Here is a 47,627-nt window from a genome sequence, read left to right as displayed (position 1 = left end):
AAGAGAAAGTGCGTGAAGCGTCCCAGGCGATCGCGCGCCTGGTGCGCTGAACCACTTCAGATCAGTTCCGATGGGTCTGGTGAAGCCCAGAACGGTTCACGCTCTCGCGCGCCTGTACTCAAACACACCGTCCGGCCCCTGAGCTTCAAGGAGGTCATAGAGCACGCCATCGTGATCGATGCTGGGCTTCGGTTGCCCATTGGGCTGGAGCGGGCAGAGGACGGATTCGCCATCATCGGCCGCCGCCTCATCGTCGTGCAGAACCGCGATATACGTTTCGATCGACATACCGCCACGCTACCTGCGGCACCGCGCATTTCCTGGTGCTCTGTGCGGTGATGAGACCACCCACCGCAGCTTCGCATGCCCAGCACATCGGGCGGACCTACCGTTTAATCGCCAGCGGGTCGGTGGATTCTTAGTGCTCGTGCGTGTCGTGCTCGCCGTGCTCGTGGTCGTCTTCAAGGAGCATCCCTACGGAGGTCGCGCAGGCGTCGCCGCGCCAGGCTTCGCTGCCCTCGCGGATCGCGAAGCCTGCAATGACGAGACCCGCGATCGCGTCGGCCCACCACCAGCCGAACAGGCTGTTGAGAACGAGCCCGATGAGCACCGCGGCGGACAGGTACGTGCAGATGAGGGTCTGTTTTGAGTCCGCGACTGCCGTCGCCGAACCGAGTTCGCGGCCGGCGCGACGTTCCGCGAACGAGAGGAAGGGCATGGTCGCCACGCTGAGCGCGGTCATGACGATGCCGAGCGTCGAATGCTCGACATCTGTCTGAGTGAGCAGGGCCAGAGCAGAGGAGACGATGACGTATGCGGCGAGGGCGAAGAAAGCTATTGCAATGACGCGCAGCGTCCCCTGCTCCCACCGCTCTGGATCGCGGCGTGTGAATTGCCACGCGACGGCTGCCGCCGAGAGGACTTCGATGGTGGAGTCGAGGCCGAATCCGATGAGCGCGGTCGAGGACGCGATTGAGCCAGCCGAGATGGCAACGATCGCTTCGACGATGTTGTAGACAATCGTTGCGGTGACGATCCACCGGACGCGCCGCTGGAGGACACCGCGGCGCTCCTTGGTGAGCCGAATATCGGTGGCGCTCATGCGCAGGTGCAGCTCTCTCCGCCACAGCAGCCGGGCTCGAGAAACAGAACAACGCCCATCAGCTCGTCGAGGGCAGGGGCGAGGTGGGCATCCGCTAGTCGGTACCAGGTGCGCCGACCGTCCGGGATTGCCTCGACCAGTCCGCAGCCGCGCAGGCATGCAAGCTGGTTCGACATGACCTGCCGCGAGACGCCGAGAGCATCCGCGAGGTCTGACGGGTATGCAGGAGCTTCCCGCAACGCCAACAGGACACCCGCACGGGTCGGATCAGACAGCGCGTGGCCGAGACGGGCGACCGCCGCGGTGTGGGTCGCGGACGCGAGAGCAGTAATGGGCACAATCAGGACAATACAGGAACTCATGAATTAACGACATCGTGAACTAATCCGCGTTTCTGCAAGGCTCGATCATCAGCCGTAAACGATCGTTTGCGGCGCGTTGCAGATGTAGCAGTCGCGGATGCCCGCAAACGCTCGCCACAAGTGCTGCTTGGATGGGGTTTCCTGGTGCAGTCTGCCGGAGGCTGGGCGACGATCCTCGTGGCGTGTCCCGATGAGGGCGGGATAGCTCAGCGGGATTCGGTGTCGGAGATGTTCTCTGCAGCGCGAGCGGCACGATGCACGCCCACTCGCATGTAGTTCCTCCACAGGGGACCGAGCACGCGGCGCACGAGGAGAATTCGCCGCGGTAGCGGCTTGAATTCGTATGTCCAGCGGATCAGGGTGCCGGTGGCGTCGGGACTGAACGTCCACTCGCCTCGCACGCCGACGACGAGATGTCGCAGTATGTTCGTGAAGCCCGTGAGCTCATAGGCGAACGAACTCGGTTCGGTGTACTCGGTGAGCTTCTCCATCGCTGTCGAACCGTCGGTCAAATCTGGGTTGCGAGACTGACCCGCGGCGTCCCAGTCTCCGGTTTGATTCGTCGCGCCACGGACGCCAGGAAACGGGCCCCAGCCAGAGAAGACCAGAGATAGGTCGATAGGAGCGATGATGCGAAACGCATCCTCCGGGGAGAGCCTGGTGCGAGCCTGCACAGTGACCGGAACGGTGTGGTCGGTGGCATAGATGAGGGTCATGGAATCCAGGATGGGGGAACTCGAGACCCTCGACCAGGGACGGTCGAGGGGTAGGAAGAGCTTTCCTACTGTCCCGTCGTTGCTGATGGCCGAAGATGAAGACATGGCCGTGAACGATCTGACGCTAGGTGCGACGCTTCGAGCCTGGCGCAACCGAACAAGCCCGGCTGCCGTGGGTCTTACGGCCGGTCGGTCTCGACGTGCACCAGGTCTGCGTCGCGAGGAACTCGCCGACCTCGTCGGTATGTCGGTCGACTACGTTGTTCGGCTCGAGCAGGGACGCGTCACCACCCCATCGGCCGCAATCGTGGCGGGCCTGGCGCGAGCGTTGCAGCTAGACCGGAAGGAACGCGATCACCTCTACAGGATTGCTGGACTGCAGCCGCCTGGTGACCGGATGGTCACCGATCACATTCCTCCCGGGATGCAGCGCGTGCTCGTCCGGCTCGGGGAGACGCCCGCGGCTGTCTTCGCTGCGGATTGGCAGCTCGTTTGGTGGAACCGGTCTTGGACAGCACTTTTCGGGGATCCGCGGATGCTTGCGCCGGAGGGCCGTAACCTCGTGAGGTCCCGCTTTCTGACGTCCCGCGACGAGGGCAAGATCGCCGCATGGCCCGTCGTACTAGCCGATGCGGAAGCGTCTGACCGAGCCATTGTTTCCGATCTGCGACGCGCATCCGGCCGATACCCGGCTGACCGCAGGATCACCTCTTTGATCGCGCAGATGACCGAAAAAAGCCATGATTTCGCACGGCTATGGCAAGAAGGGGCCGTCGGAGGGCACATCGAGGACCGCAAGACGATCCAGCGTCATGGGATAGGCCCCATCACATTGGACTGTGACGTTCTCACGGATACCGACACTGATCTCAAGGTCGTCATCTATACCGCCGCGCCCGGAACCTCTGACGAGACCAAGCTTCGCCTGTCCCTGCTCGCCGGGAACGCAACACCCGCGCCGGCAGACTCCTAGCGCACCAGAAACGATCGTTTCCGGCGTTCACGCCAAAGGATGACGATCAAGCGCGCGACACGCCGAAGCGTGACCCGCCGAAACTCCCCGCCGAAACCAAATCGCACCGAAACGCATGTGGTAGGTATTCGGCGGGGTGCCGGACAGGTGCGACTCGCCTGGTCGAGTCATCTGAATGCACTCGGTCTTGATGTTCGTGGGATCGACCTGGTTCCTTCCTTCATCGCGCGAGTGCTTCGCCCCGGCGGACAACTCGCGCTCGGGTTCTTCAGCGGACAACGCCCCGTAGGAACAATGATCTGCGAGAGTCGGAACACCAAGCCCTGCCCCATCATCGACGACGGTGCCGTTAGTCTGGATGCTGGAGAGTCGGGAAGCCTGGTCGACATGATCTGCTGTCGACCCGAAAGGCGCTCATGTCGCGCTCCCGCATTCCCGGCCTCAACCGCCTGTTCCCGTCCGCGTCCTCGGCGGAGTCGCTCCGCATCGGCGAGATCCTGCGCAAGGAGACCGTCGGAGGCTTCCTGCTGGTCGCTCTCGCGGTCGTCGCGCTGGTGTGGGCGAACTCGCCCTGGGCCGAGACGTACTTCGCGATCCGAGACTTCGAGCTCGGCTATGAGCCGTGGCACCTGCGGCTCAGCGTCGGCGCGTGGGCGGCCGACGGGCTGCTGGCGATCTTCTTCTTCCTCGTAGGCCTCGAGCTCAAGCGCGAGTTCGTCAGCGGAGACCTGCGGCAGTTCAGCACCGCGATCGTGCCGATCGTCGCGGCTGTCGGCGGGGTCGCCGTGCCGGCGATCATCTACCTCGCCGTCGTCGCGAGATCGGCGGAGGCATCCCGCGGGTGGGCGATCCCCACGGCGACCGACATCGCCTTCGCGGTCGCCGTCCTGGCCGTGATCGGCTCGCATCTGCCGAGTGCGCTGCGGATCTTCCTGCTCACCCTCGCCGTGGTCGACGACCTGATCGCCATCGGCATCATCGCGCTGTTCTACACCGAGACGGTCGAGGTCGTCCCGCTGCTGCTCGCGCTCGTCGTGATCGCGGTCTACGGCGCGATCGCTCAGCTGTACCGGCGCTTCTTCCACCTGCAGCCGACCGCCGCGTGGCTCATCCTGCTGCCGATCGGGGTCGTCGCGTGGGCGCTGCTGCACGCGTCAGGCATCCACGCCACGATCGCCGGGGTCCTCCTCGGCTTCACCATCCCGGTGCTGCACAAGCGAGCGGAACGCGGGCCGGAAGCCGGCCCGGGCCTCGCCGAGGTGTTCGAGCACCGGTTCCGCCCGCTGTCGGCCGGGTTCGCGGTGCCGGTGTTCGCGTTCTTCTCCGCCGGCGTCGCGATCGGCGGCGCGGAGGGCTTCGTCTCAGCGTTTTCCGACCCGATCGTGCTCGGGATCGTGCTGGCGCTCGTGCTCGGCAAGCCGCTCGGCATCACGGTCGCCACGTGGGCGATCACCCGTATCCGGCGGATCGACCTCGATCCCGCGCTGCGCTGGCTGGACATCATCGGCGTCGGCATCCTTGCCGGGATCGGGTTCACGGTGTCGCTGCTGGTCGCCGAGCTCAGCTTCGCTCCGGGGTCCGAGGCGCACGGCCATGCCAAGGTCGCGATCCTGACGGCATCCGTGCTGGCCGCGGCCGCGGCATCCGTCATCCTGGGCGTCCGCAACCGTCGGTATCGCGCCGCCGATTCCCGCCGAGTTTGACTCTCCGCTCCCTGAGCCTGTCGAAGAGGCGGACGCTTCGACAGGCTCAGCGACCGATAGGCGGACGCGCGTCACGCGGGCGGGAAGCCGCCGCTCAGCCGCCCGTGGAACAGCCCGCTCGCGTCGTTCAGCCCGACCAGTTCGACGGACTTCCCGTGCTGCGCGTACTTGGTCTCGATGGCGTCGAGTGCTGCGACGGTCGATGCATCCCAGACGTGCGAGCGCGACATGTCGATGACCACGCGCTCGGGGTCGTCGGCGTACTCGAACTGCGTGGTGAGGTCGTTGCTGGAGGCGAAGAACAGCTCTCCGTCGACGGTGTAGTGCGCAGCATCCCCCGACACGCTCCGCGTCACCGTCGCGAAGTGGGAAACACGGCGGACGAACAGCACGGATGCGACGATCACACCGGCCACGACGCCGATCGCCAGGTTCTCGGTGAGCACGACGAGCACCACGGTGGCGACCATGACGATCGTCTCGCTCTTGGGCATCCGGCGCAGGGTCGAGAGGCGGATGCTGTGCCAGTCGAACGTCGCGACGCAGACCATGATCATCACGGCGACCAGCGCCGCCATCGGGATGATCGCGACGACGTCACCCAGGGTGACGACGAGGACGAGCAGGAACACGCCGGCGCAGAACGTCGAGATGCGGGTGCGGGCTCCGGAGACCTTCACGTTGATCATGGTCTGGCCGATCATCGCGCAGCCACCCATGCCGCCCAGGAACCCGGAGAGCATGTTCGCGACGCCCTGGCCCCAGGCCTCGCGGGTCTTCCGCGAATGGGTGTCGGTGATCTCGTCGACGAGCTTGGCGGTCATGAGCGATTCGAGAAGGCCCACCAGTGCCATCCCGAGCGAGAACGGCGCGATGATCGTGAACGTCTCCCAGGTCAGGGGCACGTTCGGGATGAAAAGCTCCGGAAGGCTCCGCGGCAGTTCGCCCTCATCGCCGACGGTCGGCACGTCGAGGGCGAACACCACGACGACGGCGGTCACCAGGATGATGGAGATCAGCGGAGCCGGCACGACCTTCGTCAGGCGCGGCACCAGGACCATGACGAGCAGGCCCGCTGCCACCAGCGGGTACACCAGCCAGGGCACGTCGATCAGGTGCGGCAGCTGCGCCATGAAGACCAGGATCGCGAGCGCGTTGACGAACCCGACCATCACGCTGCGCGGGATGAAGCGCATGAGCTTCGCGACGCCGAGCACGGCGAGCAGCACCTGGAAGACGCCGGCGAGGATGACGGTCGCGATGAAGTAATCCATGCCGTGCTCGCGCATGACCGGGGCGATCACGAGGGCGACGGCACCGGTCGCCGCGCTGATCATGGCCGGACGGCCACCGACGAACGCGATCGACACGGCCATCACGAAGGCCGAGAACAGCCCGACCTTGGGGTCGACCCCGGCGATGATCGAGAAGGCGATCGCCTCGGGGATGAGCGCGAGTCCGACCACGAGCCCGGCGAGGACTTCGCGGGTCAGAAGGCGCGGTGACTTCAGCGCCGTGAGGACGGACGGATTCGGCCGGTAGCGGGCACGCTCGTCGACGGTTGCCATGAGAACTCCAGGGGTGGGGCGCCCGGAATGGGGCAGATCCACTGTAGTCGGGGCGATGGGGCTGCTTTCGACTCGCCTTCGGCTCGCTCAAGCCGTTTCGTCTGCGGCGCTGCGCGCCTCCGCTCAACGACCCACAGGGGGAGCTCCCTGCGGGGAAACGCCTTCCGCGGCGCTCCCGCGGGGGAGGTCTCTGCGGGAACCGCCTCCGCGGCGCTCCCGCGGGCCCTGGGGCTCTTCCGCGGGTCGTTGAGCGGAGACGGCGCAGCCGTCGGAGACGAAACGGGTTGAGCGAGGAGCGCCAGCGACGAGTCGAAACCTTCTCAGGCGACCGTGAACTCCGCGCACAGCAGGGACTCCTCGCGGGAGCTCGAACCGACCAGCAGCGCGAACTCCCCTGCCTCGACGGCACGGTTGCCCGCGGCATCCACGATCGTGCACTCGGCCACCGGCAGGTCGATGCGCACGCGCGCCGCCTCGCCGGGCGCCAGCGACACCTGCCGATAGGTCTTGAGCTCCTTCTCGGCCCAGCTCACGCTGGTGACGGCATCCCGCACGTACACCTGGACGGTCTCGATCGTCGGCCGCGCACCGGTGTTCGTGACCGTGACGTGCGCGGCGATCGTGTCGGATGCCGCGAGCGCCGTCTGCTCGATCACGAGGTCGTCGTACTGCACGGTCGTGTACGACCGGCCCTCGCCGAACGCCCACGCCGGCGACTGGGTCAGGTCGGCATACCGGTCGCCGTGCTGACCGCGGATCTGGTTGTAGTACGTCGGCTGCTGTCCGGCGTGACGCGCGAACGAGATCGGCAGGCGGCCGGTCGGCTCGACGGCTCCCGTGATGAGCTCGGCGATCGCGCGACCGCCCTGCATGCCCGGATTCGCGACCCACAGGACGGCGGCCGCCTTCGAAACGGATGCCGGCAGCACCAGCGGCTTCGACGCCATGAGCACCACGATCACGGGCTTCCCCGTCTCGATCAGCGCGTCGAGCAGGGCGACCTGACCGCCGATGAGCTCGAGCGTCGCGGTGGAGCGACCCTCGCCGTAGAGGCCGCGAGCATCGCCGACGACGGCGATCACGGCGTCCGCACCGTCCGCTGCGGCCACGGCCTCCGCGATCTGCGCCTCATCGGCCGGCACCGGTCGGACCACCGGCGGCCGGGGCTGCCCGTCCGGCCAGGTAGCGCCCGCGGGGTCTGACTCGAGGGTGAGGATGTCGGCGCCGCGGGCGTGCACGACCTCCCACGGGGCGATCTCGCGCAGCCCGTCGAGCACGGTCGCGATCATCTCGCGCGGCTGTCCGTCGAGCCAGCCGGCCTGGCCGGACCCACCGGCCCAGTCGCCGAGCTGCTCCTGCGCGTCGTCGGCGAGCGGGCCGACCACGGCGATGCGCCTGGTCGCGGACGGGGCCGGCGGCCCGTCAGGCGCAGCCGGCAGAAGAGGCAGAGTCCCGTCGTTCTCCAGCAGCACCAGCGAGCGCCGCGTCAGCTCGAGGTTCAACGCGGCGTGCTCGGCCGTGCCGACGAGAGCGGCGACGTCCTCGCGCGGCTGACGCGGGTCCTCGAACAGGCCGAGCTCGAACTTCAGCGTGAGGATCCGGGCGACGGCGGCATCGAACGCGTCCTCCGCGAGCATGCCCTTCGCGACAGCATCCAGCGCACCCTCGAAGAAGGTCGGCGTCGTCATGATCATGTCGTTGCCGGCCCGCACGGCGGCGGCCGCGGCGTGGGTGACGTCGGGCTGCACGTGCTGCTCCCAGACCATCCGGCCGACGTTGTCCCAATCGGTGATGAGCGTGCCGGTGTAGCCCCACTCGCCGCGTAGAACGTCGCTGAGCAGCCACTCGTTGAGCGTGATCGGCACGCCGTCGGTGGTCTGATAGCCGAGCATGAACGAGCGGCATCCCTCGCGGGCGACGCGCTCGAACGGCGGCAGGAACCAGGAGCGGAGCTTTCGGCGCGAGATGTCTGCCTCGGAGGCATCCCGGCCGCCCTGGGTCTCGGAGTAGCCGGCGAAGTGCTTGGCCGTCGCGAGGATGGCGGTCGCGTCATCCAACCCCTCACCCTGGTAGCCGCGCACCATCGCGCTCGCGAGCTCGCCGATGAGGTGCGGGTCCTCGCCGAAGGTCTCGTTCACGCGGCCCCAGCGCAGGTCGCGGGCGATGCAGAGCACGGGAGAGAAGGTCCAGTGGATGCCGGTGGCGGCCACCTCGACGGCGGTGGCGCGCGCGACCTTCTCCACGAGCGCGGCGTCCCAGGATGCCGCCATGCCCAGCTGGGTCGGATAGATCGTCGCACCGGGCCAGAACGAGTGGCCGTGGATGCAGTCCTCGCCGACGATCAGCGGGATCTGCAGGCGCGTGCGCAGCGTCAGCTCGCGCGCGGCGACGATGCGCTCCGGGGAGGTGTGCAGGATCGAGCCGACGTTGCGGCGTAGCACGTGGTCCTCGAGGTCGTCCCGCGCGTCGAGCTGCAGCATCTGCCCGACCTTCTCCTCGAGCGTCATGCGGCCGAGCAGGTCGGCGACGCGTTCGGGGATGGCGAGGGCGGGGTCGCGGTAGGGGTGGATGTCGACGAGCGTTTCAGGCATTTCCAGCGTTCTTCAGGTCGGGGCGGACGGTTTCTGTGCGAACCGCGGTCACGGCGTCGTTGACGTCGAGACCCTTCTTCTTCATGGCGCGGGCCCGTTCTCCGGCGGACCGCAGGCGCGGGTTGACGTACTCGTCGATGCCGAAGTTGATCAGGGACAGCGCGACGCCGATGGCCGCGATGCAGAGCCCAGGGGGCAAATACCACCACCACTGGTTCTGGCCGAACGCGCCCTGGGCGGAGGCCCAGTTCAGGATCGTCCCCCAGTTGTACGTGGTCACCGGGATCACGCCGATGTACGACAGGGTCGTGAGCCCCAGGATCGCGGCGGTCACGGTACCGACGAAGCTCGCGGCGATCAGTGCCATGAGGTTCGGCAGCATCTCGACGGTGATGATGCGGCGCAGCGGCTCGCCGTTCGCGCGGGCCGCCTGGATGAAGTCGCGGTTGCGCAGCGACATCGTCTGAGCCCGCAGCACGCGTGCTCCCCACGCCCAACCGGTGATTCCGAGGACGGCGGCGATCAGGACGAGCGGGGGCTCCTCGAACATCGCCGCGACGATAATGATCAGCGGGAGCCCTGGGATCACCAGGAACACGTTGGTCAGGGCCGACAGCGCCTCGCTCTTCCAACCGGACAGGTACCCGGCGATCACGCCGACCGTGATCGCGATGAGCGTGGCGATGATCGCGGCGAGGAAGCCGACGACGATGACACCGCGGGTGCCGTGGATAACCTGGCTCAGCACGTCCTCACCGATGTGCGTCGTGCCCAGCCAGTGCGCGGCCGACGGCGGCTGCAGACGTGCGGAGTTGTCGACCTTGGTCGGCGAGTACGGCGCGAGCACGTCGGCGAAGATCGCGACGAGCACGAAGAACCCGAGGATCGCGAGTCCGGCGATCGACTTGCCGTTGCGGAACATCGCGAATGCACCCGCGAGCTTCTGCCAGAAGCTCTGTTCCGGCCGCCCTGCGCTGCCCGTGCTCGTGCGGATGAGGAAGGTCTCGGGTGTGCCCGCACCGGCCTGGCGCTGGGCGGAGTCTGTGGTGGTCATGGCTCATGCCTCCGTCTGGCGCGTGCGCGGGTCGAGGAATGCGTAGGCGATGTCGGCGAGGATGTTGGCGACCAGCACCGACAGGGTGATGACGAGGAAGACGCCCTGCATCAGCGCGTAGTCCTTGGCGTTGGTGGCATCCAGCAGCAGCTTGCCGACGCCGGGGTAGCTGAAGACCATCTCCATCACGATCGTTCCGCCGACGATGAAGCCGATCGAGAGGGCGAAGCTCTGGATCTGCGGCAGCACCGCGTTGCGGGCGGCATAGCCCCACAGCACCCGGTGGTTCGGCATGCCCTTGGCCTGCGCGACGGTGATGTAGTCCTCGTCCAGGACGGTGAGCATCATGTTGCGCATGCCCAGCATCCATCCGCCGAGCGAGGCGATCACGATCGTGATGAGCGGAAGCGTGCCGTGATGGATCACCTGGCCGATGAACTCGAAGTTCCACCCCGGCACCATGCCGACGCCGTACGCCTTGCCGATCGGGAACCAGCCGAGGTTGACCGAGAACAGAGCGATCGCGAGCAGACCGAGCCAGAAGTACGGGATGGTGCTGAGGAAAGTGGTGATCGGGATGAACGCGTCGAGCCTGCTGCCGCGACGCCAGCCGATGAACGCACCGCCGATCGTGCCGATCGCGAAGGAGACGATGGTCGCGAGCCCGACCAGGCCGATGGTCCACGGCAGCGCCTGGCTGATCACCTCGGTGACGGGGCGCAGGCCGTGCAGCAGCGAGACGCCGAGGTCGCCGTGCAGCAGCAGACCCCAGTAGTCGAGGTACTGCTGCCACAGGCCCTTGTCGGTGTCGAGCCCGAGCAGTGCGCGCAGCGCATCGGCGGCTTCGGGAGAGACGTTGCGGTTGCGGGCGAGGTACTGGGTGACCGCGTCGCCCTTCATCAGCCGGGGCAGGAAGAAGTTGATGGTCAGCGCCGCCCACAGCGTGAACAGATAGAAGACGGCACGGCCGCCGAGGAAGCGCCACGGCACGCGGGAACGGCCCGCGACGGCCTTGGTCGCGGTGGTGCCGACCTCGACGGCATCCGGCACCGGGTGCGTCTCGGCGGCGGGCAGCTGCGGTTCGACGGCGGTCATCGTGCGCCTCCTTCGGGGGCACCGGCAGTGGCGAAGTGGCGTTCCGGATCGGGGGATGCTGCGCGGAGCTCCTGCGTGTACGGATCCTGGGGGCGGAGGATGACGTCGTCCGCCGTGCCGTGCTCGACGATGCGGCCGTGGTTGAGCACCATGATCTCGTCGCTGAAGTGCCGGGCGGTGGCGAGGTCGTGCGTGATGTAGAGCACGCCGAGGCCCTCCTCGCGCTGCAGGTCGGCGAGCAGGTTCAGCACACCGAGACGGATCGAGACATCGAGCATCGAGACCGGCTCGTCAGCGACGAGGATCGCCGGGCAGGATGCCAGGGCTCGGGCGATCGCGATGCGCTGACGCTGACCGCCGGAGAGCTCGTGCGGACGGCGGTCGATCACGGCGTCGGGCTCCAGCCGCACGCGCTCGAGAAGCCGGCGGACCTCCGCCTCGGTCTCATCCTGCGGCACGACGTCGTCCAGACGCAGCGGGCGCTCGAGGTGGTACCGGATCGAGTGGTACGGGTTCAGCGAGGCGAACGGGTCCTGGAAGACCATCCGCAGCTGCTGCCGGTAGGCGCGCAGTCCGCGTCCGCGGCGCGGGATGGGCTTCCCGTCGAGCAGCACCTCGCCGCTGGTGGGGGTCTCGAGCTGCGTGAGGATCTTGGCGATCGTCGACTTGCCGCTGCCGGACTGGCCGACCAGGCCGATCGTCTGGCCCGAGTTCAGGGTGAAGCTGACGTCGTCGAGCGCCGTCAGGCGACCGGCTCCTCGGACGTTGTAGACCTTGCTGACGTGGCGGACCTCGAGAGTGCTCATCGCACCACCACCCCCTTCTCTCCGGTGAGGCGCGGGAACGACGACAGCAGCGTCTTGGTGTACTCGTCCTGCGGGTCGCGCCAGATCTGCTCCGCCGTGGCGAGTTCGACGATCTCGCCCTCGCGCATGATCGCGATGCGGTCGCTGATCTCGAGCAGCAGGGGCAGGTCGTGGGTGATGAAGACGACCGAGAATCCGAACTCCCGGCGCAGCTGCGAGATCTGCCGCAGGATCTCGCGCTGCACGAGCACGTCCAGCGCCGTGGTCGGCTCGTCCATGACCATGAGCTGCGGCCGCAGCGCGAGTGCCATCGCGATCATGACGCGCTGGCGCATGCCTCCGGAGAGCTCATGCGGGAACGAGCGGGCCCGCTGCGCGCCGACCTTGACGATGTCGAGCAGTTCGGCGACAGCATCTCGCCGATCGCGACGATTCATGCCGGGCCGGTGCACCTCGAAGACGTCCTCGAGCTGGGAGCCGATCGTCGCGACGGGATTGAGGGCGTTCATCGCCCCCTGGAACACCATCGAGACCTTGTCCCACCGGAATCGGCGCATCTGCTCGGGCCCGAGCGCGTTGACGTCGACGTCGGTGCCGTCGGAGTCGTGGAACATGACGGATCCGCCGGTGATCACCGCCGGCGCCTTGAGCAGGCGCTGGATGCCGTAGGCGAGAGTCGTCTTGCCGCATCCGGATTCACCGGCGAGGCCGAGGATCTCGCCGCGCTGCAGCTCGAGCGTGACGTTCTTCACCGCCGCCACTGGCGGGTCGACGTCGTACACGACCGAGAAGTCGCGGACGGACAGCAGGGGGTCTGTCATGGGGTGTCGCTTTCTTGCAGGTGCGGCGCCGAGACGATGCGAGATTGCATCCCGCGGATGAGATCGACCGGAATGCGGGGGATCTCATCCGCGGAATGCAGTCTCGCGGGGTCGGCCTCGGCTACTTGGCCTCGAGGTTCGTCAGAACCTGGACGATGCCGGGCTGGGTCGGGTCGCCGGAGGCGTACTGGTCGTCCTCGGACGGCCATCCGACGTAGTTGCGAGTGTTGAACTCTCCCAGCAGAGGGTGCGCACCCAGCGGGATCGCCGGCACGTTCTCGGCGAACGCCTTCTGCATCACGGCGGATGCCGCGGCCCGGTCCTCGTCGGAGGACGCGTTGGCGTAGGTGTTCAGCGCCTCGGTGACGGCGGGGTCGTCGAAGCGGCCGAAGTTGTACTGCGCCTTGTCGTCGACGATCCACTTGGGGTCCATGGTCGAGGTGTACAGGCCGTACACGTTTCCGGTGTCCTCGAGCCAGTGGATGATCGCCTGGAAGGTGCCCTCCTGGCGGGCGGCATCCCAGCCACCCCAGTCGGGCTGGTCGACCTTGACCTCGATGCCGAGGGCCTCGTCGAGCTCTTCGGCGATGAGCGCCTGCTCGGTGTTCCAGTCGCTCCATCCGGCCGGGACCGAGATCGAGAACGAGACGGCCTCGCCGTCGGGGTCGATGAGCTTGTCGCTCTCCCAGGTGTAGCCGGCGTCGGTCAGGATGTCCTTGGCCTTGTCGACGTCGACGGAGTAGTTCTCGTCCTTGTACTCGGGGGCGATCTCGTCCTCGAGCAGCGTGCCGAGACCGGTGACGTTCCAGACTGCCTCGCTCGCACCTTCGCGGGCGATGTCGACGTAGGCGTCGCGGTCGATCGTCCAGGCCAGCGCCTCGCGCAGGGCCGGGTCGTTGAAGGGCTTGGTCTGCAGGTTGAAGAACAGCGTGCCCGCGCCGGCGGTGGGCGAGACGAGGAACTGGTTGTCCGGGTCGGCGTCGAGGTAGCTGGCCTGGATCTGCGGGATGAACGCCTGCGCCCAGTCGGCCTCGCCGGAGGCGAGTGCGGTGGTGAGCGCGGCGTTGTCGCCGTAGGAGACGTAGTGCAGCTCGGGAACCGCGAGGTCGCCGCCCCAGTAGCCTTCGTTAGCGGACAGGGTGACCGACTCGGTGGTCCAGCTGTCGAGCACGTAGGGGCCGGTGCCGACCGCGAGGCCCTCGCCGGTGAGCGGGTCGGTGTTGGGGTCTTCGATGTTCTCCCAGATGTGCTTGGGCACGATCGGGGTGTGCAGCACGCGGGACTGCGCGGTGAACTTCGAGTCGGCGAAGGTCAGCGTGATGGCGTCGCCATCGACCGTCGCGCCCTCGTACTTGAGGCCCGACGAGTCGGCGAGCTTGCCGCTCAGGTACTGGTCGAAGGTGAAGACGATGTCGTCGCCGGTGAAGTCCGTGCCGTCACTCCACCTGACGCCGCTGCGCGGGACGACCGTGACGGCGGTGTAGTCGTCGTTCCACTCCACGGACTCGGCGAGCCACGGAGTCGTGCCGAGGTCGCCGGTCGGGTTGACGAGCGCGAGGGGCTCGAAGATGACCTTGGCGTAGCCGTACTTGGATGCGGACGAGTCGCCGAGATACGGGTTGTGGGACTCGGTGGTGATCGCGCCGTCGGGCTTTGCGATCGTGAGGGCGGCTCCGGTGGCGCCGGAATCGTCGTCGGCGTTGCTGCCGGACGACGAGCAGCCGGCGAGCGCGCCGACACTGAGTGCGGCGATCGCGCCGACGGCGATCAGAGATCTGCTGAGCTTCATTGCTTCTCCTTGAACACGGGTCATTGTGCAGGGGGCGGGCGGGGCCCGGTGGTAGTTTGCTTACTCACGAGAAAGTAAACTGCAGTGAGATTACCTACAAGTAAGTAAGCTTTGCAAGTGAGGGATGCCAGACCGTTACACTCGCCAGAAAAGGGGATGCCGTGGCCACTGAATCGCAGGACGCGACGCGCACGCGTCCCGCCACACGGCGCAAGCGCACCGAGATCCTCAAAGCGGCCGTCGAGATCTTCGGCAACAAGGGCTCGACGAACGGCACGCTCGCGGATGTCGCAGAACAGGTCGGTATGACGCATGCCGGTGTCCTGCATCACTTCGGGTCCAAGCAGAACCTGCTGCTCGAGGTGCTCGCGTACCGAGACCAGGCCGATGTGCAGGATCTCGACGAGAAGCATATCCCCGGCGGACCTGAGCTTTTCCTGCACCTCGTGCGTACCGCGTTCGTGAACGCGCAGCGCCCGGGAATCGTGCAGGCGTACACCGTGCTGTCTGCGGAATCCATCACCGACGATCACCCCGCCCGCAGCTACTTCGAGGACAGATACACGACGCTGCGCCGCGAGATCAGCGAGGCGTTCGCCGAGCTGTGCGCGCAGGAGGGTGTGACCGAACCGGACACGGTGGCGGCGGCATCCGCCGCGATCCTCGCGGTCATGGACGGCCTGCAGCTGCAGTGGCTGCTGCATCCGGGGGTCGTCGAGCTCGGCGAGACCAGCGAGTTCGCGATCCGCGCGATCGTGAACTCCGTGCTGCTGCCCGGCCCCGAGCTGGCGAGCTACTCCCACCAGTGACGGGGTGAGCGACGAGCGGCGCGAGGAGTCGAAGCCTGAGCCTCCGCCACAGCTAGAGTCGACGCCATGAGCATCGACCTCGAAGCGCTGTACCTCGATCTGCACCGGCATCCCGAACTGTCGTTCCAGGAGACCCGCACGGCCAGCATCGCCGCCGGCCATCTGCGTGATCTGGGCCTTGAGGTCGAGGAGGGCGTGGGGATCACGGGCGTCGTGGGCCTGCTGCGCAACGGCGAGGGGCCGGTCGTGTGGGCGCGAGCCGACATGGACGGCCTGCCGGTCGAGGAGCTCACCGGACTCCCCTATGCCAGCACGGCCACCGGCGTCGATCCCGCCGGCAACACCGTGCCGATCATGCACGCGTGCGGCCACGACATGCATGTCACGGCGATGATCGGGGCCGTCGAGCGTCTCGTCGCGGAGCGCGCGGACTGGTCCGGAACTCTCGTGGTTCTGATCCAGCCGGCCGAGGAGTACGGCGCCGGGGCCAGGGCGATGCTGGATGCCGGCATCCTGGGCCGCTACCCGCGACCCGACATCGTCCTCGGCCAGCACGTCACGCCGCTGCCCGCCGGCGTGATCGGCGTGCGCCCCGGCCCGCAGATGGCTGCCGCCGATGGGATCACCGTGACGCTGCACGGCCGCGGCGGCCACGGTTCGCGCCCGCACACGACGATCGATCCGGTCGTGATGGCGGCGGCGACCGTGATGCGACTGCAGACCATCGCCTCGCGCGAGCTCGACCCGCGCGAGGTCGGGGTCGTGTCGGTCGGGTCGATCCACGCCGGGACGAAGAACAACATCATCCCCGCCGACGCCACGCTCGAGCTCAGCCTGCGCTACCCGGACGACGCGGCGCGCGAGCGCGTGCTCGCCGCCGTGGAGCGGATCGTGCGCGCGGAGTCCGCGGCATCCGGCGCGGAGCGCGAGCCGGAGTTCCACACCGAGCACACGCTGCCGCCGACGATCAACGACGTAGAAGCCACGTCACGTGTGACCGCTGCGCTGAACCGCGCGCTGGGCGACGGGACGGTCATCGACCCCGGCATGTTCACCGGCAGCGAGGATGTCTCGTGGTTCGCGCGGGATGCCGGGGCTCCCCTGGTGTTCTGGTTCTGGGGCGGAGTGGACCCGGCGACGTTCGCCGCGGCGGAGGCTGCGGGGACGGTTTCGGCGAGCATCCCCACGAACCACTCGGCGTACTTCGCGCCGGCGCCGCACCCGACGATCGAGGTCGGCGTGACGGCGATGGCGACGGCGGTGCGGGAGTTCATGGGGTGAGCGGGGTGCGGGGTAGTCGGTTTCGACTCGCCTCCGGCTCGCTCAACCCGTTTCGGCTTCGGCGCTGCGCACCTTCGCTCAACGACCCGCGGGAGACTGTCCGAACGAAAGAGGGCGAGCCCCGGGCGGCTACACCTGAACGACGCGAGGTGCCGGGGCCGGGAGCTGCTTGCGGGGGACGCCGTGGGCCTCGCGGTGCAGTCGCTCCATGCGGGCGTCGAGCTCGCTCGCGGCGTCCGCGGCATCCGACAGGCTCTCGACGAGGTGCGAGGGCACCCGGTTCGAGAACTTGTAGTAGATCTTGTGCTCCAGGCTCGCCCAGAAGTCCATCGCGATGGTGCGGAACTGCACCTCGACCGGCACGGAGAGCGGCCCGGTCGACAGGAACACTGGCACCTCGATGATCGCGTGCAGGCTCTTGTAGCCGTTGGGCTTCGGTGCGGCGATGTAGTCCTTGACCGTGCGGACCGTGATGTCGTCCTGCTTGGTGAGCAGGTCGAACAGCCGGTACACGTCCGCGACGAAGCTGCAGGTCACGCGCACACCGGCGATGTCGGTGATCTCCTCGCGGATGCGGTCGAAGTCCGGCTCCTCGATGCCCTTGCGCGCGATCTTCTCGACGATGCTGTCCGGCGTCTTCAGCCGGCTCTTGACGTGCTCGATCGGGTTGTAGGAGTGGTCGTGCAGGAACTCGTCGCGCAGGATCGAGATCTTCGTCTCGACCTCGCGCATCCCGAATTCGTATTCGCGGAGGAAGCGCTGGAACTCGTCGCGGAGTTCGCGGGTCTGGCGGATGGCGTCTTCGGTGACCTCGATGGTCGTCATGCGATCGACGCTACGCGCCGGTCTTCAGAACGCGCTGTGCGTTTCGCTGAGCGCGGATGCCGGTGATGTGACGCTCGTCACCCGGGGACGGGTTGTCGCTTGTACGGACTTCGAGCGCGATGCCAGTGCTGGTGCGGGTCCCACCAGGCGGGGCCTCTGACTTCGGGGATGCCGTGGTTCATACGGATGACCCATTCGGTGAGGTGCAGGGTGCGGTGGTGGAACCAGCACAGCAGCACACCGTTGTCGGTATGGGTGGGTCCGCCGTCGGCATGCTCTCGGACGTGATGCACTTCGCACCAGGTCGGTGGGACGGTGCAGCCCGGGATGACGCATCCGCCGTCGCGAATCGTGATCGCGCGGCGCTGCAGGGCGTTGAAGATGCGGGAGCTGGTGCCGATCGAGGCGATCCGACCCTGCTCGTCGAACAGGATGCGCTGGATGCCGCCCGCGCACGCCGTCTGCAGTGCGGTGGTGATCGAGACGAGATCACCGTCGCGTCCGGTGCTCGCCCAGCCGTGGCCCGCAACGAGGTCGGCGGCGGTGGCCGCGATGACCAGAGTGGGAGCGGCACCACCCAGGTGCGGGAACAGGTCTGAGCTGGCTGCCGTATTCACGATCGCAGCCAGTGCATCATGAAGCTTCTGCCCACGGGTGCGGGTGTCTGCGAACGCCGGCGCCTCAGAATCCGTCTCGTCGGACGGTTCGAATCGCACTCCGGCCCTGGTTGAGCCCCCTTCTTGATCGGACTCGTCTGCATCGTTCACCTTGGGATTGAGGAGGCTGTCCATCAGAAGCGTCAACTGCTCGGCGATTTCGGGCAGAATGCTGCCACGCACCGGCGCGGCCCCGTCTTTGACCATCCCGATCAAGAAGTACCGCCCGCGCATCGCGGCCTCGTCGGTCGGTTCCACCCCGTCGGGGTCGAGATAGGCCACCATCACCCGGGCGAGGGTGCCCAAGTCTTCCGGCAGAGGGGCCGGACCCGGGGTCTCATCGCCCGAGGCGGCGTGATCGATGCCACGCGCGAAGTCGGCGAGCTGACGATCCGCCTCGACGCGGTCCTCATCACTGATGCGGCGCGCGGACTGCTCGATCGGATCGGTCGCGGCCAGTAGACCGGCCAGCCCCAGATCACCGTCGACCATCACTTCACGCAGCGCCTGATACTGAGCGGGCAGGAACGCCCCGTCGGTGATCCCGCTGTCGCGCCGCACGAGGCGTCCCGCCTTCACGAGGCGGCTCGCGGCCCGGGTGTCGCTTCCCGTCAGCATCCGCACCAGGTCCGCCGGCCGCGAGCACCCGTAACGGGTCGTCATCCGATCTTCCTTGAGCCCGCCCGACCGGTCGTCGACTTGCACGGTCGCCTCGACCTGCAGGCCCTCGATGCGTCGCTGCACCCGGCCCGTCACGGCCAGCAGCTCCGCCACGTCGGTATCGGTCATCCCTGGAATCTGCTCCGAGCCGAACGCATCGCTCACCGCGGAATCGAGGATCTCCTCGAGATCCCGAAGCCGAGCGACGATGCTGTTCATACCTCCATTCAACACGAGGCCACCGACATTCCGATGGGGTTATCCAGCTGATCAGAGGATATTTTTGGAGAAGTTTCCTCGCGCTGCACAAATCAGCACGCGCTACAGGTTTCGACACCGAATCGCGGAGCATCCCGCGACGCACCGCTCCTAGAATCGGACGATGACCGATGCGCAACGACGCGACCCGTGGCCCGTCCGCACCGAACGGCTCGAAATCCGCCCGGCCACAGCCGACGACCTCGGCGCCGTGTGGGAGTACCGCCGCCTGCCCGAGGTGAACCTGTGGCTGGGGCCCGCTCCGCAGACGCGCGAGGCGTTCGACGAGCTCTACCTCGATCCCGATCGGCTGGCCACCACCCTGATCGTGCAGCGGCGAGCGGACGACGAGATCATCGGCGACATCATGCTCAGGATCGGAGATGCCTGGGCCCAGCGCGAAGTAGTCGAGCAGGCCAAGGGCACCGAGGCGGAGCTCGGCTGGGCGCTCGCCCCCGAGCACACCGGGCAGGGCTACGCGTCGGAGGCGGTGCGCGCCGCGATCGACGTGTGCTTCGGCCCGCTGGGGCTGCGCCGCGTGCACGCCGGATGCTTCGCCGACAACGAGCCGTCCTGGCGTCTGATGGAACGGCTCGGAATGCGCCGGGAGGAGTACAGCCGCAGGACCGCATTGCATCGCTCCGGCCAGTGGCTGGACGGCATGAACTACGGCCTGCTCGCGGAGGAATGGCCGAGCTGAACCGGGGATGGTGCGGGTCAGCGCCGCGCGACGACCATGGCGGCCTCGGTGCGGGTGGAGACGCCGAGCTTGCGCAGGATCGCGGAGACGTGCACGCTCGCGGTCTTCGAGCTGATGTACAGTCGCTCGCCGATCTGCTTGTTACTGAGTCCCTCGGCGACGAGTTCGACGACCTGCCGTTCGCGAGCCGTGAGTTCGAGCTCGTCGGCGGCCTCACCGTCGCGGGCCACCAGCCCGCTTGCCCGCCCGAACACCGCGATGCTGTTCTGCAGCGGCACGTGCCCGATCCTCGCGGCGATGGTTGCGGCATCCGCCAGCGCGACCTGCGCCTCGGGGCGCTGTCCGTCCGCCACCAGCATGCGCGCGAGTTCGAGCCGCGTGACGCCGCGCATGATGGCGGGCACATCCTCGCCGTCGGCGAGCGAGACGGCCCGGCGGAGCGCAGCGACGGACGGATCGAGCAGCGCGTCGAGCAGCGCAGCCCAGCCCTCGTCGCGCACGGTCGCGGGGATCTCGGCCCAGAGTCTGCGGATCGCCGAGACGGCCACGTCGACATCTCCTCCGGACGCGCGCACCTCAGCGACGACCCAGCCGGACTCGAGCAGCAGCCGGTACGCGTGCAGCAGTACGAAGCCCTCGTCCTGCGTCATCGCAACGACGGCGTCCAGAGCATGCGTCCACTGCCCGCGCGCGATGTCGAGGGCGATATCGTTCTCGACGATCCGGTACCAGGCCTGCCGCTCGAGCTCGCCGGTGCGCCGCAGCGACGGCATCCATTCCTCTCGCATGCGCTCGGCGTCGTCGATCCTGCCCTGCCAGGCGAGCACGCGGATGCGAGTCAGTACGACGTATTGGTCGTTGAGCACCTGGGGCCGCCCGATCGGCACGGCGGACAGCCGGGACGTGGCCCCGTCGATGTCGCCGAGCGTGAGCAGCGGCTCGACCATGTTCTGGACCATGAGCGTGCCCGAGGCGCGCTCGACCCCGAGCTCGCGGGCGCGCACGATCCCGGCCGCCGCCACGTCGAACGCCTCGCGGTGCCTGCCCAGCAGTCCCAGCATGTCGGAGTAGTTGACGTGGAAGCGCAGTTCTGCGCCGCCATTGCTGCGAGGGGCGAACAGCGCGGCCGCACGGAAATCGGCGAAGGCCTCGTCGAGCTGCCCGAGGTACGTCCGGCACGTGCCGCGGAGGTTGTGGGCGACCGAGATCTCACGCGGATCGTTCGCACGGGTCGCGATCTCGAGCGCCTGCGTGGCCGTGATGATGGCCTCGCGCGGCATCGAGGCGAGCATGTACTTTCCGGCCAGGCCGTTCAGGAGAGTCGCGTGCAGCTGCTCGTCGTCCACCGCGCGATCGACGATCTCGAGCGCTTCGAGGAACAACTCCGCGGCTCCCGGCAGCCCGAGGTTCGCGAGGAACAGCCCCCTGTCGCGCAGCAGCCGGGCGTGCTCGGCCGGATCGGTGCTCTCGTCGATCTCCTCCAACGCGCGTTCGGCGACGGCGAGAGCGCGCTCGGCCTCGCCCGCGTTGCGGAGGATCGAGCCGATCTGCCGCATCAGCCGCACATGGCTGAGCCCTGCGACCTCTTCGGCATCGGGCACCTGTTCCCACAGCTCCAGCGCCAGCTCGCCGAACCGCGCCGCGGACGCGAACGCGAATCGGGCTTTGGCCTCCTGCATCGCGGCGACGGACGCGACCAGCGCACGGTCGGGCACCTGGGCGAGATGCCAGTGGTGAGCGAGGGAGGACCGGTCGCAGCGGTCGAGCGCCGTCGCCTTCGCCTCGAGCGCCTCGGCGTACGCCCTGTGCAGCCTCGCGCGCTCACCGGGAAGGAGGTCTTCGTGCACGGCCTCGCGGAGCAGCGCGTGCCGGAAGGTGTACTCGTCGTCGTGCACGGAGAGGACGCCGACGTGCGAGGCCGCCCGGATCGCCGCGTCGAGGCGGTCATCCGGCAGGCCGGCGAGCCCGGCGAGCAGTGTGTGCGACAGCATCCCCTCGGCGCCGGAGACCACGCGGACGACATGACGGGCGTCGTCATCGAGCTGGTCGAAGCGCACCAGCAGCATCTCGCGCAGGGAGTCGGGCAACGGGTCGGACGCGCAGCAGGCGACCTCCTCGACGAAGAACGGCACGCCCTCGGCGCGGTCCATCAGACGATCCAGAGAGGTGTCGCTGAGCTCGCGGCTGTTCAGCTGCTCGACGAGCCGCCGCGTGGCGTCACGGTCGAGACGCTCGAGGGTGAGGCGCTCGATGATCCGTGCGCGCGTGGTCTCGGCGATGAAGCGGCTCACCGCGTCGCCGCGACGGACGTCGTCGGTTCGGCATGTGATCAGCAGCAGCACGCGCCCCGCCTGCAGGGTGCGCAGCAGATAGGTGAGCATGACGAGCGTGGAGTCGTCGACCCAGTGCAGGTCTTCGACCACGAGCACCTGCGGGGCGATGCCGGCGGCCGCCTCGATGAGGGTCGCGACGGCGTCGCGCAGGGCGTCGGGGCTGGTGCTGTCGCGTACGGCGACGCCCTCGCCGAGCTCGGGTACGAGCATGCGCAGCGCCTCGGCACCGACGCCGATCGCCGCCTTCGCCTCGGCGACGCCGAGGCGCTCGACCATCGATCGCAGGATGCTGGTCAGCGGGCCGTATGCCGAGCGGGCAGACCCGAGGTCGAAGCAGCGGCCGACATGCACGTCGGCGGAGTCTGCGACCTCGGCCTGGAACTCGCGCAGCAGGCGCGACTTGCCGATGCCCGCCTCGCCCTCGATGAGCACGGCCGACGGCTCGCCGCCCGAAGCCCGGTCGAAGGCGCGCCGCAGTCCGGCGAGGTCGGCGTCGCGACCCACCATGTCTGCGCTGATCGTCGGAACGGTCACCACTTCATGGTGCCACCGGCCACGGACATTCGGGCCGGTGATCGCGGCAAGAGAACTCACCGCGCGTGCGCCGGACGCGCCATGGGGTCGACGACGCGCGGGGTGTCGGATGCGACGGCCGAGGCCGCGGCATCCGCCTGCCTGGTGCGGAACCAGCCGCTCACCCGGCTCAGCACCGGACCGCGGCGCCTGACGATCCGCTCCGGGTTCTCCGCGATGATGCGCCGCAGCTCGTTCTGGCGGTCGATGCGCTCCTGCTCGACGAGGACGGTGTTGTAGATGTAGGACGGGTGCTCGTACATGTCGTGGACTCCTCTGGTGATCTGAGTCCACACTCCGCTCTAAGGCACCCCCGGAACATCGGACAGATGCCTTATCTTCGGCATCCGCCCGATTCCGCGCCTACGTTCGGGCCCCCGGTTCCGCCACCGGCGACGTTCGCAGTTTCCGCATGACCGCGACGCCCGCGGCGAGCACGATGACGACGGCGACGATGATCGCCGCGATCGCTGTCGGGGTGCTCTGCGGCTCGTCGGTCAGGCGACCGACGGCCAGCCAGACGATGGCGATCGTGACCCAGCCGAAGTGCAGGCCATTCGTGCCGTCGACGACGATCCGCTCCGCCCAGCCGCGCGCCGGCGCACGGCCGAGCAGGACTATCACCCGGGCGAGTACCGCCAGCAGCAACACGATCACCAGCACCGTCGACCACAGCGGGCCGAAGCGAGCCACCACCAGCCAGAGGCCTGAGCACCATGGATGCCGCGACCCAGCCGCCGACGGCCCGCGGCGATGAGCATGAATGAGGCCGCGGCGATGACGGAGACCTGTCGGGCGATGTCGTTGCGCTGTGCGTGCATGTCGGCAATCCACGTGCCCGAACGCGCCATGCGCAGTCGCATTGACATCGCCGCGGCGATTCTCTATGTCTGCGGTCTACGGCGTCATACGATCGGTCCGCGCCCCGCGTCCCACACCGTTGACCGTGAGCAGCGTTCCGGTGTCGGTGAACTCCTGCAGGATCTCGTTCTGCCGTTCGGAGCCCTCGCGATGGGTGAGCAGGCTCACGACGATCGCGACGATCATCGCGCAGATGAATCCGGGCAGCAGTTCGTACAGGTCCGGCCAGATCGCCTTGAACACGAAGACGCCTGCGGCACCGACGAACATGCCCGCCAGCGCTCCCCAGTTCGTCAGCCTGCGCCAGAACAGGCTCAGCAGGATGAGTGGGCCGAAGGCCGCGCCGAATCCGGCCCATGCGAACGAGACCAGCCCGAGGATGGTGTCGTTCGGGACGAGAGCCAGCAGCGCCGCGATGATGCCGACCCCGAGCACCGTCGATCGTCCGAGGATCACCAGGAGCCTCGGCGACGGCTCTTTCCTGACGACCTTGAACAGGTCTTCCACGAGGGCGGAGGACGCCACGATCAGCTGGCTGGAGATCGTGCTCATGATCGCGGCGAGGACCGCTGCGAGCACCAGGCCCGCGACGAAGGGATGCAGCAGCGTCTGCGCCATCACCAGCACGACCGTCTCGGAGTTGGTCAGGTCGATGCCCTGGTGAGCCATGTACGCGATTCCCACGAGGCCCGAGAAGACTGCGCCGATGAGCGAGATGATCATCCAGGTCATCCCGATCCGTCGGGCGGACTTCGCCTCACGCGGGCTGCGCAGCGCCATGAATCGCACGATGATGTGCGGCTGGCCGAAGTAGCCGAGGCCCCAGGCCAGCCCCGAGACGATGGTCAGCACGACTCCGCCGGTCAGCGCCGTCCCGCCGATGAGCGACAGGTGATTCGGGGCGAGCTCGTCGATGGCGGCCGCCATCTCGCCGAAGCCGCCGATCGCGATGATCGCGGACACGGGAACGACGATCAGCGCGATCAGCATCATCAGGCCCTGCACGACGTCCGTGAAGGAGGCCCCCAGGAACCCGCCGAACAGCGTGTACAGCAGTGTGACGCCGGCGACCAGGACCATCCCGAGCAGGTAGTCCGAGTTGAACGAGCTCTCGAAGAAGACGCCGCCGGCGACCATGCCGCTGGAGATGTACAGCGTGAAGAAGACCAGGATGACGACGCCTGCCAGGATCCGCAGCAGTCGCGAGGAATCCCGCAGCCTGTTCTCGAAGAAGCTCGGCACAGTGATCGAGTTTCGCGACACCTGCGTGTAGGCGCGGAGGCGCGGCGCGACCAGCAGCCAGTTCAGGTAGGCGCCGATCGTGAGGCCCACGGCGATCCACGCCTCGATGAGCCCCGAGAGATAGATGGCGCCGGGAAGTCCCATGACGAGCCAGCCCGACATGTCGGATGCTCCGGCGCTGAGCGCTGCGACCCACGGCGGCAGGTCACGACCGCCGAGCATGTAGTCCTCATGGTCCTTCGTCCGGCGGAACGCCAGGAAGCCGATGAAGATCATGGCCGCGAAGTACAGCCCCAGCGCGATGAAGATGAACACCTGATCGGACATCGTCGTCCTTTCTCGCAGATCGGTCTCCCCCGATACTGACAGGGACGGATGCCGGAAGCCAGGCCTCCCGACCGCGAGTCGCTATCCCCGCAGCAGCGACCGGCGGGCCGACGTGCGAGTGCCCGCCGGTGTGAGCACGGCGAGCATGCGTACGAGCGTCGTGAGCCAGAGGAGGGCGAGGCCGATGACGATGGCCTCGAGCGCGGTCACCGGGTACACATCGAATACGAATGCCAGGAGGACGGCCACGATGATCAGCAGCGCCGTGCCGGCCGTGGTCAGCAGCAGTGCACGGGGCGGACCGGGCATCACGATCGTCGTCATGACGCCGGCCGCGATGAAGAGCACGAGAGCGCTGAGGGCGACGATGTTGTGCAGGACCACGACCCGCTCCAGCGAGAGCAGCCCGACACCGGCGAGCGCGAGGCCGGTGGCAGCCCACAGCACGACGACCCAGGCGATGCGCGCGAGAGCGGCGTCGCCGCGGATACGGTGCAGATCACGGCCGATGTACGAGCCGACGGTGGCGGTGAGGATGCCCGCGATCACGAGCGTCCCGTTGAACGCCCAGGCGCCGGCGCCGATGCCGAGCTGCGAGAAGTTGCGCTCCCACCAGCGCGGGTCGGCGGCGGTGAGCATCGCGAACAGCGTACCGATGATGAGGTAGCTGAACAGCAGGTTCGCGAGGTCGGAGGTGCGCAGGCCGATGCCGGCTTCGAACGTGAGCCGCCCGCCAACGGCGCCTGCGACGCCGGTGACCATGCCGCCGCCGAGTGCCGGCAGCTCGAGCCCCTGCAGCCCGACGCCGAGCACCTCGGTGGCCAGCAGCACTCCGAGCGCGGTGACTCCGGCGAGCGCGATCGTCAGCGCGACGGCGGACAGCGACGAGATCGCGACCTGCCAGCGCGGCATCGACACGTGCTCGCCCCGGCGGTGCAGCAGGGTCGAGACGACGAAGGATGCCGCCGCGATGACGCCCGCGACCACGGCGACCGGGATGCCGACCGAGCCGTCACCGGCGACCGGCCGCGGGTTGCCCTGCAGCACCAGGGTTCCGATGCCCGTGCCGAGGAGAAAGCAGACGACGGTCGCCCAGATCGCCCGGGTCTCCCGCGCCATCCGCTGCTCGGTGTCCATGCCCCCATCGAACCACGCCCCACCCCCGCGCGCCGAGAACGCTCAAACCGCCCTTCCGGCGGACGCGGAAGGGCGGTTTGTGTGTTCTCGATGTCGCGGTCAGCCGCGCATCGCGACACCGCGGCGCCAGTAGCCCATGAAGGCGACCTGGGCGCGGTCGATGCCGAGATCCTTGACGAGGTGGCGGCGCAGCGTGGTGACGACGCCGCTCTCCCCCGCGATCCAGAAGTACCGGTCGATATGCGCCGTTGCCGCGCCGACCGACTCGCCGCTTCCCGAGTACACCGGCGTCTCCCAGACGAGATCCTCGCCCTCGGCATCCTGCACGGTGATCTCGGTGTGACCGGTGTCGCCGAGATAGTGCAGCACGGTCGGGATCACGCGCAGACCGTGCGCGGCATCCCCGCGCGGCAGCCAGTGCACCTCGACACCCTCCGGCGCGTCGATCGGCAGTACGTCCGCGGCCTCGGGGACCTCGAGGAACGCGATGCCCCGCAGGTCGCGCGGAGCATCCTCGAGGATGCGCGCGATCGCGGGCGCTGCCGTCTCGTCGCCGACCAGCACGACGGCGGATGCGTCACCCGGCGCGTACTCGATCCCACTGCGGTCCTCGCGGCCGCGGCGCGGGCCGACGATCCAGAGCTCGTCGCCGACCGTCGCGCTGCTCGCCCACAACGACGCGGGCCCGGTCAGCCCTGGGGCGAGATGCAGGACGAAGTCGACGACGACCTCGGTGCCGGCGTCCGACACGGAAAGAGAGCGCACCGAGTAGGTGCGCATGGACCCGCGCAGCTCCTCCGGGACGGCGAGGTACGCGCCCCACCAGTCGTCCGTGTCGCGGTCGATGTCGGGCAGGATGCCGGACGCCGGCGGGAACACGAGCTTGATCCGTGCGTCGTACACATCGCCCGGCGTGCCGAAATCGTCGAGGTCGGCGCCGCCGAAGGTGACCCGGACGAAGTTCGGCGACACCCGTTGGACCGCGCGCACCTCGGCACGTGCGAGGACGTACGGCGGACGCGTGCGGGTCGTGGATTCAGCGGACATGATGCCTTCCGATCGGGGTGACCATCGGCTTTCCGGAGACCGGATCCGTGGTGATCTGATTCGCCATGCCGAAGACCTCTTCGACGAGCGAGTGGGTGAGCACCTCACCCGGTGCACCTGCGGCGTGCACCTTGCCGTGCCGCATCGCGACGAGCTCGTCGCTGTAGCGGGCGGCGAGGTTGAGGTCGTGCAGCACCATGACGATCGTGGTGCCGCGGGCATGGCTGAGGTCGGTGAGCAGGTCGAGCACCTCGACCTGGTGGGCGACGTCGAGGAAGGTGGTCGGCTCGTCGAGCAGCAGGATGTCGGTCTCCTGCGCGAGGGCCATGGCGATCCAGACGCGCTGGCGCTGCCCACCGGAGAGCTCGTCGACGCTGCGGTCCGCGAGGTCGGAGATGCCGGTCGCCTCGAGCGCGTCGGCGACGACCTCGTAGTCGTGCGCGGTCCAGCGGGCGAGCACCTTCTGGTGCGGATGCCGTCCCCGCCCGACCAGGTCTGCCACCACGATGCCCTCCGGAGCGATCGGCGACTGCGGCAGCAGGCCGAGGATCCGCGCGACCTCCTTGGTGGGCCGGGAGTGCACGGATTTTCCGTCGAGGACGACCTGACCGGATGCCGGTGCCAGCAGCCGCGCCAGGGAACGCAGCAGCGTCGACTTGCCGCATCCGTTCGCGCCGACGATCGCGGTGATCCTGCCAGGGGCGATGGTGAGGTCGAGTCCCTCGATGACGGTGCGATCGCCGTAGCCGAGGGTGAGACCCGAGGCTTCCAGGGTGTGCGCTTCGGTCACAGCGATCCTCCCGAGCGGTTGGTGCGGATGAGCAGGTAGATCAGGTACGGCGCACCGAGCACGCCGGTGATGACGCCGACGGGGTAGCGCGCCTCGAACACGAACTGTCCGATCAGGTCGCCGCCGAGGACGAGCACCGCGCCGACGAACGCGGACGGTAGCAGCAGGTTCGCGCCCGGCCCGGTGATACGGGCGGCGATGGGTCCGGCCATGAACGCGACGAAGGCGATCGGCCCGGTCGCGGCGGTGGCGACGGCGAGCAGGGCGACGGCCCCGATGATGAACAGCACCCTGGTCGTGGTGACGCGAATGCCGAGACCGGTGGCCGAGTCGTCGCCGAGCTGCAGCATCCCGAGCGACTTCGCCTGCGCGAAAAGGAACGGCAGGATGACCGCGCTCGCGAGCGCGAGCGGCACGATGTCGTCCCAGGAGGCATTGTTCAGGCTGCCGGAGATCCAGCGCATGGCGGTCTGGATGTCCCACTGCGCCGCGCGCGAGAGCACGTAGGAGATGACGCTCTGCAGCATCGCGCCAACGCCGATGCCGATCAGGATCAGGCGGATGCCGGCGAAGCCGCCCTTGTTCGAGAGCAGGTAGATCGCGAGCGCAGTGACGAGCGCGCCGCCCACCGCGAACACCGAGACGGCCGGTCCGCTGAGCCCCAGGGTGATGATCGCCACCACGGCGGCAGCACTGGCGCCCTGGGTGATGCCGATGATGTCGGGCGAGGCGAGCGGGTTTCGCAGCAGCGTCTGGAACGAGACGCCGGCGATGCCGAACGCGAAGCCCGCGAGGATGGCGAGGACGGTGCGCGGCAGTCGCAGCTCGCCGACGGTGAACGACGCCCCCGGCACGGTCTCACCGAGGATGACGCGGATGACCTCGCCGGGAGTGTAGAAGGTGTTCCCGACCATCAGGGCGACCGCTGTCAGAGCCAGCAGCAGCACCCCGAGCACGATCGTGGCAGTGGCGTGACGGCGGTGACGGGCGCGGCGGCCGGCGGCGATGGCATCCGCGGATGTCCGTGTCGATGCGTCGAGGATCGTCACAGCTCTCTCACCTTCTGACGGCGGACGATCCAGATGAAGAACGGTGCTCCGATCAGGGCCGTGATGATGCCGACCTGGATCTCCTCCTGCGAGGGGGCGATGACGCGGCCGACGATGTCGGCGGCCAGCAGCAGGGCGGCGCCGGTGACGGCCGAGAACGGGAGCAGCCAGCGGTGGTCTGTGCCGATCAGGAGGCGGCAGACGTGCGGGACGATGAGGCCGACGAACCCGATGGGGCCGGCGATCGCGGTGGCGGCACCGGCGAGGATCACGGCGCCGACCGCGGAGAGCAGCCGCGTGCGGAACACGTTCTCGCCGAGGCCGGCCGCCATGTCGTCGCCGAGCGCCAGCGAGTTCATGCCGCGGGAGCAGGCGATGCAGATGAGCGCGCCGACGGCGAGCGCGGGGGCGGTCATCGCGATGCGCGGCCACTCGGCTCCTCCCACACCGCCGATCTGCCACGACTGGAAGGTCTGCAGCAGGTCGACCCGCGGCAGCATCACCGCGCTGATGAGGGACGCGAGGGCCGCGGTGGTCGCAGCCCCGGCCAGCGCGAGTTTGAGCGGCGTCGCCCCTCCCCGGCCGAGAGATCCGACCGCGTAGACGAAGACCGCTGCGACCGCGGCGCCGACGATCGCGAAGAGCATCTGGCCGTATGCGTCGGACAGCCCGAAGAACGCGATGCCGACGACGACGGCGAGCGATGCCCCGTTCGAGATGCCCAGGATGCCGGGCTCGGCGATCGGGTTGCGGGTGATGGCCTGCATCACCGCCCCGGACAGGGCGAGCGCTGCGCCGATGAGGATCGCGAGGACCGTGCGCGGGATGCGCTTGACGATGGCGGCCTGCGCGATGGTGTCGTCGTGGCCGCCGAGGACGGCGAGGATGTCGTCGATCGAGACGGCTCTGACGCCGAACGAGACGGACAGGACGCAGAGGACGAGGATGACTCCGACCCCGATGAGCAGCCACGATGTGCGCGCCAACGCCGGGCGCCGCAGTTTCGCGGCGCCCGGCGTGATGGTCGTGACTGCTGAGCTCACTTGCTGAGCAGCGGAGCCTCGAGAATCGCGAAGTAGTCGCCGATTCCCCATCCGACGGACAGCGGCGACGGGTTCGCGGATGCCGCGATCGGCGTCGCATCCGGAAGGATCGCGATGCGGCCCTCTGCGATCGCCGGGATCTTCGACAGCAGCGGGTCGGCCTGCAGCGTCTCGATCAGGGACTCGTCGCCGTAGGTGATGAACACGTCGACGTCGTCGAAGACGTCGGCCTCCTCGGCGCTGACGGTCAGGTAGAAGTCGGTGCTGTCGGTGCCGGCGAGCACCTCTGGCTCGGGCAGACCGAGCGAGGTGAGGAACCCGGGGCGGGTGTCGACCGGCGTGTAGTACATGATCTGGCTGAGGTCGCTCGGGTCGAGGTAGGCGAACAGGACCTTGGCGTCCTTGAGGGCGGCGTGCTCCTCGAGCGCGGCATCCGTGTCGGCGTGGATCTGGTCGATCAGTTCGTCGCCCTCGTCGGCGAGGCCGAGCGCGGCGGAGTTCATCTCGACCATGTCCTCGACGGAGGTGCCCCAGGCGATCTCGGGGTATGCGACGACCGGGGCGATCTTCGAGAGGGTGTCGTACTCCTCCTGCGTGAGGCCGGAGTAGGAGGCGAGGATGACGTCGGGGTTCGTGTCGGCGACGGCCTCGTAGTTGATCCCGTCGGTCTCGTCGAACAGCACGGGGACCTCGCCCGCCGCTGCGGCGTCAGCCTCGCCGAAGAGGGAGACGTCCACGCCCAGGTCGGTCAGCGCGTCCTCGACCCAGGGGAGCACACCGTTGGAGTCGTCGTCGCCCCAGGTGGCCTTGCTCATGCCGACCGGCACGATGCCGAGGGCGAGGGGGACCTCGTGGTTGGCCCACGCGACGGTGGCCACGCGCTCGGGCTTCTCGGTGATCGTGGTCTCGCCGTAGACGTGCTCGATCGTGACGGGGAACGCGTCAGCGGATGCCGGGTTCGCACCGGCGGCGTCGCTGTCGGTGCTCGACGGGGTGGTGGAGCAGCCGGCCAGGCCGATGGCCAGGGCCGCGGCGGCGCCGAGGGCGAGAAGTCGGGAGGTACGCACGGGCGTTCCCTTCGATGAGGTGGGTGTTCGGGTGATGGCCGAGAAGGCCGGGGCGCTTTGGTAAGCCTGGCCTAATGTAACACGGGGTTAGGGTGACCTCAGTTGCTCGTTACAGCTCCGATACGAACGGACGGACCACCGGCCCGGGCTAACGTGGTGCCATGCGAGTGACGGCGGCATTGCGGAGTACGAAGCGCTCTCCGCTGCTGCAGCTCGTGAAGTCGGCCGTTGCCACGCTCGGCGCCTGGCTGCTCGCCGGCTGGCTGATTCCGGGACCGCTGCCGGTGTTCGCCGCGATCGCGGCGCTGCTGGTCGTGCAGCCGAGCGTGAACCAGTCATTCGCCAAGGCGCTCGAGCGCAGCATCGGCGTGATCGTCGGCGTCGTCATCGCCGTGCTCCTGAGCCTGCTGCTCGGGCCGCAGAGCTGGGTCGTGCTGCTCGCCATCGTCGTGGCGATGCTGGTCGCGTGGACGTTCCGCGCATCGACGGGAACGGGGAACCAGGTCGCGATCTCGGCCATGCTCGTGCTGGCGCTGGGGTCGTCGGATCCGGACTACGCCGTCAACCGGATCCTCGAGACGCTCATCGGCGTCGCCTTCGCGCTCGTCGTGAATGCACTCGTCGTGCCGCCGGTGCTCACGGCTCCGGCGCGCCGCGACCTCGGACTGCTGGGAACCGAGCTCGCGGCGAGCCTGGACCGGCTGGCCGCCGCGCTGCTCAGCACGCAGCAGCCGGCGCAGCTGCACGAACTCATGCTCGAGGCGCGGCTGCTGCGTCCGATGCAGGCGTCGGCCGAGGCATCCATCGCCGCCGGCGAGGAATCGCTCACTCTCAACCCGCGCCGGTCGGCCAAGGGTGAGGTCGCCGAGATGCGCGCACTGTTCGACAGGCTGTCGCCGATCGTCACGCAGGTGATCGGGATGACTCGGGCGTTCTTCGACCACTACGACGACACGCTCGCCGACGAGCCGACCGTGCACGCGATCGCCGAGCAGCTGCGCCGCGCGGGGCACGATGTGCGACTCGCGGTGCAGGTGGCCGACATCGCACCCGAGCCCTCGGCGGAGACTTCGGCCATCCCTGCTCTGACCGCTCCGCTGCAGGTGAAGCCGCCCGCATCCGGTCACTGGATCCTGATCGGGTCGCTCATGGAGGACCTGCGCCGGATCCGCGGGGAGCTCGTCGGGGACGAGTGAAGCGCACTCACCGCGAGAATTGCTCTGACGCACCAAACTCGTGCTGCCAGCAGAGTGGTCGACCTGCAGCGCAATTCTCGGGGTGGGAAGCTCGTACGCTGGAGCCATGCCCGCCACGATGACCGTCCACGAGGTGCTCGCCGAACTGGCGGCCCTCGATGATCCGAAGATGCGCGCCGCGAACGAGAAGCGCGGCGATGACCACGGCATCAACCTGTCGAAGATGCGGGCGCTCGCGAAGAAGGTCAAGACGGACCACGCCCTCGCGAAGGAGCTGTGGGAGACGGGCGAGACAGCACCGCGTCTGCTGGCACTGCTGATCTGCAAGCCGCGCGAGTTCACCGCGGACGAGCTGGATGCGATGCTGCGCGACACCCGGCCGCCGAAGGTCAACGAGTGGTTCGTCAGCTACATCGCCAAGAAGTCTCCGCTGGCCGAGGAGATGCGGCTGCGGTGGTTCGGCGACGCCGATCCGACGGTGGCGGCAGCGGCCTGGTCGCTGACCTCCGAGCGCGTCGTGAAGAAGCCCGACGGCCTCGACCTCGAGCAGCTGCTCGACCTGATCGAGCGCGACATGAAGGATGCGCCGAAGCGTCCGCAGTGGGCGATGAACGAGACGCTCGCGAACATCGGCATCCACAATCCCGACCTGCGGCCGCGGGCGCTCGCGATCGGCGACGCACTGCAGGTGCTCGCCGACTACCCGACCGCTCCCGGGTGCATCTCGCCGTTCGCACCGATCTGGATCACCGAGATGTCGAAGCGCCGCGAGGGCTGACCGCGCCCCCGATACCCTGACCGCATGAGCACGCACATCGCCGCCGAACCCGGCCAGATCGCTCCCATCGTCCTGTTCCCCGGCGACCCGCTCCGGGCGAAGTGGATCGCCGAGACATTCCTCGAGGATGCCGAGTTGTACTCCGAGACGCGAGGGATGCTGGGATTCACCGGCACCTGGCAGGGCCATCGCATCTCCGTCCAGGGATCAGGCATGGGCCAGCCCTCCATGGCGATCTACGCCAACGAGCTGTTCGACGAGTACGACGTGCAGACGGTCGTGCGCGTCGGATCCTGCGGTGCGCTGACCGAGAAGGTCGGGATGCGCGACATCATCATCGCGAACGGCGCGTGCACCGATTCCGGCATCAACCGCGTGCGGTTCCACGGCCAGGACTACGCTCCTGTGGCCGATTTCTCGCTGCTTCGTGCGGCGGTGGAGGCGAGCGAGTCGCTGTCCCTGTCGTCGGCGGTGCACGTCGGACTGCTGTTCTCGAGCGACCAGTTCTACAGCACGAGGCCCGAGCTGACAGAGCCGCTGGTCAGGCACGGCGCCCTCGCGGTCGAGATGGAGACCAGCGGCCTGTACACCCTCGCGGCGTACTACGGGCGCCGCGCCCTCGGCATCTGCACCGTCTCCGACCACCTCATCACAGGCGAGCAGACGACGGCACAGGAACGCGAGCAGACGTTCGGCGAGATGATCGAGATCGCCCTGCGGGCAGCCACGGCCTGAACGTGGGGGATGATCGAAGGATCATGCCTTCGCTTCTCGACCCGGCCATCCTTCCCGACGGCTCCGATGCGGATGCCGTCTACACCGCGTTCGTGGAATGGGCCGAGTCGACCGGCATCCAGCTGTACCCCGCCCAGGACGAGGCGGTCATCGAGATCGTCTCGGGCAACAACCTGATCCTCTCGACCCCCACCGGAACAGGGAAGTCGCTCGTGGCGATCGGGGCGCACTTCGCCGCGCTCGTCGAGGGTCGCCGCAGCTACTACACGGCGCCGATCAAGGCGCTCGTGAGCGAGAAGTTCTTCGCGCTGGTCGACATCTTCGGTCCGGACAACGTCGGCATGGTCACCGGGGATTCGTCGGTCAACGCCGATGCTCCGATCATCTGCTGCACGGCGGAGATCCTCGCGAACATCGCCCTGCGGCAGGGGCCGGATGCCGAGGTCGGGCAGGTCGTGATGGACGAGTTCCACTTCTACGCCGATCCCGATCGCGGGTGGGCGTGGCAGGTTCCGCTGCTGACGCTGCCGCAGGCGCAGTTCGTACTGATGTCGGCCACGCTCGGGGATGTCACCGACCTGGCGGAGGATCTGACCCGCCGCACCTCGCGCGAGACCGCCGTGGTGACCGGTGTCGAGCGGCCGGTGCCACTGCACTTCTACTACGAGCTCACACCGATCCACGAGACGATCGAGGAGCTCCTGAGCACCGGGCAGGCCCCGATCTACGTCGTGCACTTCTCGCAGGCCGCCGCGATGGAGCGTGCCCAGGCGCTGTCGAGCACGAAGACCGCGACGCGCGAGCAGCGCGACGAGATCGCGGTGCTCATCGGCGAGTTCCGCTTCACGACGGCGTTCGGCAAGACGCTCTCGAGGTTCCTGCGGGCGGGCATCGGCGTGCACCACGCTGGGATGCTGCCGAAGTACCGGAGGCTCGTCGAACAGCTCGCCCAGCGCGGACTGCTGCGCGTCATCTGCGGCACCGACACACTCGGCGTCGGGATCAACGTGCCGATCCGCACGGTGCTGTTGACGGCGCTCACGAAGTTCGACGGCACGCGGATGCGACAGCTGAACGCGCGCGAGTTCCACCAGATCGCCGGCCGCGCGGGCCGAGCCGGATACGACACTGCCGGGACCGTCGTCGCGCAGGCGCCGGAGCACGAGTCCGAGAACGCCGCGGCGATCAAGAAGGCCGGGGACGACCCGAAGAAGAAGCGGAAGCTGATCCGCAAGAAGGCGCCGGACGGTTTCGTGTCGTGGGGCGAGCCCTCGTTCCGCAAGCTCGTGGACGCCGAGCCCGAGACGCTGACCTCGCACATGCAGATCACGAGCGCCATGATGCTCAACGTCATCGGCCGAGGCGGCGACGTGTTCGGAAGTATGCGCGCGCTGGTATACGACAATCACGAGCCGCGTGCCAGGCAGCGCCTCCTCGCGCTGCGCGCGCTCGGGATCTACCGCACGCTGAGGGAATCCGGCATCGTCGAGGACGGCCCCGACGGCATCCGTCTCACGGTCGATCTGCAGCCGAACTTCGCCCTGAACCAGCCTCTGTCGCCGTTCGCGCTGGCCGCGTTCGAGTTGCTCGATCCGGATGCTGCCACCTATGCGCTGGACATGATCTCGATCGTCGAGTCGACGCTGGACGACCCGCGCGCGGTGTTGAGCCAGCAGGAGTTCCTCGCGCGCGGCGATGCGGTCGCCGAGATGAAGCGTGAGGGAATCGAGTACGAGGAGCGGATGGAGCTGCTTGAGCAGATCACCTATCCGAAGCCCCTGGAGGAGCTGCTCGAGCAGGCGTTCGAGACGTACAGCTCAGCGCAGCCGTGGATCCGCGACTTCGAGCTGCATCCGAAATCCGTCGTCCGCGACATGTACGAGCGTGCCATGTCGTTCGGGGAATATGTCGCGTACTACAAGATCGCCCGATCCGAGGGCGTGGTGCTGCGATACCTCTCCGACGCGTACCGCGCCGCGTCGCAGACGATCCCCGAGGAGCTGAAGAACGAAGACCTGCGCGACCTCATCGAGTGGCTCGGCGAACTCGTCCGGCAGGTCGATTCTTCGCTCCTGGATGAGTGGGAAGAGCTTCGCTCCGGCACCGACAACGGGATGGTCGACCTAGCGGCTCTGAAGGCTGCGGATCACGTCGACGAGCCGATCGTCCCACCCGCGCCGAAGCGGCTCACCTCGAACGTGCACGCCTTCCGCACGCTGGTGCGCAACGAGCTGTTCCGCCGAGTGCAGCTCGCCGCGCTGGAGGATGTGGATGCTCTCGCCGAGCTCGACCCGTCGTTGGGAGCGGACGGCTGGAACGACGCCCTCGACGCGTATTTCGCCGAGCACGACGAGATCCTCACCGGTCCGGATGCCCGCAGCGCGAAGCTGCTTCTGCTGACCGAAGGGGCGTCCCAGTGGACCGCGCGTCAGATCTTCGACGACCCGGCCGGGGATCACGACTGGGGCATCTCCGCGACCGTGGATCTCGCGGCATCCGATGAAGCAGGCGAAGCGGTCGTGACAGTGACCGCGGTGGACCGGCTCTAGGCGCTCGATCGCGGCCGGTCGATCCGCGAGACGAAGTGGAGTGGAGCATCGAGAGGATTCTCCGGCTCCATGTCGCCTTCGCCGATGCGGCGGAAACCGGATTTCTCGAGCGCACGCCACGACCCCGTGTTCCCCGCCACCACTGGCACGATGACGGCCGGGCAGTCGGGGTAGCTCGACCACGTGTCCGCGATGATCGCACGGATGATCGCCGTCCCCAGACCGCGCCCCGTCCGGGCGGAGTCCGCGACGAAGTAGTCGATCGTGACCGCGCCGGACGGCACATCGACGATCGCGCTGAGCTCACGGAAGTCCTCCGCGTAGTCCTCTATGCGCGAGCGCTGCACGAGGGCTTCGGGAATCCCGTCCACCGACACGAGCAGATCCTCCCCGGCCTCGTCGCCGCGGGTGCCCGGTCCGAAATCGCGAGCCACCCCGTCGGGAGTGAAGTCGTGATGCCAGTACCGGTGCACGTGCGGCCGCGACAGCCAGTCCGAGAGCAGCGGGAAGTCGGCCTCGACGACCGGTCGCCACGTGATCGTCTCCGCTGATGTCGGGGCATCGTCCATCCCGCCATGCTCGCCCGCCTCGCGTCATCGGGCAACCCCGAGCGTCGGTCCGGCTCCAGACCGCGTTCAGCCGTGCATCCGCGGGTCTTCGGTCGGATCGGAGTACGCCGGCGGGCAGCCTGAGGCGACAGCATCCGGTCGCAGTTCGTAGTGCCACGACTCGTTGCCGTAGATCTGGCACAGCCCGTACTGCGCGCCGTGCTGCGCGAGCCAGTCGGTCGCCGTGAGCGGACCGATGTCGACGGCCTCCCCCGACACGTGCGCTGAGGTCTGCGCCGTCGCGACCCAGCGCGCCGCCTCCTCCTCCGAGCCGTAGTCATCGACCGCTGCGCGCAGCAGGAAGCTCTGATACTCCGGCGATCGCCAGCCGCTGTTGACGTCGAACTCGACACCGCCCGCCTCGGCATCCGTGGCCGCCCGGCGCAGTGCGTCGAGGAGCGCGGGGTTCAATCGGGTCACGGCCGGCGCCTGGTCCTCGAACACGGACAGCCCTTCGCCCTCGGCGATGTAACCGTGCTCGGAGGTGAGGACGGAGCCCGAATCGCCGATGGGGTCGAACACGACAGGCTGCCCTGACCCACCGGCGATCTCTGCGAGCGACCGGGATCCGTTGGCCACCACGAGCACGAGGGCTATGACGAGCGCGATCAGGGTGACGACGAGCGCGGCCACGGCACGACGCTGCTGGCGGCGGGCGTCCGCAGGCAGAGTCGGCGGAGGGGCGAGCACATGGGTGGTTCTCATGCATCCAGCGAACCCGGCGCGACGTTGCGACGCCGTATGCGTTTCTTCATACGCTCCCGATATGCGCGGGTGCGTAGGATCTGAGCACATGGAAGCAGACTTATGCGCGTGCTGATCGTCGAGGACGAACCGTACCTGGCGGAGGCGGTGCGCGATGGTCTGCGGCTCGAGGCGATCGCCGCCGACATCGCGGGTGACGGCGACACCGCGCTCGAGCTGCTGAGCATCAACTCGTACGATCTCGCCGTGCTCGATCGCGACATCCCCGGCCCTTCCGGTGATGAGGTCGCACGCTGGATCGTGGACTCCGGCAGCGGCATCCCGATCCTCATGCTCACCGCCGCCGACCGCCTCGACGACAAGGAGTCGGGATTCGAACTCGGCGCCGACGACTACCTCACCAAGCCGTTCGAGATGCGCGAACTCGTGCTGCGGCTGCGCGCCCTCGACCGGCGACGCACGCACGTGCGCCCTCCGGTGCACGAGGTCGCCGGCCTCCGCCTCGACCCGTTCCGCCGCGAGGTGTACCGCGATGACCGCTACGTCGCGCTGACGCGCAAGCAGTTCGCCGTGCTGGAGGTGCTCGTCAGCGCTGGGGGCGGCGTGGTCAGCGCCGAGGAGCTGCTCGAGCGGGCATGGGACGAGAACGCCGACCCCTTCACGAACGCCGTGCGCATCACGGTCTCTTCGCTGCGCAAGAGGCTCGGCGAGCCCTGGCTGATCCTGACGGTGCCGGGTGTGGGCTATCGGATAGACACGGATGCCGCCGATGGCTAGGCGCCGCGGCATGAGCGCTCGGCTCAAACTGACGCTGAGCTACGCCGGATTCCTGATGGTCGCGGGCGTGCTGCTGCTGGCGGTGGTCGCGCTCTTCCTGCTGCGCTACGTGCCGGACGGGCAGATCAGGACCATGGGACCCTTCGTACCCAACCGCTCCGACCTGGTGCGCGCGTTCGTGCCGCCGACGATCGCAGCGCTCGTCTTCCTCCTCGCGCTCGGCCTGGTCGGGGGCTGGTTCCTCTCGGGCCGGATGCTGGCGCCGCTGACCCGGCTCAATGAGGCCGCCCGTCTGGCGGTGGAAGGCTCGCTCTCGCATCGCGTAGACATGCCGGGCGCGAAGGACGAGTTCCGCGACCTCGCTGACGTGTTCGACACGATGCTCGCGCGGCTCGAGGCGCACGTCGAGGAACAGCGGCGCTTCGCCTCGAACGCCTCGCACGAGTTGCGTACGCCCCTGGCGATCTCGCAGGCGATGCTCGAGGTCGCGCGCGAGGATCCTGAGCGCGACGTCGACGTTCTCATCGACCGTCTGCAGGACGTCAACGCACGAGCGATCACGCTGACTGAAGCCCTGCTCCTGCTGGCCAGGGCCGACCGCGGTACGTTCAGTCGCGAGCGCGTTGAGCTGTCGCTGCTGGCCGAAGACGCGGTGGAGAGCCTGCATCCGCTCGCCGATCGGCGGGGCGTGACACTCGATATCCGGGGCACGACGGCCTCTGTCGACGGCTCCCCTGCGCTGCTCCAGCAGCTCATCGTCAACCTCGTGCACAACGCGATCGTGCACAACATCGCGGTGGGCGGCAGCGTCGAGGTGCGCACCGAGATGACCCAGCGCGGTGCCGTGGCAGTCATCGAGAACAGCGGCGAGGTGATCCCTGCGCACCTCCTGGCCACACTGCGCGAGCCGTTCCAACGCGGTGCCGGCCGCTTCCGCAGCAAGGACGCTGCCCACGCGGGCGCCGGACTCGGCCTCGCGATCGCCGACGGGATAACGCGGGCCCACGGCGGAACGCTCGAGCTGGAGCCGCGCAGCGGCGGCGGGCTCATCGTCACGGTGCGGCTGCCCGTCGAGTGAGGTCGGCGGGCACTGCGTCGGGCGCCGCGTCGGTCACTGTGATGGGCGGAGAACTCCGTGATGGGCGGAAGAATCCTCGCGAATCGTCCGCCCATCGCCGTGAAGTCCGCCGGACAGGGTGGCGCTGCTTCACTCGGCGCCGCGCCGGCGGCGAATGCGGGACTACCCCGCGTCATCCGCCCGCGCGGCGAGCGCCTGCCACTTCAGGAACAGCGGGTCCAGATGCCGCGGCAGCAGCGAATACGCCTCGCGCACCGGTCGGTACGCCTGCACCCATTCCGGTTCGGGCGTGAAGCTGTCGGCGGCGTGCACGGTCGCGGCGACGGATTCGCCCCACGTCATGTGCACGCCGGCGCCGACGAACGCGGAGATCGCGGCGCCCATGCCCGCGGCATCCGTCAGCCTGTTGCGCCGAACAGGTCTTTCGAAAACGGCGGCGAGGATGCGCATCATCAGGTCCGACCGTGAGCCGCCACCCGAGACGATCACGCTCTCGAAAGAGTGCCCGAGCGCGGCCTCCATCGAATCGACGTGCCCGCGCATCGTGAGGGCGATGCCCTCCAGGATGGCGCGGTGCACGTGGAATCGTCCCTGACGCCCGTCGAACCCGAGCAGCGCCCCACGCCGGTGCGACGCCCCGCCGGGGGCGAGCCAGTCCAGAACGGCCATCAGCCCGTCGCTGCCCGGCGCGATGCCGCTCGCCCCTGCATTGAGCTCATCGTCCGTGATCCCCTGCCCGGCGTCGAGCAGGTCGCGCCACCAGCTGACCGTCCACATGCCCCGTCGGATGCCGTCGCTCTCGTACAGGTACCGACCCGGCTCAGCCGCGAAGTTCGTCCAGTAACGGTCATCGGTCGCGCTCGCGTCGCGCCCGACCGTCATCGCCGCGACGTACGTGCCGAGCGACAGAAGGGCCGTCCGATCGTCCCTCAGCCCCGAACCCAGCGCCTCCACGGCCTTGTCGTTCGCGGTGGCGTACACGGCCAGCCCGTTGGGAAGGCCGGTCGCCGCGGCGGCAGCGGCAGTGACCCGACCGAGCATCTCGCCCGGCAACACGAGGTCGAACAGCTGCTCCGCCCGCATTCCCGTGCGCGCGTAGGCGTCCGGGTCGTCGGACCAGCGCCACCGCCCCTGATCGACGGGCCACACCCCCTGCTGATTGCCGACGCTGTCGCGCCGCTCGCCGGTCAGCCGATGGGTCAGATATCCCGACGACGTCGTCACGTAGTGCACGCGCGCATCCTGCTCGTGCGGCCGCGACACGCGTTCGTCCATCCAGCTGAGCACGGGCTCGACGAGACCGCCGTCCGCGTCGAGCAGCGCACGGCAGAAGCGGATCGTGCACAGCCCGACCCCGACGATGCGATCGGGATCGCCCTCGAAGTGTCCGAGCGCCTCACGGCAGGCCTCGACGATCGAGTCCCAGAGATCGTCACCGGGATGCACGACGTGACCGGGCGACGGAGACTCGGTCGGTCTCAGCCGCCGCTGCGCCGACGCGTGGATCGTGCCGGCCTCATCGACGACGAGCACCTTGGTCGATTGCGACCCGCCGTCGATGGCGACGACGTAGCGGGGTCCGCTCACGCCTCGAGCGGGAGGATCGTGCCCGCGTTCATCACGCCGTTCGGGTCGAACGCCTGCTTGAGCCGCTCCAGCATCGGGTACGCCGAGCCGTGCTCCTGACGGGTCCAGGGTGTGCGGTACTTGCCGATGCCGTGGTGGTGCACCATCGAACCTCCCAGTCGCAGTGCTTCTTCCACGATGATCGCATTGAGCGGCACGTGATAGAGGTCGATCTCCTGCCGCGGCTCGCAGTCGATGTCGTAGTCGTAGACGAAGTAGAGGTTCGTGCCGGTCTGGTAGCTGTGCGACGAGTGCGCTCCGAGCATCGTGAGGTGATCGGCGCGCGGGTACTCCGACCGGATGCGGTCGATGACGGCGTGGTAGAGACTGCTCACCCCTGACCAGTTGATCGACACCTCGGTGGTGTATCCGAGATGCGAATCGCGCAGCATCGCCTCCTTCTCGGCATCGATCTTGTCCTGCCCCCAGTTGAGCCCCTGGAACCACGTCTCGATGTGCGCGGAGTCGACCCGCTGGTGCGGCCGCTCGGCGAAGACGGCCTCGATGCCGGTGGCCGTCGCGGCCGCAAGAGGCTCCGGCCCCTCGGCGGTGAGCACGACGACCGACTTGCCCTCGGAGAAGTGCGAGAAGTGCTGGTTCGCGTCTTCAGGAGAGTAGACCCGGCAGACCGATGGCCGGTATCCGGCGGTGACGAGTTCGCGCAGCGCCTCGACGCCGACCTCGAACTCATCGACGAGGAACCCGAAGAAGCGGGTGCTCTCCGGGTGGTACGGGAAGATCTTCACCGTGACCTCGGTGATCACGCACAGCGCGCCCTCGTTGCCGATGATGATGTGGCGGATGTCGGGACCGGCTGCACGGCGCGGCACATTCTTGATACGGGTCACCGTGCCGTCGGGGAACACCGCTTCGAGTCCGACGACCATGTCCTCGATCGCACCGTAGAGGGTCGAGAACTGTCCGATGGATCTGGTCGCGACCAGCCCGCCGTACTGCGCGAGCGGCTTGGACTGCGGCGAATGGCCGGTGGTCAGGCCGCGCTCGCGAAGTTCGTCCTCGAGCCGCTGCAGCGGCACGCCGCACTGCACCGTCACCGTCATGTCGGTCTCGTTCACATCGAGGACGCTGTCCATCCGCGAGCCGTCCAGGACGATCGTGTCCTCGACAACCGTCTCGAGACCGCCCTCGGTCGCCGTGCGGCCGGTGCGCGGCACGACGTTGATCAGGTTGTCGTTCGCGAAGCGCAGAACAGCCGCCACCTCTTCGGTGGTGCGGGGATAGGCGATGATCGCAGGGATCGGGCCGTCGAAGATGCCGTGCACGGACTGGTACTTCTTGAAGCGGTCGACACTGGCGAGCTCGAGCTCGCGCGGATCTGTGTCGACCCCATCGGCGCCGAGGAGCGCGGTGACGCGCGTGACGATCTCGTCGCGGCTGAGGGCGGATCGTGATGCCGACATGGGAATGGCCTTCGCTTTCAGGAGTTGTTCGGATCGGGTGGGTCTGTGAAGAGCTGGTCAGCGGACGAGGTAGCCGCCGTCGACGACGAGCACGTGCCCGTTGACGTAGTCCGAGGCGCGGCTCGCGAGGAAGACCGTCGCCCCCATGAGGTCGGCGGGGTCTCCCCACCTCTCGGCGGGGATGTGCTCGAGGATCCGTCGGCTCGCCTCGGGATCTGATCGGGTGGCGGCCGTGATCGCGGTCGCGAAATACCCCGGCGCGATCGCGTTGACCTGGATGCCGTCGGCGGCGAGCTCGTCGCAGTACGCCTTCGTGAAACCGACGATCCCGGCTTTCGTCGCGGCGTACGCGGGCGACTGCTTCCCGCCGAGGAACGCGAACAGCGAGGCGATGTTGATGATCTTCCCTCTGCCCTGGCTGCGCATGACGCGGCTCGCCTCGTGCGCGAGCTCGAACGGTGCCGTGAGGTTGACCGCGATCATCGGATCCCATTTGTCGCGATCGAACGCATCGACGTCGTCGAGCAGCGCGATGCCGGCCGAGTTGACGAGCACGTCGAGCGATCCGAAGCGCTCGACGCAGGCCGCGACGACCTCTGCCGGCACACCGCGGCGGGCGATGTCCGCCTCGAGGAACGCGTACTCGCGTCCTTCGGCCTCGATCAGGCGACGCGTCGTGCCGTCGTCGTCTGCGAGCCCGGCCACGAAGACGTTCGCTCCCGCCTTGGCCAGGGCGAGGCTGAATGCCCGCCCCAATCCGGTGTTGCCACCCGTGACGACGGCGGTCCGACCCTCGAGCGAGAACAGGTCGAGGGAGAAGTCCGTGATCTCCATGCTCACCTGCCCTCGGGGGCGAACGGGTCGGCGATGTTCACGTAGCGCGTCTCGAGGTACTCATCGATCCCCTCGAATCCGCCCTCACGCCCGAGGCCGGACTGCTTGACGCCGCCGAACGGCGCGGCGGGGTTCGACACGACGCCGGCGTTGATGCCGAACATGCCCGTCTCGAGGCGCTCCGCGAGGCGGAGGCCGCGGTTGAGATCCGACGTGTACGCGAACGAGACGAGCCCGAACGGTGTGCGATTGGCGATCTCGATCGCCTCCTCCTCCGTGTCGAACACGACGATCGGGGCGACGGGACCGAAGATCTCCTCGTCGAGGATCGCCGCATCCACCGGCACGTCTGCGAGCACGGTGGGCTCGTAGAAGTAACCGGCTCCGGGAAGCGCGTGCCCGCCCAGAGCGAGAGTGGCCCCGTCGCTGACAGCGCCGTCGACCAGCTCCGCGACCTTGCTCCGCGTCGCCTCATCCACGAGAGGACCCATCGTGGTGGCGGCATCCGTCCCGCGGCCGACCCTGAAAGCGGCGATCCGCTCGGTGAACAGACGAGTGAACTCGGCGGCGACGCCTCGCTGGACGAGGAAGCGGTTCGCGGCCACGCAGGCCTCCCCGCCGTTGCGCATCTTCGCCAGCACGGCACCGTCGACGGCCTTCGAGAGGTCGGCGTCGTCGAACACCAGGAAAGGCGCATTGCCGCCGAGCTCCATCGAGACGCGCAGCACCTGTTCGGCGGAGTCGGCGATCAGGCGCCTGCCCACCTCGGTGGAACCGGTGAAGGACAGCTTCCTCAACCGAGGATCGCGGATGAGCGGACCGGTGACGGCGCCGGCGCTCGTGGTCGGGATGACCGTGAGCACGCCGTCGGGCAAGCCCGCCTCTCGCAGCACCTCGGCGAACAGGAGCGCGGTCAGCGGAGTGAGCGCTGCGGGCTTGAGCACCATGGTGCAGCCGGCAGCGATCGCCGGTGCGATCTTGCGCGTCGCCATCGCCAGGGGGAAGTTCCACGGTGTGATGAACAGCGACGGCCCCACCGGGGTCTTCATCACCAGCAGGCGGCTCTTCCCGTCGGGGGCCATCGCGAACCGACCCGAGATCCGCGGGGCCTCCTCGGAGAACCAGCGCAGGAACTCGGCGCCGTAGGCGACCTCGCCACGGGATTCCGCGAGCGGCTTGCCCATCTCGAGGGTCATCAGCAGGGCGAAGTCCTCCGCGCGTGCGGTGACGAGCTCGAAGGCACGGCGCAGGATCTCACCGCGCTCCCTCGGCGGCGTGGCCGCCCAGCTCTCCTGAGCCGCTGACGCCGCGGCGAGTGCACGCTCGCCGTCCTCCGGCCGGGCGTCGGCGACCTCGGCCAGCACCTCGCCCGTCGAGGGATCGGTGACCGGGAAAGTACGGCCGCCCTCGGCATCCGTCCAGCCGTCGCCGAGGAGCAGCTGCGTCGGCACGCGCTCCAGCAGCTGCCGCTCACGAGTGTTCGTGCTGAGATCCGCAGCGGTCATGCCTGCTCCTCCGATCCGGCCAGCACGAGTTCGGGGGTGAGCCTGAGCTCGCTGTGGATGAGGTCTTCGTACAACCGGAACGGCGTCATCTCCCCCGCCTTGTCTCCGTACGACGCCCGCGCCCGGCGGTAGACCTGCTCGACCAGCGAGGAGAGCTCGACGGGCACGCCGACCGACCTGGCCAGATCGATCGACAGGCCCAGATCCTTGCAGGCGAGTGCGATGGCGAAACCTTCGTCGTAGTCGCCGTGCTCCAGGATGGAGAGCACGTCGCGCTCCACGAACGTGCTGTTCGCTGGGCTCGCTATGAGCGAGTCGCGCAGCACTCCCAGGTCGACCCCTGCGCGAACGCCGACGGCCAGCACCTCCGCGGTCGCGACCAGGTGCGAGAACCAGAGCTGATTGATCATCAGCTTCACGGCGTAACCGGCACCATGACCGCCGACGTGGAGGATCCGCTCCGGATCGCCCATCGCCTCGAGCACGGGACGCACCCGTTCGACGTCGTCGGCATCGCCGCCGACGAAGATCTGCAGCATGCCCGACGCCGCGCCCTTGGCCATTCCGCTCACCGGCGCATCGAGGATGCGCAGTCCGCGCGCACTCTCCTCCGCGCGCACCCGGTCGGCCACCTCCGGCACCGAGGTGGACATGTCGATCCACGTGGCGCCGTCTGCGATGCCCTCCAGCATGCCGCCGGGACCGCTCACGACGTCGGTCACATGACGCGGCGTCGGCAGCATCGTGATGATGATGTCGCTGGCCGCGGCGACCTCGGCGGCAGTCGCGGCCCATCTCGCGCCGCCCTCGACGAGCGCTGCCCCCGCCTCGGGACGGACATCGGTGACGACGAGGGGATATCCCGCCTTCTGCAGGTTCGAGGACATGCCCGAGCCCATGCTGCCGAGGCCGATGAAGCCGACCGTCGGGGTAGTGACCATGCTTATCAGATCTCCAGTAACTCAGTCGGCCGGGGCCGTGTAGAAGGGATTGCGAGGTGCCGACCGTGCGTCGAGAACCTCTTCGGTGCGCGGCAGGCCCTGCGAGCCGTTGCGCAGTGCAGTGCGGGTGGCCTCGCGGTTGTTGCGGTACACGGCATCCGCGTCGTCCGCTCCGGGATTCACCCAGACGGCGGTGATCACGACGCTGTCGTCGACGGCATCCTGCGGGAGCGTGCCCTCGGCGACGGCATCCGCGACGCCCGCCGCGACACCGGCCTGCGCAGGACCCCAGATGTGGTTGCCGTGCTCGTCGTTCGCCGGTGCGGCCTTGGTGACGAACAGCGTCAGCGGCTTGACGGGGAGAGAGGGGCGCAGCACCGCGACGAACGGCACGTGCCCGGGGCTCGGTGTCGCGAGAGCCGTGGCCCAGGCCGTGCCGGCCGGTCCGGTGCGAGGGCCGTAGACGCTGTTGATGTGCGCCGCGTTGGCTCCTTCGCCGATGAAGCTCTCGCCCAGCTGAAGCGCGTCCGTCATCAGATCAGCTCCTGCTCTTCGAGCCAGTCGATCGCGACGTCCTCGGGGTCTTCACCCTCGACGTCGACGAGTGCGTTGAGCTTCTGCATCTCCTCGGTGGTCAGCAGCGGCGCGATCTCGGCGATGATGTCCGCGATCTCCGGGTAGTCGTCGAGGACCTCCTGGCGGATCGTGAAGCCGCCCTGGTACGAGGGGAAGAACTCCTCGTCATCCTCCATCACGACCAGATCGAGGGCGGGGATGCGGCCATCGGTCTGGAACACCTCGCCGAAGTTGCAGTCGTCGCCCTTCTGGGTCGCGGTGTAGATGACACCGGTGTCGAGCATCGTGACGTTCGAGTCGGGGATGTCGATGCCGTACGCGGTCTTGAGCCCTGGCCATCCATCGTCCCGAGTGGAGAACTCGCTCTCGATGCAGAACGTCTGGTCCTCGGCGGGGAGCGCGGCGACGTCGCTCATCGTCTTGACGCCGAGTTCTTCGGCCTTGTCGGCGCGGACGGCGAACGCGTAGGTGTTGTTGAGGGGCGCGGGGTCGAGCCACGCGATGTCCTTCTCGGCATCCGCTTCCTTGACGGCGTCGAACTGGGCCTCAGCGCCCTTGACCGGCGTGGTGTTGCCGTTGTAGGTGATCCACGAGGTGCCGGTGTACTCCCAGTAACCGATGAAGTCGCCGTTCTCGAGCGCCTGGCGCACGTTCGCAGATCCGACCAGCTTCACGTTCGCCTCGAGGTCGGCGCCATGCGCGTTGAGCAGCTCGGTGGTGATGTAGGCGAGGATGTACTGCTCCGAGAAGTCCTTCGAGCCGACCTGCCCGGTCAGCCCTTCGAGCTCGTCGCCGGCGCTGGCGCTGCTGGTCGAGCCAGAGCATCCCGACAGAACGAGCGCACCCGCGGCGAGCGCGGTGACTCCGGTGATGAGGTGTTTCTTCATGACTGCTCCTTGGTGTGTGACGTGCAGATGCGTGTGATGGGAAGCGCGGGTCACAGCCCGCGCGGGCGGACTGCTTCTTCGACGAGACCGGCGATCCAGTCGATGAGGACGGCGATGGCCGCGACGAGGACGGCGCCGACGAGGAGTACAGGGAATCGCTGCAGCTTCAGGCC

The 47,627-nt window shown here is 68.2% G+C and carries 43 protein-coding genes; 11 read left to right on the top strand and 32 right to left on the bottom strand.

All coding sequences use genetic code 11. The annotated features are described in order from the left end of the window. Positions 1-96 precede the first annotated feature (96 nt). The 4 genes from MAE01_RS15170 to MAE01_RS15155 form a co-directional block, all read right to left on the bottom strand. A complete protein-coding gene (locus MAE01_RS15170) occupies positions 97-288 on the bottom strand; it encodes a hypothetical protein (protein ID WP_147040820.1) in 192 nt (63 codons plus the stop codon). Between the two features lie 130 nt (positions 289-418). Then, complete coding sequence (locus MAE01_RS15165; protein WP_147040818.1) at positions 419-1,102, bottom strand: cation efflux transmembrane domain-containing protein; 684 nt, start codon at positions 1,100-1,102, stop codon at positions 419-421. Next, positions 1,099-1,464 (bottom strand): ArsR/SmtB family transcription factor, encoded by a 366-nt coding sequence (locus MAE01_RS15160; RefSeq protein WP_147040816.1) that lies wholly within the window; start codon positions 1,462-1,464, stop codon positions 1,099-1,101. The genes MAE01_RS15165 and MAE01_RS15160 overlap by 4 nt, the downstream gene beginning before the upstream one ends. Positions 1,465-1,670: 206 nt before the next feature. After that, positions 1,671-2,180 carry an SRPBCC family protein gene (locus MAE01_RS15155; RefSeq protein ID WP_147040814.1) on the bottom strand — a complete coding sequence of 170 codons (510 nt, stop codon included), beginning with the start codon at positions 2,178-2,180 and terminating at the stop codon, positions 1,671-1,673. Between the two features lie 85 nt (positions 2,181-2,265). On the opposite strand from MAE01_RS15155, the gene MAE01_RS15150 reads away from it, so the two are divergent. Together MAE01_RS15150 and nhaA are read left to right on the top strand one after the other, a co-directional pair. Next, complete coding sequence (locus MAE01_RS15150) at positions 2,266-3,153, top strand: helix-turn-helix transcriptional regulator (protein ID WP_229718272.1); 888 nt, start codon at positions 2,266-2,268, stop codon at positions 3,151-3,153. A 416-nt stretch (positions 3,154-3,569) separates the two neighbouring features. Beyond that, the gene (nhaA, locus tag MAE01_RS15145) at positions 3,570-4,856 is read left to right on the top strand and encodes a Na+/H+ antiporter NhaA (protein WP_147040812.1); all 1,287 of its coding nucleotides are present in this window, start codon (positions 3,570-3,572) and stop codon (positions 4,854-4,856) included. A gap of 71 nt (positions 4,857-4,927) precedes the next feature. Here the strand turns inward: nhaA and MAE01_RS15140 are convergent, their stop codons facing one another. The 7 genes from MAE01_RS15140 to MAE01_RS15110 form a co-directional block, all read right to left on the bottom strand. Further along, positions 4,928-6,424, bottom strand: coding sequence for a SulP family inorganic anion transporter (locus MAE01_RS15140; RefSeq protein WP_147040810.1), 1,497 nt, complete (start codon positions 6,422-6,424; stop codon positions 4,928-4,930). A 320-nt stretch (positions 6,425-6,744) separates the two neighbouring features. Further along, on the bottom strand, positions 6,745-9,015 hold the full coding sequence (locus tag MAE01_RS15135) for an exo-beta-d-1,3/1,6-glucosidase (RefSeq protein ID WP_147040808.1): 2,271 nt from the start codon (positions 9,013-9,015) through the stop codon (positions 6,745-6,747). Further along, entirely contained in the window at positions 9,008-10,069 is a 1,062-nt protein-coding gene (locus tag MAE01_RS15130) for an ABC transporter permease (RefSeq protein WP_229718248.1), read from the bottom strand. The genes MAE01_RS15135 and MAE01_RS15130 overlap by 8 nt, the downstream gene beginning before the upstream one ends. Before the next feature lie 3 nt (positions 10,070-10,072). After that, positions 10,073-11,164 carry an ABC transporter permease gene (locus tag MAE01_RS15125; RefSeq protein ID WP_147040806.1) on the bottom strand — a complete coding sequence of 364 codons (1,092 nt, stop codon included), beginning with the start codon at positions 11,162-11,164 and terminating at the stop codon, positions 10,073-10,075. Next, the gene (locus tag MAE01_RS15120) at positions 11,161-11,970 is read right to left on the bottom strand and encodes an ABC transporter ATP-binding protein (RefSeq protein WP_147040804.1); all 810 of its coding nucleotides are present in this window, start codon (positions 11,968-11,970) and stop codon (positions 11,161-11,163) included. The genes MAE01_RS15125 and MAE01_RS15120 overlap by 4 nt, the downstream gene beginning before the upstream one ends. Continuing rightward, positions 11,967-12,791 (bottom strand): ABC transporter ATP-binding protein, encoded by an 825-nt coding sequence (locus MAE01_RS15115; RefSeq protein WP_147040803.1) that lies wholly within the window; start codon positions 12,789-12,791, stop codon positions 11,967-11,969. Before MAE01_RS15115 ends, MAE01_RS15120 begins: the two co-directional genes overlap by 4 nt. Before the next feature lie 121 nt (positions 12,792-12,912). After that, the gene (locus MAE01_RS15110) at positions 12,913-14,580 is read right to left on the bottom strand and encodes an ABC transporter substrate-binding protein (protein ID WP_147040800.1); all 1,668 of its coding nucleotides are present in this window, start codon (positions 14,578-14,580) and stop codon (positions 12,913-12,915) included. Positions 14,581-14,741: 161 nt separating this feature from the next. On the opposite strand from MAE01_RS15110, the gene MAE01_RS15105 reads away from it, so the two are divergent. Both MAE01_RS15105 and MAE01_RS15100 read left to right on the top strand, forming a co-directional pair. Next, entirely contained in the window at positions 14,742-15,389 is a 648-nt protein-coding gene (locus MAE01_RS15105; protein ID WP_147040797.1) for a TetR/AcrR family transcriptional regulator, read from the top strand. A 66-nt stretch (positions 15,390-15,455) separates the two neighbouring features. Then, positions 15,456-16,670 carry an amidohydrolase gene (locus MAE01_RS15100; RefSeq protein ID WP_147040795.1) on the top strand — a complete coding sequence of 405 codons (1,215 nt, stop codon included), beginning with the start codon at positions 15,456-15,458 and terminating at the stop codon, positions 16,668-16,670. Between the two features lie 129 nt (positions 16,671-16,799). Here MAE01_RS15100 and MAE01_RS15095 read toward each other — a convergent pair whose 3' ends face one another. Together MAE01_RS15095 and MAE01_RS15090 are read right to left on the bottom strand one after the other, a co-directional pair. After that, positions 16,800-17,495: a GTP pyrophosphokinase gene (locus MAE01_RS15095; RefSeq protein ID WP_147040793.1), complete on the bottom strand. Its 696-nt coding sequence runs from the start codon at positions 17,493-17,495 to the stop codon at positions 16,800-16,802. A gap of 77 nt (positions 17,496-17,572) precedes the next feature. After that, the gene (locus tag MAE01_RS15090; RefSeq protein ID WP_186806266.1) at positions 17,573-18,976 is read right to left on the bottom strand and encodes an HNH endonuclease signature motif containing protein; all 1,404 of its coding nucleotides are present in this window, start codon (positions 18,974-18,976) and stop codon (positions 17,573-17,575) included. 217 nt (positions 18,977-19,193) lie between these two features. On the opposite strand from MAE01_RS15090, the gene MAE01_RS15085 reads away from it, so the two are divergent. Next, entirely contained in the window at positions 19,194-19,769 is a 576-nt protein-coding gene (locus tag MAE01_RS15085) for a GNAT family N-acetyltransferase (RefSeq protein WP_147040789.1), read from the top strand. Between the two features lie 17 nt (positions 19,770-19,786). On the opposite strand, the gene MAE01_RS15080 is transcribed toward MAE01_RS15085, so the two are convergent. The 10 genes from MAE01_RS15080 to MAE01_RS15035 all read right to left on the bottom strand — a co-directional run bounded on the left by MAE01_RS15080 (position 19,787) and on the right by MAE01_RS15035 (position 31,238). Further along, on the bottom strand, positions 19,787-22,636 hold the full coding sequence (locus MAE01_RS15080) for a helix-turn-helix transcriptional regulator (protein ID WP_147040788.1): 2,850 nt from the start codon (positions 22,634-22,636) through the stop codon (positions 19,787-19,789). 56 nt (positions 22,637-22,692) lie between these two features. Continuing rightward, positions 22,693-22,938, bottom strand: coding sequence for a hypothetical protein (locus MAE01_RS15075; RefSeq protein WP_147040786.1), 246 nt, complete (start codon positions 22,936-22,938; stop codon positions 22,693-22,695). A gap of 100 nt (positions 22,939-23,038) precedes the next feature. After that, positions 23,039-23,368 carry a hypothetical protein gene (locus MAE01_RS15070; protein ID WP_147040784.1) on the bottom strand — a complete coding sequence of 110 codons (330 nt, stop codon included), beginning with the start codon at positions 23,366-23,368 and terminating at the stop codon, positions 23,039-23,041. Positions 23,369-23,572: 204 nt separating this feature from the next. Further along, a complete protein-coding gene (putP, locus tag MAE01_RS15065; RefSeq protein ID WP_147040782.1) occupies positions 23,573-25,105 on the bottom strand; it encodes a sodium/proline symporter PutP in 1,533 nt (510 codons plus the stop codon). An 81-nt stretch (positions 25,106-25,186) separates the two neighbouring features. Continuing rightward, the gene (locus MAE01_RS15060) at positions 25,187-26,242 is read right to left on the bottom strand and encodes a DUF998 domain-containing protein (protein ID WP_229718249.1); all 1,056 of its coding nucleotides are present in this window, start codon (positions 26,240-26,242) and stop codon (positions 25,187-25,189) included. Between the two features lie 99 nt (positions 26,243-26,341). Next, the gene (locus MAE01_RS15055) at positions 26,342-27,289 is read right to left on the bottom strand and encodes a siderophore-interacting protein (RefSeq protein WP_147040780.1); all 948 of its coding nucleotides are present in this window, start codon (positions 27,287-27,289) and stop codon (positions 26,342-26,344) included. Beyond that, the gene (locus MAE01_RS15050) at positions 27,279-28,079 is read right to left on the bottom strand and encodes an ABC transporter ATP-binding protein (RefSeq protein ID WP_147040778.1); all 801 of its coding nucleotides are present in this window, start codon (positions 28,077-28,079) and stop codon (positions 27,279-27,281) included. The genes MAE01_RS15055 and MAE01_RS15050 overlap by 11 nt, the downstream gene beginning before the upstream one ends. Then, positions 28,076-29,128, bottom strand: a complete 1,053-nt coding sequence (locus MAE01_RS15045) for a FecCD family ABC transporter permease (RefSeq protein WP_371861780.1) — start codon at positions 29,126-29,128, stop codon at positions 28,076-28,078. The genes MAE01_RS15050 and MAE01_RS15045 overlap by 4 nt, the downstream gene beginning before the upstream one ends. Further along, a complete protein-coding gene (locus tag MAE01_RS15040; RefSeq protein ID WP_229718250.1) occupies positions 29,125-30,171 on the bottom strand; it encodes a FecCD family ABC transporter permease in 1,047 nt (348 codons plus the stop codon). Before MAE01_RS15040 ends, MAE01_RS15045 begins: the two co-directional genes overlap by 4 nt. Beyond that, entirely contained in the window at positions 30,168-31,238 is a 1,071-nt protein-coding gene (locus tag MAE01_RS15035) for an iron-siderophore ABC transporter substrate-binding protein (RefSeq protein ID WP_147040774.1), read from the bottom strand. Before MAE01_RS15035 ends, MAE01_RS15040 begins: the two co-directional genes overlap by 4 nt. A 161-nt stretch (positions 31,239-31,399) precedes the next feature. Between MAE01_RS15035 and MAE01_RS15030 the strand changes: the two genes are divergently transcribed. The 4 genes from MAE01_RS15030 (at position 31,400) to MAE01_RS15015 (ending at position 36,496) form a co-directional block, all read left to right on the top strand. Then, positions 31,400-32,434, top strand: coding sequence for an FUSC family protein (locus tag MAE01_RS15030; RefSeq protein WP_147040772.1), 1,035 nt, complete (start codon positions 31,400-31,402; stop codon positions 32,432-32,434). Positions 32,435-32,540: 106 nt separating this feature from the next. Then, on the top strand, positions 32,541-33,212 hold the full coding sequence (locus tag MAE01_RS15025; RefSeq protein ID WP_147040771.1) for a DNA alkylation repair protein: 672 nt from the start codon (positions 32,541-32,543) through the stop codon (positions 33,210-33,212). 24 nt (positions 33,213-33,236) lie between these two features. Then, positions 33,237-33,947, top strand: a complete 711-nt coding sequence (gene deoD, locus MAE01_RS15020; protein WP_147040769.1) for a purine-nucleoside phosphorylase — start codon at positions 33,237-33,239, stop codon at positions 33,945-33,947. 23 nt (positions 33,948-33,970) lie between these two features. Then, on the top strand, positions 33,971-36,496 hold the full coding sequence (locus tag MAE01_RS15015; RefSeq protein ID WP_147040767.1) for a DEAD/DEAH box helicase: 2,526 nt from the start codon (positions 33,971-33,973) through the stop codon (positions 36,494-36,496). On the opposite strand, the gene MAE01_RS15010 is transcribed toward MAE01_RS15015, so the two are convergent. Together MAE01_RS15010 and MAE01_RS15005 are read right to left on the bottom strand one after the other, a co-directional pair. Further along, entirely contained in the window at positions 36,493-37,065 is a 573-nt protein-coding gene (locus MAE01_RS15010; RefSeq protein WP_147040766.1) for a GNAT family N-acetyltransferase, read from the bottom strand. The genes MAE01_RS15015 and MAE01_RS15010 overlap by 4 nt on opposite strands. A 66-nt stretch (positions 37,066-37,131) precedes the next feature. Further along, complete coding sequence (locus tag MAE01_RS15005; protein WP_147040764.1) at positions 37,132-37,809, bottom strand: M15 family metallopeptidase; 678 nt, start codon at positions 37,807-37,809, stop codon at positions 37,132-37,134. A 102-nt stretch (positions 37,810-37,911) separates the two neighbouring features. Here MAE01_RS15005 and MAE01_RS15000 point away from each other — a divergent pair, with 102 nt between their 5' ends. Both MAE01_RS15000 and MAE01_RS14995 read left to right on the top strand, forming a co-directional pair. Continuing rightward, a complete protein-coding gene (locus MAE01_RS15000; RefSeq protein WP_147040762.1) occupies positions 37,912-38,586 on the top strand; it encodes a response regulator transcription factor in 675 nt (224 codons plus the stop codon). A gap of 10 nt (positions 38,587-38,596) precedes the next feature. Continuing rightward, positions 38,597-39,664 carry a sensor histidine kinase gene (locus MAE01_RS14995; protein WP_147040760.1) on the top strand — a complete coding sequence of 356 codons (1,068 nt, stop codon included), beginning with the start codon at positions 38,597-38,599 and terminating at the stop codon, positions 39,662-39,664. Positions 39,665-39,826: 162 nt separating this feature from the next. Here MAE01_RS14995 and MAE01_RS14990 read toward each other — a convergent pair whose 3' ends face one another. The 7 genes from MAE01_RS14990 to MAE01_RS14960 are packed head-to-tail and all read right to left on the bottom strand — an operon-like array spanning position 39,827 to position 47,454. After that, positions 39,827-41,251: an FGGY-family carbohydrate kinase gene (locus tag MAE01_RS14990; protein WP_147040758.1), complete on the bottom strand. Its 1,425-nt coding sequence runs from the start codon at positions 41,249-41,251 to the stop codon at positions 39,827-39,829. Then, on the bottom strand, positions 41,248-42,711 hold the full coding sequence (locus MAE01_RS14985; RefSeq protein WP_147040756.1) for an FAD-binding oxidoreductase: 1,464 nt from the start codon (positions 42,709-42,711) through the stop codon (positions 41,248-41,250). Before MAE01_RS14985 ends, MAE01_RS14990 begins: the two co-directional genes overlap by 4 nt. A gap of 57 nt (positions 42,712-42,768) precedes the next feature. Further along, positions 42,769-43,545, bottom strand: coding sequence for an SDR family oxidoreductase (locus MAE01_RS14980; protein WP_147040754.1), 777 nt, complete (start codon positions 43,543-43,545; stop codon positions 42,769-42,771). 2 nt (positions 43,546-43,547) lie between these two features. Beyond that, a complete protein-coding gene (locus MAE01_RS14975) occupies positions 43,548-45,050 on the bottom strand; it encodes an NAD-dependent succinate-semialdehyde dehydrogenase (protein WP_147040752.1) in 1,503 nt (500 codons plus the stop codon). Then, a complete protein-coding gene (locus MAE01_RS14970; protein ID WP_147040750.1) occupies positions 45,047-45,991 on the bottom strand; it encodes an NAD(P)-dependent oxidoreductase in 945 nt (314 codons plus the stop codon). The genes MAE01_RS14975 and MAE01_RS14970 overlap by 4 nt, the downstream gene beginning before the upstream one ends. Positions 45,992-46,012: 21 nt before the next feature. Further along, entirely contained in the window at positions 46,013-46,525 is a 513-nt protein-coding gene (gene fae / locus MAE01_RS14965) for a formaldehyde-activating enzyme (protein WP_147040749.1), read from the bottom strand. Further along, a complete protein-coding gene (locus MAE01_RS14960) occupies positions 46,525-47,454 on the bottom strand; it encodes a glycine betaine ABC transporter substrate-binding protein (protein WP_147040746.1) in 930 nt (309 codons plus the stop codon). Before MAE01_RS14960 ends, fae begins: the two co-directional genes overlap by 1 nt. Positions 47,455-47,627: the final 173 nt, after the last annotated feature.

Origin of the sequence: Microbacterium aerolatum (assembly GCF_007988825.1) — a bacterium.
In the GTDB taxonomy this organism is placed as follows: domain Bacteria; phylum Actinomycetota; class Actinomycetes; order Actinomycetales; family Microbacteriaceae; genus Microbacterium; species Microbacterium aerolatum.
This window is presented reverse-complemented; position numbering and strand designations above follow the sequence as displayed.

Excerpts from the sequence above, each read along its gene's own strand:
- MAE01_RS15170 (WP_147040820.1), bottom strand. The coding sequence starts at position 288 with ATGTCGATCGAAACGTATATCGCGGTTCTGCACGACGATGAGGCGGCG.
- MAE01_RS15165 (WP_147040818.1), bottom strand. The coding sequence starts at position 1,102 with ATGAGCGCCACCGATATTCGGCTCACCAAGGAGCGCCGCGGTGTCCTC.
- MAE01_RS15160 (WP_147040816.1), bottom strand. The coding sequence starts at position 1,464 with ATGAGTTCCTGTATTGTCCTGATTGTGCCCATTACTGCTCTCGCGTCC.
- MAE01_RS15155 (WP_147040814.1), bottom strand. The coding sequence starts at position 2,180 with ATGACCCTCATCTATGCCACCGACCACACCGTTCCGGTCACTGTGCAG.
- MAE01_RS15150 (WP_229718272.1), top strand. The coding sequence starts at position 2,266 with ATGGCCGAAGATGAAGACATGGCCGTGAACGATCTGACGCTAGGTGCG.
- nhaA (WP_147040812.1), top strand. The coding sequence starts at position 3,570 with ATGTCGCGCTCCCGCATTCCCGGCCTCAACCGCCTGTTCCCGTCCGCG.
- MAE01_RS15140 (WP_147040810.1), bottom strand. The coding sequence starts at position 6,424 with ATGGCAACCGTCGACGAGCGTGCCCGCTACCGGCCGAATCCGTCCGTC.
- MAE01_RS15135 (WP_147040808.1), bottom strand. The coding sequence starts at position 9,015 with ATGCCTGAAACGCTCGTCGACATCCACCCCTACCGCGACCCCGCCCTC.
- MAE01_RS15130 (WP_229718248.1), bottom strand. The coding sequence starts at position 10,069 with ATGACCACCACAGACTCCGCCCAGCGCCAGGCCGGTGCGGGCACACCC.
- MAE01_RS15125 (WP_147040806.1), bottom strand. The coding sequence starts at position 11,164 with ATGACCGCCGTCGAACCGCAGCTGCCCGCCGCCGAGACGCACCCGGTG.
- MAE01_RS15120 (WP_147040804.1), bottom strand. The coding sequence starts at position 11,970 with ATGAGCACTCTCGAGGTCCGCCACGTCAGCAAGGTCTACAACGTCCGA.
- MAE01_RS15115 (WP_147040803.1), bottom strand. The coding sequence starts at position 12,791 with ATGACAGACCCCCTGCTGTCCGTCCGCGACTTCTCGGTCGTGTACGAC.
- MAE01_RS15110 (WP_147040800.1), bottom strand. The coding sequence starts at position 14,580 with ATGAAGCTCAGCAGATCTCTGATCGCCGTCGGCGCGATCGCCGCACTC.
- MAE01_RS15100 (WP_147040795.1), top strand. The coding sequence starts at position 15,456 with ATGAGCATCGACCTCGAAGCGCTGTACCTCGATCTGCACCGGCATCCC.
- MAE01_RS15095 (WP_147040793.1), bottom strand. The coding sequence starts at position 17,495 with ATGACGACCATCGAGGTCACCGAAGACGCCATCCGCCAGACCCGCGAA.
- MAE01_RS15085 (WP_147040789.1), top strand. The coding sequence starts at position 19,194 with ATGACCGATGCGCAACGACGCGACCCGTGGCCCGTCCGCACCGAACGG.
- MAE01_RS15075 (WP_147040786.1), bottom strand. The coding sequence starts at position 22,938 with ATGTACGAGCACCCGTCCTACATCTACAACACCGTCCTCGTCGAGCAG.
- putP (WP_147040782.1), bottom strand. The coding sequence starts at position 25,105 with ATGTCCGATCAGGTGTTCATCTTCATCGCGCTGGGGCTGTACTTCGCG.
- MAE01_RS15060 (WP_229718249.1), bottom strand. The coding sequence starts at position 26,242 with ATGGACACCGAGCAGCGGATGGCGCGGGAGACCCGGGCGATCTGGGCG.
- MAE01_RS15055 (WP_147040780.1), bottom strand. The coding sequence starts at position 27,289 with ATGTCCGCTGAATCCACGACCCGCACGCGTCCGCCGTACGTCCTCGCA.
- MAE01_RS15030 (WP_147040772.1), top strand. The coding sequence starts at position 31,400 with ATGCGAGTGACGGCGGCATTGCGGAGTACGAAGCGCTCTCCGCTGCTG.
- MAE01_RS15025 (WP_147040771.1), top strand. The coding sequence starts at position 32,541 with ATGCCCGCCACGATGACCGTCCACGAGGTGCTCGCCGAACTGGCGGCC.
- deoD (WP_147040769.1), top strand. The coding sequence starts at position 33,237 with ATGAGCACGCACATCGCCGCCGAACCCGGCCAGATCGCTCCCATCGTC.
- MAE01_RS15015 (WP_147040767.1), top strand. The coding sequence starts at position 33,971 with ATGCCTTCGCTTCTCGACCCGGCCATCCTTCCCGACGGCTCCGATGCG.
- MAE01_RS15010 (WP_147040766.1), bottom strand. The coding sequence starts at position 37,065 with ATGGACGATGCCCCGACATCAGCGGAGACGATCACGTGGCGACCGGTC.
- MAE01_RS15005 (WP_147040764.1), bottom strand. The coding sequence starts at position 37,809 with ATGAGAACCACCCATGTGCTCGCCCCTCCGCCGACTCTGCCTGCGGAC.
- MAE01_RS15000 (WP_147040762.1), top strand. The coding sequence starts at position 37,912 with ATGCGCGTGCTGATCGTCGAGGACGAACCGTACCTGGCGGAGGCGGTG.
- MAE01_RS14995 (WP_147040760.1), top strand. The coding sequence starts at position 38,597 with ATGAGCGCTCGGCTCAAACTGACGCTGAGCTACGCCGGATTCCTGATG.
- MAE01_RS14985 (WP_147040756.1), bottom strand. The coding sequence starts at position 42,711 with ATGTCGGCATCACGATCCGCCCTCAGCCGCGACGAGATCGTCACGCGC.
- MAE01_RS14980 (WP_147040754.1), bottom strand. The coding sequence starts at position 43,545 with ATGGAGATCACGGACTTCTCCCTCGACCTGTTCTCGCTCGAGGGTCGG.
- MAE01_RS14975 (WP_147040752.1), bottom strand. The coding sequence starts at position 45,050 with ATGACCGCTGCGGATCTCAGCACGAACACTCGTGAGCGGCAGCTGCTG.
- MAE01_RS14970 (WP_147040750.1), bottom strand. The coding sequence starts at position 45,991 with ATGGTCACTACCCCGACGGTCGGCTTCATCGGCCTCGGCAGCATGGGC.
- fae (WP_147040749.1), bottom strand. The coding sequence starts at position 46,525 with ATGACGGACGCGCTTCAGCTGGGCGAGAGCTTCATCGGCGAAGGAGCC.
- MAE01_RS14960 (WP_147040746.1), bottom strand. The coding sequence starts at position 47,454 with ATGAAGAAACACCTCATCACCGGAGTCACCGCGCTCGCCGCGGGTGCG.